Source organism: Sphingobium quisquiliarum P25 (assembly GCF_000445065.1).
GTDB lineage: Bacteria > Pseudomonadota > Alphaproteobacteria > Sphingomonadales > Sphingomonadaceae > Sphingobium > Sphingobium quisquiliarum.
Map to the genome: position 1 here is coordinate 1 of NZ_ATHO01000032.1, position 51,746 is coordinate 51,746.

At 64.3% G+C, this 51,746-nt stretch carries 50 protein-coding genes and 2 pseudogenes; 29 read left to right on the forward strand and 23 right to left on the reverse strand.

The features are described 5' to 3' along the window. Nucleotides 1-226: pseudogene (locus L288_RS26045) on the forward strand (hypothetical protein); the annotation flags it as partial. Between the two features lies 1 nt (nucleotide 227). Here L288_RS26045 and L288_RS26050 read toward each other — a convergent pair. After that, nucleotides 228-1,139, reverse strand: coding sequence for a LysR family transcriptional regulator (locus tag L288_RS26050; protein ID WP_021237079.1), 912 nt, complete (start codon nucleotides 1,137-1,139; stop codon nucleotides 228-230). Between the two features lie 101 nt (nucleotides 1,140-1,240). On the opposite strand from L288_RS26050, the gene L288_RS26055 reads away from it, so the two are divergent. Continuing rightward, nucleotides 1,241-3,358 (forward strand): malate synthase G, encoded by a 2,118-nt coding sequence (locus L288_RS26055; RefSeq protein WP_021237080.1) that lies wholly within the window; start codon nucleotides 1,241-1,243, stop codon nucleotides 3,356-3,358. Nucleotides 3,359-3,363: 5 nt separating this feature from the next. Here the strand turns inward: L288_RS26055 and L288_RS26060 are convergent, their stop codons facing one another. Then, nucleotides 3,364-3,825 (reverse strand): low molecular weight protein-tyrosine-phosphatase, encoded by a 462-nt coding sequence (locus tag L288_RS26060; protein ID WP_021237081.1) that lies wholly within the window; start codon nucleotides 3,823-3,825, stop codon nucleotides 3,364-3,366. Beyond that, nucleotides 3,822-5,279 (reverse strand): ATP-binding protein, encoded by a 1,458-nt coding sequence (locus tag L288_RS26065; RefSeq protein ID WP_031303925.1) that lies wholly within the window; start codon nucleotides 5,277-5,279, stop codon nucleotides 3,822-3,824. Before L288_RS26065 ends, L288_RS26060 begins: the two co-directional genes overlap by 4 nt. A gap of 94 nt (nucleotides 5,280-5,373) precedes the next feature. Between L288_RS26065 and ppc the strand changes: the two genes are divergently transcribed. From ppc to L288_RS26080, 3 genes are all read left to right on the forward strand, one after another. Continuing rightward, nucleotides 5,374-8,070, forward strand: coding sequence for a phosphoenolpyruvate carboxylase (gene ppc / locus L288_RS26070; RefSeq protein WP_021237083.1), 2,697 nt, complete (start codon nucleotides 5,374-5,376; stop codon nucleotides 8,068-8,070). 182 nt (nucleotides 8,071-8,252) lie between these two features. Further along, complete coding sequence (locus L288_RS26075; RefSeq protein ID WP_021237084.1) at nucleotides 8,253-8,795, forward strand: hypothetical protein; 543 nt, start codon at nucleotides 8,253-8,255, stop codon at nucleotides 8,793-8,795. Further along, on the forward strand, nucleotides 8,795-9,457 hold the full coding sequence (locus L288_RS26080; RefSeq protein ID WP_021237085.1) for a hypothetical protein: 663 nt from the start codon (nucleotides 8,795-8,797) through the stop codon (nucleotides 9,455-9,457). Before L288_RS26075 ends, L288_RS26080 begins: the two co-directional genes overlap by 1 nt. Nucleotides 9,458-9,600: 143 nt before the next feature. Here the strand turns inward: L288_RS26080 and L288_RS26085 are convergent, their stop codons facing one another. Continuing rightward, the gene (locus tag L288_RS26085; RefSeq protein ID WP_021237086.1) at nucleotides 9,601-10,053 is read right to left on the reverse strand and encodes a peptidylprolyl isomerase; all 453 of its coding nucleotides are present in this window, start codon (nucleotides 10,051-10,053) and stop codon (nucleotides 9,601-9,603) included. Nucleotides 10,054-10,206: 153 nt separating this feature from the next. Here L288_RS26085 and mgtE point away from each other — a divergent pair, with 153 nt between their 5' ends. Both mgtE and L288_RS26095 read left to right on the forward strand, forming a co-directional pair. Beyond that, complete coding sequence (gene mgtE / locus L288_RS26090) at nucleotides 10,207-11,637, forward strand: magnesium transporter (RefSeq protein ID WP_021237087.1); 1,431 nt, start codon at nucleotides 10,207-10,209, stop codon at nucleotides 11,635-11,637. 41 nt (nucleotides 11,638-11,678) lie between these two features. After that, entirely contained in the window at nucleotides 11,679-12,077 is a 399-nt protein-coding gene (locus L288_RS26095) for a DUF1489 family protein (protein WP_021237088.1), read from the forward strand. Between the two features lie 120 nt (nucleotides 12,078-12,197). Here the strand turns inward: L288_RS26095 and rpoN are convergent, their stop codons facing one another. From rpoN to L288_RS26110, 3 genes are all read right to left on the reverse strand, one after another. After that, a complete protein-coding gene (gene rpoN, locus L288_RS26100; protein ID WP_021237089.1) occupies nucleotides 12,198-13,706 on the reverse strand; it encodes an RNA polymerase factor sigma-54 in 1,509 nt (502 codons plus the stop codon). Between the two features lie 48 nt (nucleotides 13,707-13,754). Continuing rightward, on the reverse strand, nucleotides 13,755-14,540 hold the full coding sequence (lptB, locus tag L288_RS26105) for an LPS export ABC transporter ATP-binding protein (RefSeq protein WP_021237090.1): 786 nt from the start codon (nucleotides 14,538-14,540) through the stop codon (nucleotides 13,755-13,757). Between the two features lie 300 nt (nucleotides 14,541-14,840). Continuing rightward, nucleotides 14,841-15,131, reverse strand: coding sequence for a hypothetical protein (locus tag L288_RS26110; RefSeq protein WP_021237091.1), 291 nt, complete (start codon nucleotides 15,129-15,131; stop codon nucleotides 14,841-14,843). 217 nt (nucleotides 15,132-15,348) lie between these two features. Here L288_RS26110 and L288_RS44235 point away from each other — a divergent pair, with 217 nt between their 5' ends. The 5 genes from L288_RS44235 to treY are packed head-to-tail and all read left to right on the forward strand — an operon-like array spanning nucleotide 15,349 to nucleotide 23,834. Further along, nucleotides 15,349-15,591: a DUF2934 domain-containing protein gene (locus tag L288_RS44235; protein WP_084465625.1), complete on the forward strand. Its 243-nt coding sequence runs from the start codon at nucleotides 15,349-15,351 to the stop codon at nucleotides 15,589-15,591. 41 nt (nucleotides 15,592-15,632) lie between these two features. Next, entirely contained in the window at nucleotides 15,633-17,735 is a 2,103-nt protein-coding gene (gene glgX / locus L288_RS26115) for a glycogen debranching protein GlgX (protein WP_021237092.1), read from the forward strand. Beyond that, nucleotides 17,732-19,450, forward strand: a complete 1,719-nt coding sequence (gene treZ / locus L288_RS26120; protein WP_021237093.1) for a malto-oligosyltrehalose trehalohydrolase — start codon at nucleotides 17,732-17,734, stop codon at nucleotides 19,448-19,450. Before glgX ends, treZ begins: the two co-directional genes overlap by 4 nt. Beyond that, nucleotides 19,447-21,384 (forward strand): 4-alpha-glucanotransferase, encoded by a 1,938-nt coding sequence (gene malQ, locus L288_RS26125; protein ID WP_152522038.1) that lies wholly within the window; start codon nucleotides 19,447-19,449, stop codon nucleotides 21,382-21,384. The genes treZ and malQ overlap by 4 nt, the downstream gene beginning before the upstream one ends. Further along, entirely contained in the window at nucleotides 21,381-23,834 is a 2,454-nt protein-coding gene (treY, locus tag L288_RS26130; protein WP_021237095.1) for a malto-oligosyltrehalose synthase, read from the forward strand. Before malQ ends, treY begins: the two co-directional genes overlap by 4 nt. Here treY and L288_RS43420 read toward each other — a convergent pair. Beyond that, a complete protein-coding gene (locus L288_RS43420) occupies nucleotides 23,813-23,983 on the reverse strand; it encodes a hypothetical protein (protein ID WP_161625644.1) in 171 nt (56 codons plus the stop codon). The two genes, treY and L288_RS43420, sit on opposite strands and share 22 nt — an antisense overlap. A 130-nt stretch (nucleotides 23,984-24,113) precedes the next feature. Here L288_RS43420 and L288_RS26140 point away from each other — a divergent pair, with 130 nt between their 5' ends. After that, nucleotides 24,114-24,524 (forward strand): low affinity iron permease family protein, encoded by a 411-nt coding sequence (locus L288_RS26140; RefSeq protein ID WP_037471578.1) that lies wholly within the window; start codon nucleotides 24,114-24,116, stop codon nucleotides 24,522-24,524. Between the two features lie 53 nt (nucleotides 24,525-24,577). Here L288_RS26140 and L288_RS26145 read toward each other — a convergent pair whose 3' ends face one another. From L288_RS26145 to L288_RS26170, 6 genes are all read right to left on the reverse strand, one after another. Then, entirely contained in the window at nucleotides 24,578-25,504 is a 927-nt protein-coding gene (locus tag L288_RS26145; RefSeq protein WP_021237098.1) for a DUF3618 domain-containing protein, read from the reverse strand. Next, nucleotides 25,501-25,962, reverse strand: a complete 462-nt coding sequence (locus L288_RS26150) for a phage holin family protein (protein WP_021237099.1) — start codon at nucleotides 25,960-25,962, stop codon at nucleotides 25,501-25,503. The genes L288_RS26145 and L288_RS26150 overlap by 4 nt, the downstream gene beginning before the upstream one ends. After that, on the reverse strand, nucleotides 25,959-26,441 hold the full coding sequence (locus tag L288_RS26155) for a hypothetical protein (protein ID WP_021237100.1): 483 nt from the start codon (nucleotides 26,439-26,441) through the stop codon (nucleotides 25,959-25,961). The genes L288_RS26150 and L288_RS26155 overlap by 4 nt, the downstream gene beginning before the upstream one ends. 187 nt (nucleotides 26,442-26,628) lie before the next feature. After that, nucleotides 26,629-27,711, reverse strand: coding sequence for a cellulase family glycosylhydrolase (locus L288_RS26160; protein WP_223308028.1), 1,083 nt, complete (start codon nucleotides 27,709-27,711; stop codon nucleotides 26,629-26,631). 156 nt (nucleotides 27,712-27,867) lie between these two features. Further along, a complete protein-coding gene (locus L288_RS26165; RefSeq protein WP_021237102.1) occupies nucleotides 27,868-29,181 on the reverse strand; it encodes a family 1 glycosylhydrolase in 1,314 nt (437 codons plus the stop codon). An 89-nt stretch (nucleotides 29,182-29,270) separates the two neighbouring features. Next, a complete protein-coding gene (locus tag L288_RS26170; RefSeq protein WP_021237103.1) occupies nucleotides 29,271-31,460 on the reverse strand; it encodes a sugar nucleotide-binding protein in 2,190 nt (729 codons plus the stop codon). Between the two features lie 302 nt (nucleotides 31,461-31,762). On the opposite strand from L288_RS26170, the gene glf reads away from it, so the two are divergent. After that, nucleotides 31,763-34,009, forward strand: coding sequence for a UDP-galactopyranose mutase (glf, locus tag L288_RS26175; RefSeq protein WP_031303929.1), 2,247 nt, complete (start codon nucleotides 31,763-31,765; stop codon nucleotides 34,007-34,009). Nucleotides 34,010-34,027: 18 nt separating this feature from the next. Beyond that, a complete protein-coding gene (locus L288_RS26180; protein WP_021237105.1) occupies nucleotides 34,028-34,636 on the forward strand; it encodes a cysteine hydrolase family protein in 609 nt (202 codons plus the stop codon). Between the two features lie 5 nt (nucleotides 34,637-34,641). Here L288_RS26180 and L288_RS26185 read toward each other — a convergent pair whose 3' ends face one another. Together L288_RS26185 and L288_RS42970 are read right to left on the reverse strand one after the other, a co-directional pair. Beyond that, nucleotides 34,642-35,196, reverse strand: a complete 555-nt coding sequence (locus L288_RS26185) for a PRC-barrel domain-containing protein (RefSeq protein ID WP_021237106.1) — start codon at nucleotides 35,194-35,196, stop codon at nucleotides 34,642-34,644. A gap of 96 nt (nucleotides 35,197-35,292) precedes the next feature. Further along, on the reverse strand, nucleotides 35,293-35,751 hold the full coding sequence (locus tag L288_RS42970; RefSeq protein WP_152522039.1) for a hypothetical protein: 459 nt from the start codon (nucleotides 35,749-35,751) through the stop codon (nucleotides 35,293-35,295). Between the two features lie 175 nt (nucleotides 35,752-35,926). On the opposite strand from L288_RS42970, the gene L288_RS26190 reads away from it, so the two are divergent. The 5 genes from L288_RS26190 to L288_RS26210 all read left to right on the forward strand — a co-directional run bounded on the left by L288_RS26190 (nucleotide 35,927) and on the right by L288_RS26210 (nucleotide 40,041). Continuing rightward, nucleotides 35,927-37,999, forward strand: a complete 2,073-nt coding sequence (locus L288_RS26190) for an NAD(+) synthase (RefSeq protein ID WP_021237109.1) — start codon at nucleotides 35,927-35,929, stop codon at nucleotides 37,997-37,999. A gap of 131 nt (nucleotides 38,000-38,130) precedes the next feature. Next, complete coding sequence (locus tag L288_RS26195; protein WP_021237110.1) at nucleotides 38,131-38,634, forward strand: hypothetical protein; 504 nt, start codon at nucleotides 38,131-38,133, stop codon at nucleotides 38,632-38,634. 27 nt (nucleotides 38,635-38,661) lie between these two features. Next, nucleotides 38,662-38,916, forward strand: a complete 255-nt coding sequence (locus L288_RS26200; protein WP_021237111.1) for a hypothetical protein — start codon at nucleotides 38,662-38,664, stop codon at nucleotides 38,914-38,916. A gap of 25 nt (nucleotides 38,917-38,941) precedes the next feature. After that, on the forward strand, nucleotides 38,942-39,313 hold the full coding sequence (locus L288_RS26205; protein ID WP_021237112.1) for a hypothetical protein: 372 nt from the start codon (nucleotides 38,942-38,944) through the stop codon (nucleotides 39,311-39,313). 59 nt (nucleotides 39,314-39,372) lie between these two features. Continuing rightward, the gene (locus tag L288_RS26210; RefSeq protein WP_021237113.1) at nucleotides 39,373-40,041 is read left to right on the forward strand and encodes a protein-L-isoaspartate(D-aspartate) O-methyltransferase; all 669 of its coding nucleotides are present in this window, start codon (nucleotides 39,373-39,375) and stop codon (nucleotides 40,039-40,041) included. A 65-nt stretch (nucleotides 40,042-40,106) separates the two neighbouring features. Here the strand turns inward: L288_RS26210 and L288_RS26215 are convergent, their stop codons facing one another. From L288_RS26215 to L288_RS26225, 3 genes are read right to left on the reverse strand one after another with little or no spacing between them, the layout of a single operon-like run. Beyond that, a complete protein-coding gene (locus L288_RS26215) occupies nucleotides 40,107-40,295 on the reverse strand; it encodes a hypothetical protein (RefSeq protein ID WP_021237114.1) in 189 nt (62 codons plus the stop codon). Nucleotides 40,296-40,303: 8 nt separating this feature from the next. Next, nucleotides 40,304-40,510 carry a DUF3606 domain-containing protein gene (locus L288_RS26220; RefSeq protein WP_021237115.1) on the reverse strand — a complete coding sequence of 69 codons (207 nt, stop codon included), beginning with the start codon at nucleotides 40,508-40,510 and terminating at the stop codon, nucleotides 40,304-40,306. A gap of 24 nt (nucleotides 40,511-40,534) precedes the next feature. After that, nucleotides 40,535-41,047, reverse strand: a complete 513-nt coding sequence (locus L288_RS26225; RefSeq protein ID WP_021237116.1) for a DUF4142 domain-containing protein — start codon at nucleotides 41,045-41,047, stop codon at nucleotides 40,535-40,537. Nucleotides 41,048-41,291: 244 nt separating this feature from the next. On the opposite strand from L288_RS26225, the gene L288_RS26230 reads away from it, so the two are divergent. Next, on the forward strand, nucleotides 41,292-41,930 hold the full coding sequence (locus L288_RS26230; RefSeq protein ID WP_030541123.1) for a Crp/Fnr family transcriptional regulator: 639 nt from the start codon (nucleotides 41,292-41,294) through the stop codon (nucleotides 41,928-41,930). Between the two features lie 7 nt (nucleotides 41,931-41,937). Here the strand turns inward: L288_RS26230 and L288_RS26235 are convergent, their stop codons facing one another. The 4 genes from L288_RS26235 to L288_RS26250 are packed head-to-tail and all read right to left on the reverse strand — an operon-like array spanning nucleotide 41,938 to nucleotide 43,272. Continuing rightward, nucleotides 41,938-42,189, reverse strand: a complete 252-nt coding sequence (locus L288_RS26235) for a hypothetical protein (RefSeq protein WP_152522040.1) — start codon at nucleotides 42,187-42,189, stop codon at nucleotides 41,938-41,940. Continuing rightward, nucleotides 42,164-42,433, reverse strand: coding sequence for a hypothetical protein (locus L288_RS26240; RefSeq protein ID WP_021237119.1), 270 nt, complete (start codon nucleotides 42,431-42,433; stop codon nucleotides 42,164-42,166). Before L288_RS26240 ends, L288_RS26235 begins: the two co-directional genes overlap by 26 nt. After that, the gene (locus tag L288_RS26245) at nucleotides 42,426-42,686 is read right to left on the reverse strand and encodes a hypothetical protein (protein WP_021237120.1); all 261 of its coding nucleotides are present in this window, start codon (nucleotides 42,684-42,686) and stop codon (nucleotides 42,426-42,428) included. Before L288_RS26245 ends, L288_RS26240 begins: the two co-directional genes overlap by 8 nt. A gap of 10 nt (nucleotides 42,687-42,696) precedes the next feature. After that, nucleotides 42,697-43,272, reverse strand: a complete 576-nt coding sequence (locus L288_RS26250; protein WP_021237121.1) for a hemerythrin domain-containing protein — start codon at nucleotides 43,270-43,272, stop codon at nucleotides 42,697-42,699. Between the two features lie 203 nt (nucleotides 43,273-43,475). Here L288_RS26250 and L288_RS26255 point away from each other — a divergent pair, with 203 nt between their 5' ends. The 8 genes and pseudogenes from L288_RS26255 to L288_RS41905 form a co-directional block, all read left to right on the forward strand. Beyond that, a complete protein-coding gene (locus L288_RS26255) occupies nucleotides 43,476-44,069 on the forward strand; it encodes an SRPBCC family protein (protein WP_031303932.1) in 594 nt (197 codons plus the stop codon). After that, the gene (locus tag L288_RS26260) at nucleotides 44,069-45,262 is read left to right on the forward strand and encodes a zinc-dependent alcohol dehydrogenase (RefSeq protein WP_021237123.1); all 1,194 of its coding nucleotides are present in this window, start codon (nucleotides 44,069-44,071) and stop codon (nucleotides 45,260-45,262) included. Before L288_RS26255 ends, L288_RS26260 begins: the two co-directional genes overlap by 1 nt. Nucleotides 45,263-45,276: 14 nt before the next feature. Then, entirely contained in the window at nucleotides 45,277-46,062 is a 786-nt protein-coding gene (locus L288_RS26265; RefSeq protein WP_021237124.1) for an SDR family NAD(P)-dependent oxidoreductase, read from the forward strand. Nucleotides 46,063-46,124: 62 nt separating this feature from the next. Further along, nucleotides 46,125-46,898: a nucleotidyltransferase family protein gene (locus tag L288_RS26270; protein ID WP_021237125.1), complete on the forward strand. Its 774-nt coding sequence runs from the start codon at nucleotides 46,125-46,127 to the stop codon at nucleotides 46,896-46,898. Beyond that, nucleotides 46,882-47,625 carry a metallophosphoesterase family protein gene (locus L288_RS26275; RefSeq protein WP_021237126.1) on the forward strand — a complete coding sequence of 248 codons (744 nt, stop codon included), beginning with the start codon at nucleotides 46,882-46,884 and terminating at the stop codon, nucleotides 47,623-47,625. Before L288_RS26270 ends, L288_RS26275 begins: the two co-directional genes overlap by 17 nt. Nucleotides 47,626-47,783: 158 nt before the next feature. Further along, nucleotides 47,784-49,466, forward strand: coding sequence for a ShlB/FhaC/HecB family hemolysin secretion/activation protein (locus L288_RS26280; RefSeq protein ID WP_031303935.1), 1,683 nt, complete (start codon nucleotides 47,784-47,786; stop codon nucleotides 49,464-49,466). A gap of 107 nt (nucleotides 49,467-49,573) precedes the next feature. Next, nucleotides 49,574-50,134, forward strand: a complete 561-nt coding sequence (locus tag L288_RS26285) for a 2OG-Fe(II) oxygenase (protein WP_021237128.1) — start codon at nucleotides 49,574-49,576, stop codon at nucleotides 50,132-50,134. A 755-nt stretch (nucleotides 50,135-50,889) separates the two neighbouring features. Further along, nucleotides 50,890-51,746, forward strand: a pseudogene (locus tag L288_RS41905) (hypothetical protein); the annotation flags it as partial.

Here is a 51,746-nt window from a genome sequence, read left to right on the forward strand (position 1 = left end):
CGACACGGCGGAGGCGGAGCGCCGGGTGGAGGAAGAGGTGCAATCCCGCATCCTGCGTTCCGGCCGTACGAACATCAGCCGCGCGGTTTCCGATCTGGTACGTGCGGGATTGCTGCGGCGGCATTATCGGGGCTACCGGGTGGATCATCCCAATCGCGGCGCGCAGCGGGAGGCGGTTTACACGATCACGCCGGAGGCCCGGCTCGCGCTCGCCCGAAGCTGTTGAGCTAAGGCCGTTCCCGCGATCCGGCGGCATTCCAGGGCGCGCTTTCGAAGCGGTCACGCAAGAAACCGACGAACGCATCGACGACGGGCGGGCGAAAGGCAGCGCGTGGATAGACGGCGTGAACGCCAAGGTCGCCCGGCCCCTCCCAGCCATGCAGCAGCCGCACAAGCTGCCCTTCCGCCAGTTGCGGCCCGATGTCCCACAAGGAACGCAGGGCGATCCCGACGCCGGAGAGCGCCAGTTCGCGCACGATCTCGCTGCTGTTGGTGCGGACATGGCTTCGCCCGTCGACCAGCTTGCGCCCCCGCCCATTGACCAGCCGCCAGGGCAATTGCCCGTCCGCGGCGAGCAGGCGGTGACGGGCCAGATCCTCGATCCGGTCCGGCGCGCCATGCTCCGCCACATAGGCAGGACTGGCGCATAATATCCGCCGGTTGGCCGCGAGCAGTTGCGCGTCCAAGCTGGCGGGAATGTCGCTGGTGATGCGGATCGCAACGTCGATCTGCTCCGCCAGCAGGTCCACATAAGCGTCGGTGAGGTTAAGCTCCAGCTCGATGGCGGGATAAGCCGCCAGAAAGTCGCCGACATGCGGCGCGACATGCAGGCGGCCGAAGGATGTCGGGGCGGACACGCGCAGCGGCCCGATTGCGGAGCGCAGGCGGTTGGTCACCCGATCCTCGGCCTGCGCTATGGCGTCCAGGATCGCCACGATGTCGCGGTGCAGGATCGCGCCTTCCTCCGTCAGCGCAAGCCTGCGGGTGGTGCGGTGGACCAGCCGGACGCCCAGCCGTGCCTCCAGCCGCGCGATCCGCTTCGACATCATGGCGGGGGAGATCATCAGCATCCGCCCTGCCGCCGAAAGGCTTCCCGCCTCCACCGCTCTGGCGAACAGTTCATAGTCCGGGTCCATCATCCATCTTTTCCTTACAGGAAAATATCTCTCTCACTTTTGTCCTCTAGTGCGATGATTGCGGCGGGTCTATAGCGTGGCGCAGCGTGACGATGGAGAATGGAATGCACGAGCGGATCGAAAAGGCTGGCTTGCACGTCGCGCCGGAGCTGGCGCGCTTCATCGATGAGCAGGCGCTGCCCGGAACGGGGCTGGAGAGCGGCTGCTTCTGGACCGGCGTCGCGGAGATTTTCGCCCGCTTCGCGCCACGCAACGCGGAATTGCTAAGGAAGCGCGACGATATTCAGGCGCGGATCGACGGCTGGCATCGCGAACGCGCCGGTCAACCGATGAACGCGGACGGCTATCGCGCTTTCCTGACCGAAGTCGGCTATCTGGTGCCGGAGCCCGCGCCCTTCACCATCGGTTCGACAAAGGTCGATGATGAACTGGCGCGGCTGGCCGGGCCACAACTGGTCGTTCCCATCCTCAACGCCCGCTTCCTGCTGAACGCCGCCAATGCGCGCTGGGGCAGCCTGTATGACGCGCTCTACGGCACGGATGTGATTGCGGGCGCGGCGGCGGGCAAGGGATATGATCCGGCGCGGGGCGCGCAGGTCATTTCCTGGGCAAAGGCGTTTCTGGACAACGCCGTTCCCCTTTCGAGCGGCAGCTGGACTCAATGGACCGGCGGCGTTCCCGCCCTGCGCGATCCCGCGCAGCTTGCGGGCTGGTCAGGCGGCAATATCCTGCTGCGCCACAACGGCCTGCATATCGAACTGGTGATCGACCCCGATCATCCCGTGGGACGCGACGATCCGGCGCATCTGGCCGATGTCATTCTGGAATCTGCTCTGTCCACCATCTGCGATCTGGAGGATTCCGTCGCGGCGGTTGACGCCGCTGACAAGGTTGCGGCCTATGCCAACTGGCTGGGGCTGATGAAGGGCGATCTGGAGGACAGTTTCGAAAAGAATGGCGAGATGATGACCCGCCGCCTGAATAGCGATCGCAGCTATGTCGCGCCCGATGGCGGCAGCTTCACCCTGCCGGGCCGGTCGCTGCTGTTCGTGCGCAATGTCGGCCATTTGATGACGACCCCCGCCATCCTTTTGCCAAGCGGCGGGCAAGCGCCCGAAGGCATATTGGACGGCATCGTCACCAGCCTGATCGGGCTGCACGACCTCAAGCGCAACGGCCGTTTCATCAACAGCCGCGCGGGCAGCATCTATATCGTCAAGCCGAAGATGCACGGGCCGGAAGAGGCGGCGTTCACCAATGATCTGTTCGACGCGGTTGAGGACCTGCTGGGGCTGGAGCGCCATGTGCTGAAGGTCGGGGTGATGGACGAGGAACGGCGGACATCCGCCAATCTTGCCGCCTGCATCCATGCGGTGCGGGACCGGATCGTCTTCATCAACACCGGCTTCCTCGATCGCACGGGCGATGAAATCCACACGTCGATGCAGGCCGGGCCGATGATCCGCAAGGGCGACATGAAGGCCGCAGCCTGGATCAAGGCCTATGAGGACCGCAACGTCCAGATCGGCCTTGCCTGCGGCCTGTCCGGCCGGGCGCAGATCGGCAAGGGCATGTGGGCCGCGCCCGATCGCATGGCCGACATGATGGAACAGAAGATCGGCCATCCCCTGACCGGCGCGAACACCGCCTGGGTGCCGTCGCCGACCGCCGCCACGCTGCACGCGACCCATTATCACAAGGTTGATGTCTTCGCCCGGCAGCAGGAGCGCCGGTCCGAACCTGTCGCCAGCCTGGACGCGCTGCTCACCGTGCCGCTGGCGGACGGGCGCAACTGGTCCGCTGACGAAATCCGCGAGGAACTGGACAATAATGCGCAAGGCATATTGGGCTATGTCGTGCGCTGGATCGATCAGGGCGTGGGCTGTTCCAAGGTGCCCGACATTCACGACATCGGATTGATGGAGGACCGGGCGACGCTGCGCATCTCATCGCAGCATATCGCCAACTGGCTGTTGCACGGTGTCTGTTCGCCGGAGGAGGTCGATGCGGCCCTGCGGCGTATGGCGGCGAAGGTGGATGCGCAAAATGCCGCCGATCCGCTCTATCAGCCGATGAGCGGGAATGAGGACAGGAGCCTGGCCTTCCAGGCGGCGCGGGCATTGATCTTCGAAGGGGTGGCGCAGCCCAACGGCTATACCGAGCCGCTGCTGCACCGCTTCCGCGCGCAGGCAAAGCGGGCGGGATCGGTGTTCGCTCCCTGACGGGTTCAGGCCGTCAGCCGCTGGACGATCGCTCTCGCTGCCCGCGTCACATCGTCCCAGGTGACGTCGAACCCGGCCGCGTCGCCGAGATAGGGATCGGTGACATCGGTCCCTTCGCGGCCGGGGACGAGGTCCATCAGAAGGCGCAGCTCGGCTTTGCCCGCGGCCGGTTGCAACCGCCGCAGGTTGGCGAGGTTTTCGCTGTCCAGCGCAAAGATGAAGTCGAAGCGGTGGAAATCCTGCACGGTGACCTGCCTGCCGCTATAGCCGGACATGTCGAAGCCGTTGCGCAGCGCCACGGCCTGCGCGCGCGGATCGGGCGGGCGGCCGACATGCCAGTCGCCCGTGCCCGCCGAATCCACTTCGATGCTGATCCGGGCGCGCTCCGCTTCTGCGCGCAGGGCGGCTTCGGCCATGGGCGACCGGCAGATATTGCCCAGGCACACGAACAGGACCGACGCGCTCATCCTTCGGCCGCCGCCGTGCTGAGGCCAAGCTGGGGAACGCCGATGGAGCGCCGGCCGCCGAAATCCGTTCGCGCCACGATCACGCCAAGTTTCTCCATATAATCGATCAGCCGCCGCACCCGGCCGGGGGAACTGGTGCCATAGGCCCGCGCCAGCGACGCATCGCCGGGGCAGGGCAGGCCCTCCATCGCCGCACGGGCAATCAGCAGGAAGGGGGCGAGCATGTCTTCGGGCAGCGGTTCCGCCGCGCGCATCGCGTCCTCCCAGCGGCGGTCTGCGGCATCGAACATGCCTGCCTGCGCCATGGCGAAGCGCTTGCGGAAGGCGGGCAGGTCGAGCGGCGGGGTCCGCAGGCCCTTCATGCGGCAGCGGACGCCGAAATCCTGGAACAGGGTGGACAGGCTCGGCTGCGCTTCCCCCAGATCGGCGACGATCTCCTCCAGCACGGCGATGACGACCGGCTCATTCTGCCCGAAGTCCAGTTCGGGCGCGGCTGGCTTGGCCGATGGAGCAGCGGCCAGCGCGCGCATCAATTCCTCGGCGGGCAGCGGCGGCGGTTCCGCGCGGGGCGGAGCGGGGGGCGCAAGCGCCTCTTCCTCGCCCGCCGCGGCGAACAGCAGTTCCTGCAAGTCCTCCGTCGCCGCGACGGGTGGCGGCATCAGCTTGTGGGTTCCCCCGCGCGTGCTGGTCTTCACCGCGCCGATCTTCACCGCGACCGGACGGCGGCAGATGGCGGGGCCCAGCGCTAGGAACCGGCCGCGCTCCAGATCGCGAATCTGCTCCGCCTGCCGCCGCTCCATCCCCAGCAGGTCCGCCGCGCGCGCCATGTCGATGTCCAGGAAGGTGCGCCCCATCAGGAAGTTGGAAGCCTCCGCCGCGACATTCTTGGCCAGCTTCGCCAGCCGCTGCGTCGCGATCACGCCCGCAAGGCCGCGCTTGCGCCCCCGGCACATAAGGTTGGTCATCGCCGCCAGGCTCAGCCGCCGCGCTTCGTCCGACACGTCGCCCGCAGCGACCGGCGCGAACATCTGCGCTTCGTCGACCACGACCAGCGCGGGATACCAATGATCGCGCGGCGCGTCGAACAGGGTCGAAAGGAAGGTGGCGGCGCATTTCATCTGCGCCTCCAGCTCCAGCGACTCCAGGCTGAGCACGACTGATGCGCGATGTTCGCGGATGCGCATCGCCATCTTGACGATCTCCCGCTCGTTATAGTCGCCCGCATCGATCACCACATGGCCATATTCGTCCGCCAGCGTGACGAAATCGCCTTCCGGGTCGATCACCACCTGCTGGACCAGCGCGGCGCTCTCCTCCAGCAGGCGGCGCAGAAGGTGGGATTTGCCCGACCCCGAATTGCCCTGGACGAGCAGACGGGTGGCGAGCAATTCCTCGACATCGACCAGAACGGCGTTGCCGCTTCCGTCGGTCCCTATGCTGATGCTGGCGGTCACGCCGTTCCTTTGGCCCAGCCGGTGGGATTCGCGCAAGGGCGCTGTCCATTTGAAGACGCTTGACCCCGGCTTTGTTGCAGAGCAGCATCGCCCCATGGCCACTGCTTCCAACGGCGCGCCCGCGATCGCGCAGAACCCGGATATCCGCTATCTTGCCCGGCTGCTGGGCGATGTCATCCGTGCCTATGGCGGGGAAAGCCTTTATCGCCAGACCGAATATATCCGCTCCGCCTCCGTCGATCGCGCGCGCGGGCTGCATGGCGCTGACGTGGTGGACACGGGGCTGGAAGCGCTCAGCCTGGACGACACGCTATCCTTCGTGCGCGGCTTCATGCTGTTTTCGATGCTCGCCAATCTGGCGGAGGACCGTCAAGGCGTGGCCGCCGAGCCGGGCGCCGACGTCGCCTCCGCGCTGGAGCAGTTGCAATCGCACGGCATAGGCCGCGAAGCCGTGGCCGACCTGCTCTCCCACGCCCTGATCGTCCCGGTGCTCACCGCCCACCCGACCGAGGTGCGGCGCAAGAGCATGATCGATCACCGCAACCGCATCGCAGAACTGATGCTGCTCAAGGATGCGGGGAAGACCGAAACGCCCGATGGCGAAAATCTGGACGAGGCGATCTTCCGCCAGATCGCCCTGCTGTGGCAGACGCGGCCTCTGCGCCGCGAAAAGCTGTTCGTTCAGGATGAGATCGACAATGTCCTGACCTATTTCCGCGACGTGTTCCTGCCGGTCCTGCCCGCGCTCTACGCGCGATGGGAACGGGTGCTGGGCACGCGCCCGCCCAGCTTCCTGCGCGTGGGCAACTGGATCGGCGGCGACCGCGACGGCAATCCCTTCGTCCAGGCGCCGCAGCTGCGATCGGCGCTGGCGCGCGGATGCGAGGCGGCGCTGGCCCATTATATGGACGACCTGCATGCGCTGGGGGCGGAACTGTCGCTGTCCACCGAGCTTGCCCATGTGCCGCAAAGCGTGATGGACCTTGCCGACCGGAGCGGGGACCTTTCCGCCAGCCGCAGGGACGAGCCCTATCGCCGCGCGATTTCCGGCATCTACGCCCGGCTTGCCGCCACCTACCGCGCCCTGACCGGCAAGGAGCCGCCCCGTCCTTCGTCACTGAGGGGGGAGGCCTATTCAAGCCCCGCCGACCTGCGGCGCGATCTGGTCACCGTCGCGCAGGGGCTGGCGAGCGAGGGCAATGGCGCGCTGGCGAGCGGCGGCGCGCTCGGGCGGCTGATCCGCGCCGTCGAAACCTTCGGCTTTCATCTCGCCACGCTCGACATGCGGCAGAATAGCGACGTGCATCAGCGCGTCGTTGCCGAACTGTTGAAGGTTGCGGGGGTGGAGGCAGACTATGCCGCGCTGGACGAACCTGCCCGCATCGCCCTGCTGCGCCGGGAACTGGCGAGCAACCGCCCCCTGGGTTCCCGTTTCGAGGAATATTCGGAAGAAACCGCGTCCGAACTCGCGATCGTCCAGGCAGCGGCGGAATCGCACCGCATCTACGGCCCGCAATGTATCACCCACTATATCATCTCCAAGGCGGAAAGCGTGTCCGACCTGCTGGAGGTGAACATTCTGCTCAAGGAAGCCGGTCTGTGGCGCGCGGCTCGCGACGGCGGCCCTCCGCGCGCCGCGATCATGGCCGTGCCGCTGTTCGAAACGATCGCCGACCTTGAAGCCGCGCCCGCGATCATGTCCGCCTATTTCGCGCTGCCGGAAATTGCGGGCGTGGTGAAGCAGCGCGGCCATCAGGAAGTGATGATCGGCTATTCCGACAGCAACAAGGACGGCGGCTACATCACTTCGACCTGGGGCCTGTATCAGGCGAGCAAGGCGCTCGCCCCCGTATTCGCGAAGACGGGAGCGGCGATGCAGCTGTTCCACGGGCGCGGCGGAGCGGTGGGGCGCGGCGGCGGCTCCTCCTTCGCGGCGATCCAGGCGCAGCCCAAGGGCACGGTGCAGGGGCGCATCCGCATCACCGAACAGGGGGAAGTGATCGCCGCCAAGTTCGGCACGCGGGATGTCGCCATGACCAACCTGGAGGCGATGACCAGCGCCACCCTGCTCGCCACTCTGGAGCCAGAAGGCATTTCCGACCTGGATGCCGCGCGCTTTGCGGAGGGCATGGACAAATTGTCGCAGACCGCTTTCGCCGCCTATCGCGACCTGGTTTACGGGACTGAGGGCTTCCGCGAATTTTTTCGCGAACTGACGCCGATTCAGGAAATATCAGGCCTCAAGATCGGATCGCGCCCGGCCAGCCGGACCAAGAGCACGCGGATCGAGGATCTGCGCGCCATCCCCTGGGTGTTCAGCTGGTCGCAGGCGCGGGTGATGCTGCCCGGCTGGTATGGCGTGGGCCATGCGCTGGCGGCGTTCGAGGACAAGGCGCTGCTGGCCGACATGGCGCAAAGCTGGTCCTTCCTGCGGTCGGCGCTCGCCAATCTGGAGATGGTGCTGGCGAAATCGGACCTTGGCATCGCGGCCCATTACCTGCCGCTGGTCAAGGATCAGGAGAGGGGGCGGGCGATCTTCGACCGCATTCGCGAGGGATGGAGCCTAACCCATGACGGCCTGCTGGCGGCGACCGGCCAGTCGCGCCTGCTGGACAAGAGCCCGAAGCTGGACGCCTCCATCCGCCTGCGCCTGCCCTATATCGAGCCGCTGAACCTGCTCCAGATCGAATTGCTCAAGCGCCACCGGAGCGGGGAGCAGGATGCCCGCATCAAGGAAGGGATAGAATTGTCCATCAACGCCATCGCCACCGCGCTGCGCAACAGCGGCTAGGACAGGCACGGCAGGCGGGAAGCCCGGAGCGGCGCAGTCCTGATGCCGCCCCGAACCCGCGCCCTTCATGGCCGGGCGCGGGAGCCGGGACAAGCCCCATCTGCTCGCCCCGCCATTCATTCACAACCAATTCAACCGGCCTGCGTTATCGTGCAAGGAAGATGGAGATAAGGAGAAAGGCGATGACGTGGACCGGACACAGGTTTCTGGCTGCGATAGGCCTTGCCGGCGCGCTCGCCTTGGGCGGTTGCGCCTATGATGATGGCTATTATGGCGGTGTGAGCGTCGGCAGCGGCTATTATGGCGGCGGCTATTATGACGATTATTGGGGTCCGGGCTATTATTCGCCGGGCTCCTATGGCGGCTGGTACAACGGCTATTATTATCCGGGTTCAGGCTATTATGTCTATGACCGGGGCGGCCGCCGCCACCGCTGGAATGATGGTCAGCGGCGCTATTGGGAAAATTACCGGCAGGCCCGCCGCGAAGATGGCGGCCGGCGCTGGCGTGATGGCCAGCAACGTCAATGGCAGGGCGATCGCGACGCCAGTCGCCAAGGCTGGCGCGGACGGCGGGAAGGCAATGCCACCGCGACGCCGCCCAGCAGGCCTCCGGTGGTGCGCAACGAATCCCGATCGGATCGCAGCGTGCGCGACTGGTGGCCGGGGGCACAGCGCAGCGGAGAGCGCACCAGCCGCGATGGCCAGCGGGGCTGGCGTAACTGATGCGGGCACGGACCAGCGCCGCCGCCATTATCGCTTGCCTCTCGCTCGCCGCTTGTGACGGGCGGGAGGAAAGCGCCATCGACAACCTCGCCAATGGCGCGAACGCCGCGCAGGTGGAAAATGCCTTCCGCGCGGAGGCGCGATCGGTGATGGAGCCGCTCGCGCCGCCTGCTCCCGGCACGCCCGGCGGACTTCCCGCCGACAGCAAGCCCGTTGAGGAGGAAGAGACGGTCGATCCCAAGGGACCTCAGGGCGCGGCGCAGGTCGTGCAGGGCTATTACGGCCTGCTGGAGGAACGCCGCTTCGATGATGCGCAGGACCTTTGGAACGATGAAAGCGCAATCGGAGCGGAGGATGATGAACGGTTCGCCCGGCGCTTCCGCGGGTTCAGCGAAATCCACGCCAATGTCGGCGCGCCGGGGGCAGTGGAAGGCGCGGCGGGATCGCTCTATGTCGTGGTGCCGGTGCAGGTCTATGGCCGCATCGCCGCCAATGGAAAGCCCTGGTATGCGCTGCGTCAGGTGACGCTGCGCCGCGCCAATGACGTGCCCGGTTCAAGCGAGGCGGATCGCCGCTGGCACATCGAATCGATCGGCCCCTATGTCGCGCCTGAAGAGGGCGAGGCTGATAATGCTGCCGGGAATGTTTCGGAAAAGCCGTAATCAATCTTGGTCATGCTGAACTCGTTTCAGCATCCATCGTGCCATTAAGCTCGGATCATGCCGAAGGCGGATGAATGCTGAAAAAGTTCAGCATGACGAATGAAGAAGCGGGGGCCGACCCTTGGAGTCAGACCCCGGCCCCATCAGGAAACTGTCGCTTTCACGATCTTGCCCGGCGTGCGCGGCGGCTCGCCCTTGGGCAGGGCGTCGACGTGCTCCATGCCGGACGTCACTTCGCCCCAGACGGTATATTGGCCGTCAAGGAAGGTCGCATCGTCGAAGCAGATGAAGAACTGGCTGTTCGCGCTGTTCGGGTTGGACGCGCGCGCCATCGAGCAGACGCCGCGCACATGCGGTTCGCGGCTGAATTCGGCCTTCAGGTCGGGCAGCTGCGATCCGCCCATGCCGGTGCCGGTCGGGTCGCCGCCCTGCGCCATGAAGCCGGGGATGACGCGGTGGAAGACCACGCCGTCGTAAAAGCCTTCCTTGGCGAGCTGGGCGATGCGTTCGACATGGCCGGGGGCCAGATCGGGGCGCAGCTTGATCACGACGTCGCCGCCGCTGTCGAGGGTGAGGGTAAGCGTTTCGTCGGCCATGGAAGTCCTCTCTTGCCGGGCGTGGAGATGTTCGTCCCTATAAAGCGTTAGGTCAGGGATGGAAGCGCCTCATCAACCCTTGAGGCATTGCATTTATCCCGTTCATCGGCAAAAGCAGCGAAATGTTGCAGGAACCGGACAGTAGGGGACGCGATGAGCGAGCGAGCCGATACGGCCGAACCCCGGCCGGACGAAGAATTTGACGGCAATTCCGTCGATCAGGCCGAATCCCGCCATGATGAGGATGACCGGCTGAAGCCCGATTTCGTCTCCGCCGTGCTGGACGCGGTGGAGGATGGCGACCGGGAACGCGCGCGGGACCTCGTGTCGCCGCTGCACCCGGCCGACATAGCCGACCTTCTGGAATTGACCCCCTCCGACCGACGCGGCGAAGTGGCGGCGGCGCTGGGCGATCTGGTCGGGGCAGAGGTTCTTTCCGAACTCAACGACTATGTCCGCGACGACCTGCTCGACTCGCTCGCGCCCGAACAGGTGGCCGAATTCGCCGCTGAACTCGATACCGACGACGCTGTCGCCATCATCGAGGATATGGAGGAGGCCGACCAGCAGGCCGTCCTTGAGGCGCTGGACCCCGAAGACCGCGCCGCGATCGAAAGCGCGCTCGCTTATCCCGAGGAATCCGCCGGGCGCCTGATGCAGCGCGATCTGGTCGCGGTGCCCGAACATATGACCGTGGGGCAGGTCATCGACTATCTGCGCGACAATCAGGACCTGACCAAGGATTTCTGGGAAATCTTCGTCGTCGATGAAGCGCACAAGCCGATCGGAACGTGCCAGTTGAGCTGGCTGCTGACCTGCCCGCGCCCCATCGCCATGGCCGACCTCATGAAGCGGGAACAGACGCTGATCCCGGTCGACATGGACCAGGAGGAAGTGGCGTTGCGCTTCCAGAAATATGCGCTGATCTCCGCCGCCGTGGTGGACGGCAACGGGCGGCTGGTCGGCATGATCACGGTCGACGACATCGTCCACATTATTTCCGAGGAAGCGGGCGAGGATATCCTGCGCCTGTCGGGTGCGGGCGAGGGCGACATCAACCAGCCGATCCTGATGACGGTGCGCACGCGCCTCGTCTGGCTGATCGTCAATCTGGGCACTGCGATGATCGCCGCGTCGGTCGTCGGCCTGTTCGAAAGCACGATCGAGCGTCTGGCGCTGCTGGCGGCGCTGATGGGCATTGTGTCCGGCATGGGCGGCAATGCGGGCACGCAGACGCTGGCGGTGATGGTTCGCGCCATCGCCACCAATCAGGTGACGAGTTCGAACACGCTGCGCATGATCGCTCGTGAATTCCGCATCGCCGCCACCAACGGCACGGTGCTGGGAACGTTGATCGGCATCGGTTCCTACCTGATCTACGGCCAGTTGGGACTGTCCCTCGTCTTCGCCGCGGCGATCCTCATCAACAATATGGTCGCAGGGCTGGCGGGCGTGCTGATCCCGATCACGCTGGACCGCAACAATATCGATCCGGCTGTCTCATCGGCCGTGTTCGTCACGATGATGACCGATTCCCTGGGCTTCCTCACCTTCCTTGGGCTGGCGACCATCTTCCTGACGTGACGCATTGATCCGGCCGCCATCGCCGCCCATCTATCCCGCCGATGCCATTGCACCTCACCAAGATCGCCTTCCAGAGCGAAAGCCCTGCGTCGCTGCGCGCATGGCTGGAAAGTCATGAAACCGAAGCGCGCCTGACCACCCGCTATCTGCCCAAGCGAGTGAGCGAGATGGAGGGCGGCTCGCTGTTCTGGATTCACGGCCACCGGCTGGTCGGCCGCAGCCCGCTGATCGGATTTCAGGAAACAGGGCAGGGCCGCTTCTGGATCAGGTTGCAACCCCGGCTGATCGCCGTGCGCGGCACGCCCAAGCGCGCGCATCAGGGCTGGCGCTATCTGGAAGAACAGGATGCGCCGCCTGACCTGGGCGAAGGGGAGGCGGACGACCTCGACGCCATGCCCCGCGCCATGCTGAGCGAACTGACGCGGCTGGGATTGGTTTGAGGAATATCCCGCCACCGCCGCCCCAGACTACCGTTCACCCTTAGCCTGCCGAAGGCGCCACCGAACGCGAGGTATCTCTGCGCCTGGCCCGGCCTGGACCGTGACAGTTCGGCAGAAATCCTAAGCCGCTTTCCCCCGCAGCGCCTTCTGCCGCCGCCTCTGGACGGATGAGCCTATCCCCAGTGACTCGCGATATTTGGCCACCGTGCGCCGCGCTATGTCCATGCCCTTGGCGCGCAGCATGTCGACCAGCGTATCGTCGGACAGGATCGCCTCGGGCGCTTCGGCCGCGATCAGCGCCTTGATGTGGCTCTTGACTGCCTCGGCCGACACAGCGCCTTCGCCGCCTGCCGCCGCGACGCCGCTGGTGAAGAAATATTTCAGTTCATAGACCCCGCGCGGGCAGGACAGATATTTGTTCGACGTCACGCGGCTGACCGTCGATTCATGCATGCCGATCGCATCCGCCACGGTCCTGAGCGTCAGGGGCTTGAGGTGCGCGACGCCCTTGTTGAAGAAATCCTCCTGACAGCGGACGATTTCGCTGGCGACCTTGATGATCGTCTTCTGCCTCTGGTCCAGCGCCTTGACCAGCCAGTTGGCGCTGGCGAGGCAATCGGCGAGCCAGGCCTTGGATGCGCGGTTCTGCGGACCGGACGCCAGTTCCACATAATAGCTGCGGTTGACCAGCAGGCGCGGCAGGGTGGCGCTGTTGATCTCGATCGACCAGCCGCCGCGCGCGGGATTGACGAACAGGTCGGGCGTGACCGGCGGCGCGCGATCGGCCGAATAGCGCAGGCCCGGCTTGGGATCATAGCCGCGCAATTCGCGGATCATGTCCGCCATATCTTCTTCATCCACGCCGCAGATCCTGCGCAACTGCGGCAGCGCGCCCTTCGCCAGCAGGTCCAGATTGTCGAGCAGCTTCGCCATGCACGGGTCGTAGCGATCCGCTTCCTTCGCCTGCAACGCCAGGCATTCGGCCAGCGACCGCGCGCCCACGCCCGAAGGATCAAAGCCGTGGATGACCGCAAGCACCGCCTCCGCCTGCGCGAGCGGCACGCCCAGCGCATGGGCGGTTTCCAGCAGGTTCGCCTCCAGATAACCGGCCTCGCTGATCTGGCCGATCAGCTGCGTGGCGATCAGCAGGTCCGTGCCTGACAGGGCGGCCCGCGCCTGATCCATCAGATGCTCCTGCAAGCCCTGTTCGGGGTTGGCGAAGCTGTCGAAGTCGATCGCTTCCCCGCCGCCGCCAGGCAGCGGGTCCATGCCGCCCGATCCGATGGCCGCCATCCGGTCCGCCGGGCCATCGTCGATGAAGATGTCCGCGCCATGATCGACATCCAGCGGCGCGTCCGCTTCGCCCCGGCCTTGCCCGATCAGCTGATCTACCCCGCCGGTTTCGGCCGGAAGCACGGGCTGCTCCGCCTGCGCATCGATCCCGCTGGCGTCAGGCGCGGGATCGACCGGCGCGCCCGTTTCCAGCAACGGATTCTTCTCAAGCTCCCCCGCCACAAAGGCGTCCAGTTCCAGATTGCTGAGCGCCAGCAGCTTGATCGCCTGCTGAAGCTGCGGCGTCATCACCAGCGACTGGCTCTGCCGTATGTCGAGGCGCGGCCCAAGCGCCATCAGCCTCTCCCCTCACCACCGGCAGGAAGGAAGGACCGGCCCGTCATGTCAGAGCGAGAAATTCTCGCCCAGATAGAGCCTGCGGACGTCGGGGTCGGCGACCAGTTCGGTCGGACTGCCCGCAAACAGCACCTGGCCGCCATAGATGATGCAGGCGCGGTCCACGATGTCCAGCGTCTCGCGCACATTATGGTCGGTGATCAGCACGCCGATCCCGCGTGTCTTGAGCTGCTTCACAAGGTCGCGAATGTCGGCGATGGACAGCGGATCGATGCCCGCGAAAGGCTCGTCCAGCAGCACGATGGACGGGTCCGCCGCCAGCGCCCGCGCGATTTCGCACCGCCGCCGCTCGCCGCCCGACAACGCCATGGCCGACGAGTCGCGCAGCTTCGTCAGGCCGAATTCGTCCAGCAGTTGCGCCAGCCGCGCCTCGCGCGCCGCCTTGTCCGGCTCCGCCAGTTCCAGCACCGCGCTGATATTCTGGGCCACCGTAAGGCCGCGGAAGATGGAGGTTTCCTGCGGCAGATAGCCCAGACCCAATATCGCGCGGCGATACATGGGCAGGCCGGTGACATCCTGCCCATCCAGGATGATGCGGCCATGGTCGGGGCGCACCAGCCCCATCACCGAATAGAAGCATGTCGTCTTGCCCGCGCCATTGGGTCCCAGCAGGCCGACCACCTCGCCCTTGCCCACCGTCAGCGACACATCGGCCAGCACGACGCGCTTGTCATAGCTTTTCGCGATCGAGATCACGGACAGCCCTTCGCCCACCTCCTTGGGAGAAAGGCGCGATGCCGGGGCTGTTCTGTCCTGGATCGTCACATTGTCCATCGCTCATCCTTGCCGCCACATGGCTCAGCGCGATAAAATAGGAACGCCGCCATGCAATTGGCAAGCTTTGTGCATGGGATCGCCGCCGGGGCAAGGGGGAAAATGCGCTGTGTCCCACTTCCGGCGCGTAACGCCGCGCCGGCGTGCGCGGGCATCAGATCGGCATCGCAGTCTTGTATTCGGGTATCGACAGGGTGAAATGAGGCGCTCGTGACGGAAAGCAGGCATGAAAAAAGTGGACCTCCTGGGCGGAGATCCACTTTCATTTGCCTGTTCCAGCGGAACTAAGCCAGACCGGGCTTACTCCTCGCCATTATCCTTGACGCCCACGGTGGGAACCTCGACGGTTTCCTGCTTGGTGCCGACGACGACCTCCTTGGAATCGACATCCACCTTGGGCAGGGCGCCGCCATCGACACTGACCTCCGGCATGTCGCCGCCCTTGACATCGGCCTTCCAGAAGCCGGTAGCGAACAGGATGCCGACAATTGCCAGAATGACGACCAGGACGATCGCAAGAGTGCGGCCCGTCCGGTTCTTGTGAACGACCACGCGGTCGCCAGTATAAGGGTCTCGATGCACTTCAGCCATCACAATCCTCCTCCAGAGATGGTGCAAACGGATGTATGGAAGCTGTGGTTCCCGGAAGATTGTTACGGAAGGCAAAAGGAAAGGACAGTAACCGGCCCTATAGCGTTGTTCTCGACTGAAAATCCGCCATCATTTTTCATGCCGGAGACGCGCATCCAATTGCGGCTTCGCGCATTTCTTCATGCGGCCTCCCAACCGGCCGCCAGGAGGAACGCTCATGGGCCAGGAAAAAGACGACCGGCACGAAGCTGTAAAGGCACGCGCCTATAGAATTTGGGAGGAGGAGGGATGCCCGCCGGGCCGGGACGAAGACCATTGGTTGCGCGCGGAACAGGCGATAGCGGCGGAAGAAGCCGCTCCCGCTGATTCAAGCGCGGCCGGAGCGGTGCCGGAGGGAGGAAGTGCAGCTTCCCCCCAGAAGGCGGCGTCCCGGCGCAAGGCAGGACCTGCCAGCCAATAGCCTTTTCCTGACGATGCCAAGCTGAACGAAAAGGGCTGCGCTTGAACCGGCTTCCTGACCGCCTGGACGGCGGATCTTCCTATCCCCTGGGCGCGACCTTTGACGGCCTGGGGGTAAATTTCGCCATCTTTTCGGCGCATGCGGAAAAGATCGAACTTTGCCTGTTCGACCCCGGCGGACGGCGGGAAATCGCGCGTTTCGTGCTGCCGGAATGCACGGACGAGGTGTGGCACGGCTATCTGCCCGATGCGTGGCCGGGGCTGCTCTACGGCTATCGCGCCTATGGCCCCTATGAGCCGGAACGCGGGCACCGTTTCAATCCCAACAAGCTGCTGCTGGACCCCTATGCGCGCAAATTGGCGGGCACGCTGAAATGGACCGACGCGCTGCACGGCTATCCTGTGCGCGGAAGGCGGGCCGACCTTGGCTTCGACAAGCGGGACAGCGCACCCGCCATGCCCAAGGCGGTTGTCACCCATGATATATTCGACTGGTCGCGCGATGTGCGCCCCAACACGCCCTGGTCGGAAACGGTCATCTACGAAGCCCATGCGAAGGGGCTGACGAAGCTGATGGAGCATGTTCCGCCGGAAGAACGCGGTACATTCGCCGGGCTTGCCCACCCCAGGGTCATCGATCATCTGAAGCGGCTGGGCGTCACCGCGCTGGAACTCATGCCGATCCATGCTTTCGTGCAGGACCGCTTCTTGCAGGAAAAGGGGCTGCGCAACTATTGGGGCTATAACAGCCTGAACTTCTTCACGCCCGAACCCGGCTATTTTGCGTCCGACATGCAGGATGAACTGCGCGTCGCGGTCCGCCGCCTGCATGCGGCGGGGATCGAAGTCATATTGGACGTGGTCTATAATCATAGCTGCGAAGGAAGCGAGCTTGGCCCGACGCTTTGCTGGCGCGGGCTGGACAATGCCACCTATTACCGGCTGCTACCTGACAATCCACGCCACTGCCTGAACGACACTGGCACGGGGAACAGCTTCAACCTGGGCCATGCGCGGGTGATCCAGATGGTGGCGGACTCGCTGCGTTACTGGACGACATCCTTCGGCATAGACGGTTTCCGTTTCGACTTGGGGCTGACGCTGGGGCGGACCGATCATGGCTTCGATCCGGGCGCGGGCTTTTTCGACGTGCTGCGGCAGGACCCTGTGCTGGGCCGCGTCAAGCTGATCGCGGAGCCATGGGACGTGGGCATGGGCGGCTATCAGCTTGGCAACTTCCCGCCGGGCTTTGCCGAATGGAACGACCGCTATCGCGATACGGTGCGCAGATATTGGCGCGGCGATCCGGGGCAGCGGCCCGACCTTGCCGCGCGCCTTTCCGGGTCCGGCGACCTGTTCGACCGGCGGGCGCGCCGCCCCTGGGCCAGCGTCAATTTCCTCACCAGCCATGACGGCTATACGCTGGCCGATCTTGTGTCCTACGAACAGAGGCATAATGATGCCAATGGCGAAGACAATCGCGACGGCCATGACAATAATCTGTCGCGGAACTGGGGCGTGGAAGGACCAACGGATGACGAAGGCGTCAACCAGCTACGCGCGAATGTGCAAAGGGCGATGCTGCTGACGCTGTTCGCCTCACTTGGCACGCCGATGCTGGTGGCTGGCGACGAATTCGGGCGCACGCAGGGCGGCAACAACAATGCCTATTGCCAGGATAATGAAATCAGCTGGATCGACTGGTCGCTGCTGGACACCGCCGAAGGCAGCGCGCTCATGGACTTCGTGTCGCGCCTGATCGCCCTGCGCAAGGATCACGCGGTGCTGCGCGCGCCTGCGTTCCTCTATGGGCAGGATTCTCCGGGCGCGGGGATCAACGATATCGAATGGTGGGATGAACGGCGCGGGCCATTATCGCCTGACGACTGGCAGAATCCCGAAGGGCGGGCGCTGGCCATGCGCCGCGCCATCCGCCGTGAAGACGGCGCGGTGGAAGCGATCGACCTGCTGCTGAATGCGGGCGATGCGCCTGTCGATTTCGAATTGCCGGAGCAATTTGTCGAACGGTCGCTGTTGATCGACAGCGCCCGGCCCGATGCCGGAGACGAGCCGGTCGAAGGGCATTATCAGCTCGCGGCGCACAGCGCTGCCCTGATCCTGACGGTGGCGGAGTTTCCGCAATGACCGGCCGCCTGTGGGGGCCGCAGCCCCTGCCGTCGGGGGAAACGCTGTTCCGGCTATGGGCGCCCGCCCGGTCGGCCGTCGATCTTGAACTGGCGGACAAGACCCTGCCGATGGAGCGCGGCGATGCAGGCTGGTTCCAGGTGAATGCGCCTGCGCCGCCCGGATCGCTCTACCGCTTCCGGCTGGATGACGGACTTGCGGTGCCTGATCCCGCATCCCGCCAGCAGCAGGGCGGCGTCCATGGCTGGAGCATCGTGCCGCCCGCCGATTATCCCTGGCAAGCCGGTGATTGGCGGGGCCTTCCCTGGACCAGCGCCGTCATCCAGGAAGTGCATGTGGGGCTCGCCGGAGGTTTTCGCGCGCTGGCGGACGATCTGCCCCGCCTTGCGGAGCTGGGCATCACCGCGATCGAACTGATGCCTGTCGGCGCCTTCAGCGGTGATCGCAACTGGGGCTATGACGGGGTGCTGCCCTTCGCCCCGGCCGAAAGCTACGGATCGCCGGAAGATTTGAAGGCGCTGGTGGATGCGGCGCACGGGCTGGGCATGATGGTGTTGCTGGACGTGGTCTATAATCATTTCGGCCCCGACGGCAATTATATCGCCGCCTATGCGCCGGGCTTCTTCCACGCGGACGCGCAGACCCCCTGGGGCGGAGCCGTGGCCGTCGACCGGCCCGAAGTCGCCGCCTATTTCCTGGAAAACGCGCTGATGTGGCTCAACGACTACCGCCTGGACGGGCTGCGGTTCGATGCCGTCCATGCGATCGGCAATGCCGGTTTCCTCGACTGGCTGGCGCGGTCGATCCGGGCAGGCGTGCACGGTGATCGCAAAATTCACCTGATCCTGGAAAATGAAGAAAATGATGCGGCGCGGCTAGGCCCCACCCTGTATAATGCGCAGTGGAATGACGATTTCCACAATGTCGTCCATGTGCTGCTGACCGGCGAAACCAGCGCCTACTATGCCGATTTCGCCGACGATCCGACGCAGCGCCTTGCCCGATGCCTGGAGCAGGGCTTCATCTATCAGGGCGAGCCGTCCGCCAACCATAATGGCAAGCCGCGCGGCAGCCGCAGCGGTCATCTTCCCCCATGGCGCTTCGTGTCCTTCCTGCAAAATCACGACCAGATCGGCAATCGCGCGTTGGGCGAGCGGCTGACCTTGCTCACCGATCACGCATGGCTGCGGTCAGCCACCGCGCTGTTGCTGCTCTGTCCGCAAACGCCACTGCTGTTCATGGGTGACGAATATGGCGCGCGCACGCCTTTCCTCTTCTTCACCGATTTTCACGATGCGCTTGCCGACGCGGTACGGGAAGGGCGGCGGCGGGAGTTCGCGAAGTTCGCCGCGTTCAGCGACGCGCAAGCCCGCGAACGCATTCCCGATCCAAACGCGCAGGCGACCCTCGCCGCCTCCCGCCCGCAACCGCCGGAGGATGCTGCGGAGTGGGAAGCGCTCTATCGCCATCTGCTCCAGTTGCGCGCCCGGCTGCTCGCGCCGCGTCTGTCGTCGGCCTACTCGCTGGGCGCGGACGTGCTGGGGGAGGGGGCGGTGCGCGCCCGCTGGTGCCTCTCGGACAAGGCGATGCTGACGCTGGCCATTAACCTAGGAAAGCAGGCCGTCACCGTACCGCCCGGACAGGGAAGGTTGATCCATCTGGAAGGCGTGACCGGCGAGCCGGGCAGCTTCGCCGCATGGTGCCTGGAGCCGTGAGAGCGCTGCACCAGCTGGCGGAGGCCGCAGGCGTGGCGCGCTGCTGGCAGGATGCGGAAGGACGCGCGCAGACGGTCGCGGACGACGCCCTGCAAGCGATATTGGAGGCGCTGGGCCACCGGACGGACCCGGAGCGCGCCATCGCCGAAAGCCTCGCCCTGATACAGGCGGAGGCGCTGGAGGTTCCCGCCTTCCTGTCGGCAGAGGCAGGCGCAGCGATCGCCCTGCCGCCGCCCCTTGCCGCAGCCGTGCGGGCGGAGGCGGTGGGAGAGGATGGCGCGGCCATCCCCCTGACGGTGGACAACGGTGCGCTGTCGCCCATGCGGCAGGCTGGCTATTACCGGCTGAACATAGAAGGGGAACGACTCACCCTGGCGGTCGCGCCGCCGAGATGCGTTACCCTGACGGCGCACAGGCGGCTATGGGGCGCGGCGGTGCAAATTCCCGCGCTGCGTGGCGAAACACCCACATCTTACGGCGATTTCGGCGATGTCGCGCAGGCGGCACGCGCCTTGGCAGGCGCCGGAGCGGACGCGCTGGCGATCAGCCCGGTCCATGCGCTCTATCCCGGCGACGGATCGCGCTTCAGCCCCTATTCGCCCTCCAGCCGCCGCTTCCTGAACGGCGCGCTGGCCAGTCCCGTATTGCTGGGCCTGCCCGGTCCTCCCTTCGGCGAGGACGGACCGCTGATCGATTGGGAACGCGCGATCCCGGAGCGGCTGGCCTATCTTCGGACCTTGTTCGACGGCCTGACGCCGGAACTCCGCGCGCGCGTCCGCCACTGGGCGGATGAGCAAGGGACGGCTCTCACCACCCATGCCTTGTTCGACAGCCTGTACCTGCATTTCGGCCGCGCATGGCCCACTGTCTATGACCATCCAGACAGTGACGCCACCCGCGCCTTTGCCCGGACATATGCGAAGGAGTTGGATTTCCACATCTTCGTTCAATGGCTGGCTGACCAAAGCCTGGACGCAGCGCAGCGCGAAGCGAAGGCGGCGGGCATGGCTGTCGGGCTGATCGCCGACCTTGCCGTGGGCGTCGATCCGGCCGGGAGCGACGCATGGGCCATGCCCGGCCTGATGCTATCCGGCCTGTCGATCGGCGCGCCGCCCGATCCGCTGGGGCCGGACGGCCAGAATTGGGGCCTGACCAGCTTTTCGCCCGCAGGCCTGAAGCGCAGCGCCTTCCAGCCCTTCATCGAAACCCTGCGCACCGCCCTGCGCCATGCCGGAGCGTTGCGCATCGATCATGGCTTCGGGCTAAAGCGCCTGTGGGTCGTGCCGCAGGGCGGTAGCGCGGCGGACGGAGCTTATGTTTCTTTCCCCTTCGACGATCTGCTGCGCGTGATCGCAATAGAATCCCACCGCGCGAGCGCGGCCATCATTGCGGAGGATTTGGGCACCATGCCGCCGGGCTTCCGCGACGCCATGTCCGCGCGCGGCATCTATGGCATGCGCGTGCTGTGGTTCGAGCGGGACGAGGCGGGCGCTTTCCGCTCCGCCGCGCAGGTGCCGGAAGACAGCGTTGCGATGACCGGCACGCACGACACGCCCACCGTGGCGGGCTGGTGGACTGGCCGTGACATCGAATGGAACCGGGCGCTGGGGCGAAGCGGCGCGGATGAGGCGCGTCGCGACGAAGAACGGGAAGCGCTGTGGAGAGCCGTAGGGGATGGCAATTCGCCGCCTGCTCCAAACGATCCCGCCCCTGTTGTGGACGCCGCGCTGGCGCATGTCGCATCCTCGCCCGCATCGCTGGCGATCGTTCCGCTGGAAGACCTCGCCGCGCTGGAGGAGCAGCCGAACCTGCCGGGCACGGTGGACGAGCATCCCAACTGGCGGCGGCGGATGCCCGCTCCGGTGGACCAGATGTTGGACGACCCAGCGATCACGCATCGCGCGGCGCTGATCGACAGGAAGCGTAGCCAATGATCCCCCGCGCGACATACCGGCTGCAATTCCACGCCGGTTTCACCTTCGCCGATGCGCGCGCGAACATTCCCTATCTGGCGGCGCTCGGCGTCAGCCATATCTATGCGTCGCCCATCACACGGGCCCGCACGGGGTCTACCCACGGCTATGATGTCGTCGATCCCGCGATGATCAACCCTGAGTTCGGCGGCGATCAGGGGTTTCGCGATCTGGTCGACGCCCTGCGCCGTCATAAGATGGGCATCATCATCGACATCGTGCCCAACCATATAGGGGTGGCGGGCGGTGAAAACGCATATTGGAACGACGTGCTGCGGCTGGGCCAGGACAGCCGCTATGCGCCCTTCTTCGACATCGACTGGCCGGGGCCATTGATCCTGCCCATCCTGGGCGCGACACTGGGGGAGGTTATCGCGGCGGGCGATCTGCGCCTGATCAGCGAAGGCGGCGAACTGTTCCTGCAACTTTACGGGGAACAGCGCCTTCCCGTGCGGCCGGGATCGGGCGAGCCGTTCGGCTGGACGGCCGCTTCCTTCCCTGCCGATCCCGATGCAGCCAGCCTGCGCGCCTTCGCCGATGCGCAGCATTACCGGCTGGTGCACTGGCGGACGGCCAATGACAGTTTGAACTGGCGGCGCTTCTTTTCGATCAACGATCTTGCCGCCGTCAGGGTGGAGGACCCTCAGGTCTTCGCCGCGACCCACAGTCTTTATTTCGACCTGTTCGGGCAGGGATTGATCGATGGCGTCCGGGTCGACCATGTCGACGGCCTCGCTGATCCCGCAAGCTATTGCCGCGCCTTGCGCTCCGGGCTGGACGCTGCGGGCGGCGGACGCAGGCCCTATGTCGTCGTGGAAAAGATCCTTGGCGCTCACGAGCATCTGGCCAGCGATTGGAACGTGGACGGCACCAGCGGCTATGACGCGATGCGCGATCTCACCGGCCTGCTCCACAGCGCCACGGGAATGGACACGCTGGAATCCTTGTGGCGGGAGGTGGAGCCGCAGGCGCTCTCCTTCGATGAAGAGGTTTTGCGATCACGCCAGCAGATGCTTGCATGGCAGTTCGACGGGCAACTTTCCGCCTGCGTGGGTGCGGGCATGAAGGCCTTGGCGCCGGCCGTGGCGGAAGACCCGCCGCTGGAAGCGATCACCCCCGCCATGCTGCGGCGCGCGATGGAGCGGCTGCTATGGGTATTCCCGGTTTACCGGACCTACGCAGCGGCCGGTGGCGGCGCTGCGACGGATAGGCCGGTGCTGGAACAGGTCTGGCGCGATGTTCGGCCCCATTTGCCTCCGGGTGAGGCATGGGTGGCGCGGCTCGTACTTGATTGGCTCGCCGGGAAAGGAGCGGGCGATCCTCGCCTTGCTGCGGATGTCGCGCGCCGCTTCCAGCAATTGAGCGCTCCCGTCGCGGCCAAGGGGGTGGAGGACACCGCCTTCTATCGCCACGGCGTGTTGCTGTCGGCCAATGATGTGGGCTTCGCGCCTGATCAGCCCGCGATCGACCCCGCCACCTTCCATCAGCGGGTTCTCGACCGCGACGCGGCATTTCCCCACGCCATGTTGGCCAGCGCCACCCATGACCATAAGCGCGGTGAAGATGCCCGCGCGCGGCTGGCGGTGCTGAGCGAAATTCCCCATCTGTGGGCGGAGCGCTGGCGCGAATGGGATCGGCTGGCGCAGGCGCGGGATGCGGGTGTCCGGGCGGCGGACCGCTATCAGATCATGCAGGGCCTGATCGGCGCATGGCCCGATGCGGGCATGCCGGCGGACCTTGAGGATCTGGCGGGACGGATGGAACAGTGGATCGTCAAGATGCTCCGCGAAGCCAAGCTGCGGTCATCCTGGGAAGAACCTGACCTCGCCTATGAACAAAGCTGCGTGTCGCTGCTGCGGGGCCTGCTGTTCGATGGCCGGGCGTTCCGGGACGCTGTGAGCGGCTTCGTGCGACTGATCGATCCGGCAGCCCAGGCCAATATGCTGGTTCAGACCTGCCTCAAGCTGACCATTCCGGGCGTCCCTGACATCTATCAGGGCACGGAATTGCCGGATTTCAGCCTTGTCGATCCCGATAACCGGCGGCCGGTGGACTATCAGGCGCGGCAGGATCTATTGGCGGGCGGCGGCGCGCACGATGCCAAGCTGCGCCTGATCGCCCGGCTGCTCGGTCTGCGCCGGGACAGGCCGGAATTGTTCGCAGATGGCGATTATGTTCCCGTGGACGTGAAAGGTGATCGCGCGGACCATGTGCTCGCCTTCACCCGGTGTCATGAGGGAAGGCGCTTGCTCTGCGTCGTGCAACTGCGCGCCGCCCCGGCGCTGCTTGGCGAGCAATCGCTTACCCCGCCGCGTGACTGGTGGGGCGACAGTGCGTTGGCCATGCCGTCGCCCATGCTGGTTGCCGATATGCTGGACGGCAATCCTTTTTACGTCGACTTGGAAGGCTGACGGGAAGGCCGGTCGGCATGGTCCTCCTTGCGGATATAGGACAGCCACCGCAGGAACATGCCCGCGATCGACGTCGCCATGCCCATGATCAGGCATAGCGCCAGCAGGGGATCGGTTTCCGCGGTTTTCAGCGACACAAAGCCCAGCAATATGACGCTGCATGTCGAAATTGCGTATCCGGCGGTCTTTATCGAGGCGTTGCTGATCATTTCGCCTTGTAAAATGTTTCCGAATGTTGCCGGTTCCGTTTCGCAAGCAGATATAAGGACAACGCCTATGATGGATCGCATTTTCACGCTTATCGCGACGCGGATCGCTTCCGCGGCGGGACAACCGCTGACCTTTGCGCTGGCGCTTGGCACGATCATCGTCTGGGGCGTCACGGGGCCGCTGTTCGCCTATTCGGACACATGGCAGCTCATCATAAACACTGGCACGACCATCGTCACTTTCCTGATGGTGTTCCTGATCCAAAACAGCCAGAATCGCGACGCCGCCGCCATGCAGGCGAAGCTGGACGAGATCATCCGCGCGCTCGATACCGCTCGCGAGCAGTTCATCGGCATAGAACATCGGTCCGTAGCCGAAGTGGAAGCGATCCGCGCCGCCATAGAAAAGGAAGTGGAAGGGCATCAGGGAAAGGCCGCCACCGCCGACGACAGCGTGGAACATATCCTGCGCCGCTTTTGAATCGTACAGGACTGGACTGGGCTCCCGCCTCCGCAGGAGCCGCAGCACCTTGTTCAGCCCATGCGCGGAGTCGTTCCCTCAGGCGGCGGGAAAAGCTGACCCTCCGCCACATTCGATCCCGTCACCTGAGGCTGCGCCCCGGAACCTGCCGGTGCGCTGCCTTGCGACTGCCCGCCTTGTTGCAGACGATCATCCGCCTTGTTGACAAGCTCGTCCTTCTTTTCCCGCAGCGTGCCGGTCAGATTATCCTTCTGCTCATTTGCCATCGCGCGGGCCTTCTCGCCCAGTTGCCCCAGCTTTTCCTGCTCGGTCCGGCTGAGCGGCAGGGCCGACCCCACAGCCGCGCCGATCGCCGCCGCGATCAGCCCGCCGACCAGAGGATTGCTGTCATACAGGTCCTGCGCCCGCGAATAGGTCTGCGCAGCCTTTTGCGAAGTAGCGTGCATCGCATCGCCCGACCGCTCCGACAAGGCATGCCGCTTTTCCCGGAACTTGTCGGTCAGATCGTCAAGCCGCTGGCGGAAGCTGCCTTCATCCTCGTCATGGCGGCGCTCCACCATCAGATAGTTGGCGCGCGCGGCGTCGCGGCGCCGCTGATAGGTGAGCACATCCTCGCCATCGCGCATCTCGACCGAGGACATATAGTCCACATAATCGCGATGATGCGGGTCGTCATGGCCGTTCGCCTGTCCCTTGCCTGACCGGAAGGACGGCATGGACGGGATTCTGGAATCCTTGTCGCTGATCAGCCAGAGCGTGCCCGCCGCGATCAGCCCCAGAGCGACCGGATTGCGCCGCGCTCCGTCCAGCAGCATGCGCGCATCGACATTGCTCTCGTCCGCCTTGTCGAGCAGCGCGTTGAACAGGTTGCGGGGAGTCAGCTGATCCCCGATCCTGTCGATCGTGCGGCTCATATCCTCCTGCGTGCGGCGGATGTCCCGCTCGATGGCGTCGGGGTCCCGTTCGACTGTGCCGGTCATAGTTTATGCTCCGATGTGAGATCCCCGCGCAGCGCGGCGGGCGTGCGTTCAAGGCTGTGCTGGCTCCGTTCGGGCGCAAGTTCGCTCGCCCGCAATTTGGCCGCCGCGCCCTTGTAGAGGATGTAGGCGGCCACCAGCGTCACAAGGCCGACGATCAGCGTCGCAAGCCCCAGATGATCGATCACGTCCGCGAGCAGATAGGCAAGGCCCATGAGCAGCACGCCCAGGCCCGCTATGCCGACCACCGCAGCGCCCGCCATGGCGCCCACGGCTGCCTTCACGCTGGTGGCGGACTCCCGCACTTCCGCCTTGAACAGCGCCAGTTGCTGCTCGGCCAGGTGCGATCCCTGATTGGCGAGGTCGCGCATCAGGGAAACGATATTATCGTCCCTGCCGTTGCCGGTTCCTCCCGGCGAACCAATGGGCGGGGAGGAAGGGCGCATGTCCTGCTCGTTCATGGCGCGCCCCCGATGCCCGCCGTCTGGGGGTCGCCATAGGCGGGGGCCGGGGGCGATCCGCCCGGCTGCGCACCCGGTTGCACGCTCCCGCTGCCCGTCTCAGGCCCGGCCCGCAGCACCCGGCTGGCGGCGAAGCCCGCTGCGGCGCAGGCGGCCAGGAAAGTGCCCGGATTGTTGCGCGCGATGCTGCGGACATCGTCCATCAACTGGCGCGAATCCTTCTGCTCCAGCGTATCGGCCAGTTGCCGGATCTGCTGCGCGCCCTGTTCGAACAGGGAATTGAGCCAGCCGGGCGTCTGACCGCCCGACAATTCCCGTGCGGCACTGTCAAGCGCCGATGAAACCGATCGCGCCTGCTCCACGACAGGGCTCTTGCGCGCATCCACTTCGCTATGGACGCGCTCGGCCGCCGTGGTTGAAAGTTTCTGGGCGTCGTCGCGCAATTCCTCGCGCAAATCACCCGATGTTTCCGGCTGCATAAGCTGTCCTCCCTGTGTCAACGGTTATCGCTGAACAGCAGGGAGGACGCAGGGTTCCGGCCAATCAGCCGTTATTCGGCGAGCCGTCTAACATAGATGCGCGAATGGAGTCTCTGCGCGCACACTCGAATATTGGGCGCAGGAAAGATGACGCCGCGGCTGGCCAGCACGCAGCGTCCCTTTCTTCTCAGGCCGCGATCCTGTCGAGCTGGCTGATCAGCCGCAGGAATTCGACCTCATCCTCATCATGCGGCGTGCCGTCTTCATGGAAGATGTCGTGGAACCAGCGTTCCCTCAGCCCTTCCAGATTGGGGTTCTCCCACTTGTCCCATGGCAGGTGCGTCTGCGTCTTGCCCTTGACCAGTCCCCAACAGAAGGTGCCGACATCATGCTCCTTCGCCACCGGCAGGATCGACTGGAAGGTGCTGCCCGCCGGGCGCGCCATATATTCGGTGCACAGCAAAGGCCGCCCCATGGCTTTCAGCCATTTGACGCGCTGGGCGAAATCTTCGGCAATGCCATAATTGTGGAAGGAAATGATGTCCGAATTGCCCGTCTGCGCCCGCTGGATGGGGCTTAGCAGGTCGGGGGCCGACCAGTCGCCAAGCCAGATGCCGCTGGTCAGCGGCTGCACCGGGTTCATCTCCCGCGCCCATCCGAACGCGGCAACCAGCAATGGCACCACCAGATCGGCCTTCGCCTTGAGCGCGACGGGATCGCACAGCGCGACCTCCGGGCCATTGTCCGGCTCGTTCCAGATGTCCCACGCAATCACGCGCGGGTCCTGTCCAAAGCGGCTGACGACGCCGCGGACATATTCCTCCAGTCGGCCATGCTCGCCGATATTCTCAAGCGCGCGAATGCCGGGAGACTGCACCCAGCCGCTATTGTGGACGCCTTCGCGCGGCTGCGGCTGCGGCCCAAGCGAAGGTTCGGGATGCCAGCAGGAATCGAACAGCACCAGCATGGTGCGAATGCCATGACCATCCGCGACGGACAGGAAGGCATCGACCCGGCTGAGGAAATCCTCGCTCCCCTCAAGCCACAGAAGATCGTGGAGATAGACGCGCACGGAGTTCATTCCGACCGACGCCGCCAGCGCCAGTTCCCGGTCTATCGTGGCAAGGTCGAATGTGCTGCCCTGCCACATTTCCAACTGATTGATTGCATTTGACGGGGTGAAATTGCACCCCACCAGCCAAGGCTGCGCCTTGAACCAAGCATGCGCCGCTTCCGGCGTCCAACGTTCGCCCATAACTATCCCGCTCACGACCCCATTCCCCTTTGTCCCACCCCCGTGGCGGGCCATTAGGGATCAGGAAATTATAGGGCAAGATACTTAACTGGATCTGAGTAATCAGATTTCTTCATCAATTGGCGGCTTGTTTTAAATCGTTACGTCAACGGTTTTATTGCGCCTCTTCTATTACCGGCCTACGCTCTCGCTCGACTGCGCTTGCGAAGGGGTACGCCCCAGCATTTCCCCCGCGCTTTGTTCCTGTTCGCGCGCGTCGATCCGCCCGCTGTGGGACGGCGGCACGACCGGCACGACCAGGCAGACGCTCTGCGCGGGCAGCACGTCGCGCCAGTCCGCGATCAATTGCTTATAGGCCTTGCCCACCGGCCTGATCTTGCGGTCCAGATCGTAAAGGCCGACAGGGCTGACACGGCCATTCTGTTCGCGCAGCGCCGTGTCCCAATCCATCTGGTCGGTCAGCGAATACCAGGTGAAGCCGACCGTCGGAATGCCGACATTGCGTAGACGCAAAACATTGGCCCATTCCTTCCACAGCCAGTTCACCGCCTCGTCGCCGCGCGGCCCTTCCGACAGGTTGGTTTCCGTATGCATGACCGGCAGGCCGTAGCGGCCATAATATTGGCGCGTAATCTCGCTATAGCCGAAGACTTCCCCGGCGGCCCATGTGCGGCCGTCCTGATGCACGCGATGTTCGTTGGTGCAATAATAGTCATTGCCCAATATGCAATGCTGCTTCAGCCGGTTGCCCAGGAAGAAATGATATTCCTCCCGCGTCATGCCGTTATCCATCAGATATTCGTACATCTCGCTGTCGACCCGGCGGCCATAATTGAGGTCGAGGCTCAGGAACCGGCGCGAATTCATGATTTCGGCAGGGCCGATGGCGGCGGGACTGTCGGCGTGGAAATATTCCGAAGATTCGCTCTGGATGAAAATCGCGTCCGGTCTGCGCTCCAGCACCGCGCGCATCGCCAGCACATTGGCCTTGACGATATGCTTGAGCGCGGTGACGAAAGCCCGGTCGCTGGTCATCTGCTCGTTCCACCAGCCGTAAAGGGCGGAAAAAACCGCGCAGATGAACATCTCGTTGATCGGCGTATATAGCTGAACCCAATGATAGCGTTCGGCAAAGGCGGCCGCATAGCCAGCGAAATGTTCAGGGAAGTCGGGGTTCTGGAAATTGCCGATCCAGTCGGGAACGCCGAAGTGGCAAAGGTCGACGATCGGCGTGATGTCGCGGCGGCGCAGATCGTTCAACGTCAGGTCGGAAAATTCCCAGTCATATTTTCCGGGGCCCAGCAAGGTCCGGTGCAATGGCGGGCCGAAACGCAGATAGCGGATGCCCAGATCTTCGACCAGATCGAAATCTTCGCGCCATCTTTCATAATGACCGCACGCCTCCATCTGGTCGACACGAGTCCGCCCGCCGTTGATGGTGGGGATGCTGTTTTCGATCCCCGTGCAGAACATGAAATTGGCCATAGCGATGCTTCACCCGCAAGCGTGCTGCCCCGGCGGCAACGACTTGTAAGCCAACGCGCCGCTTTCCCGCTGGTTGCCCCGTGATGCGATCAGGCGGCCTGCAAGGCGATCTGCGGCGCAAGATGATCGGCGAAATGATCGATGGCGCAGGACAGGGGCGGAAGGTGCGCGCCTCTGTCGCTGGCCAGCGCGGCATTGGCTGGCCGCGCCGCCTTCCAGCCAAAGCCCGCATGCGGAACGCCCTGGATCAGCGCGGGATCATGGCCGCACCGCTGCGCCACGCGCCGGGCGAACTCCGCCCAGGACAGCGCTTCGCCGTTGCTCAGGTGCCAGATGCCGGTTTCGCGGTCGATCAACAGGTCCAGCGCGGTCGATGTCAGGTGCGGGACATAGGTGGGCGTGATCACCAGATCGTCGGCGGCGGCAAAGGGCCTGCCGCTGCGCAGCGTCTGGATCACCGCATGGGCGAAGTTGAACTGGTCGTGCGGCGAGAAGAAGGCGGCGGTGCGGATGATCAGGTGCGCCCCGTCCAGCGCGGCGATGCCTTCCTCCATCCGCGCCTTGCTGATCCCGTAATTGTTGCACGGGCGGATGGCGTCGCCTTCGACATAGGGCGCGCCCTTGTCCCCGCCGAACACCAGGTCGCTGGAGAAGGACAGGGTGGGGATGCGCCGTTCGCCACAGGCCCTAGCGAGCGCGATCGCTCCGGCCGCGTTGGCGGTCAGGCAGGGGCCTTCCTCATCCTCCGCATCATCGACGCGCACCCATCCGGCCGCGTTCGCGACGGCCCAGGGCTGAATGCGGTCCAGCGCCGCCTCTATGCTGCGGCCGTCGGACAGGTCCAGGTCCGCCCGGCGCGTCAGCACATAGGGGATGTTCCGCAGGCGGCAGGCGCCGGCGATCGCCTGACCCAGCGTGCCGGTCGCGCCGCAGATCAGCAGGGGCTTGATGGCGCGAACCTCACGGCCCAGCCCAATATGCTGCACCATCGGCGCTGGCCGCGCGACGGGCGGATGCACCATGCGTTCGGGCCGCTGCCACCATCCCGTGCCGGTCGCCGCCAGCGGCCGCTCCGCCTTGCCGCGCAGGGACCGGAGCAGGGGGATCATGGCCGTTGGCCGGGGCCGCCCGCTGCTGACGTCCCAGACGCCCGGTTCATAATGGCCGGGCCGGGTGAGCAGCGTGTTCCATCCCACGCTCCCCAGCAGCGACCAGATCGTCACCGCCTCCACGGACATGCCTTCGCCGTTCAGCCGCGTGGCGATGTCCCAGGCCTGAGCGACCCAGCGCAACTGTTCCTCGCGGGTGCAGCCATTATGCACTTCCGTCACGGCGACGGGCAGGCGATAGCGTTCCCACGCCTCCCGCACCGCGCCCTCCAGCCCCTGCGGCGGCGGCTCCAGCACCCGCACCGCCTCGACATCGGCGTACAACTGCACCTCGCTGCCGCCATGCACGTGATGCGGGTATCGCTGCAAGCGATGGTCGAGGAACCGGTCGCTGGTCAGATAATGATTGATGCCGATTACGTCTGGCGGGCAGGGGTCGTCCGCTATGGCGCTCAGCCTGTCTTCCAGCCCGCAAGCGGCCATGCGATCCCACAGGGGATGATCGCGCGTCACCATGCCGCAAAGCAGGTCCCAGCCCGCCCAGCGCCGTATATTGTCGAACCGCGCCTGCTCGCGCAGCGACGCGGTGGCGTAGGTGCGGCCAAGGTCGTCGGTCTGGATCAGCCGGGCCGCCGGATTGACGCGCCTGATCTCCCGCATCGCCAGCCGCGTCCCGTCGATCTGGTTGAGCAGCGCCAGCCAGAACAGCCTTTCCGACCGCGCATGCGGATACCAATGGGCATAGAGCGCCGAAAAGCGCGCCGTGGTCAGCGGCTCGTTGACCGGCGTCCAGTCGCTGATCCAGGGATAGCGTTCGGCGGTGCGGCGCGCATGCTCCGCCAGCCCGGAAGCAAAATCGTCATCGACCAGGCTGGTATAGCGCGGACCGCTGCCATGATGGACAAGCCCGGCGATCACGCGCAGGTCCAGTTGCCTCAGCCGGGCGAGCCGTTCGTCGGTCCAGCTCCAGTCGCACCGGTCTGGGCTGTCCGGGCTGATCCGCTCCCATAGCAGTGGATAGCGGATCGCCTGAAGCCCGATCGCGGCGAAATGGCCGATATCCTCCACCCGGTGCTGGTGTCCGGTCGCATGGATCTGATCGCCAAAGCGTTCGCCCACCCGGTTGACCGTGCATTCCAGCCCGCCCCAAAGCTCCGGCTGCTTCGACATAGGGTCCTCCGCGTCTGCTGATGCCGCCTGCGGCAGCGCAGCGGACAATTATTTCGCATCCGAACGGATATTCAACCCAGGTCGTTCCCATTTCCAGCAACGAAGCAATCTAGATCAGCCGCTATTTCAGGAACGTTATACCCCCGCGCCGGGTTTAGACGCCGTTCACACAGCAGAAAGGTTTGCTCATGGTCCGGCCCCATTCAACGTCATGGCATGGAACTGGACAAGGTTCGACGCACACCCTGATCTGCTTTAGCCATCTTCGCTGGAATTTCGTTTTCCAGCGCCCCCAGCATCTGATGAGCCGCTTCGCCGCGCAGGGCCGTGTCCTGTTCTGGGAAGAACCGATCCATGTTGAGGGATTGGAAGCCCCCGGCCTGCATGTCGAAAATTGCGCGCAGAGCGGCGTGACGGTGATCACGCCCCGCATCCCCGCCGATGCTCCGCGCGAACAGGAAGGCGAGACACTCAAGCAGCTGCTCGACCTGTATCTCGCCGGGGAAACGGGGCCAGTCGTCCGCTGGTATTATACCCCGATGATGCTGCCCTTTTCCGAGCATGTCATGGCCGACTGCATCGTCTATGACTGCATGGACGAACTTGCCAATTTCAAGGGCGCGCCGCCCGAACTGCTGCCGCTGGAGCAACGGCTGCTGTCGCAGGCGGACCTCGTCTTCACCGGCGGATACAGTCTGTACGAGGCGAAGAAGGGGAAGCATGCCAATGTCTACCCTTTCCCCTCCAGCGTCGATGCCGCGCATTTCGCCACCGCCCGGTCGGTGAGGCCGCGGCATGAGGACGGCCTGCCGCGCCTGGGCTTTTATGGCGTGGTGGACGAACGGATGGATGTGGAACTGCTCGCCATTCTGGCCGATGCCCGGCCGGACTGGCAGGTGGAAATCATTGGCCCCGTGGTGAAGATCAGCCCGGATGACCTGCCGCAGCGGCCCAATCTGCACTTTCTGGGCGGCAGGGCCTATGAGGAGCTTCCCGCCTGCATCGCTGGATGGGACGTGGCGCTGATGCCCTTCGCCATCAATGACGCGACCCGCTTCATCAGCCCTACCAAGACGCCGGAATATCTGGCTGCGGGCAAGCCGGTCGTCTCGACGCCGATCACTGATGTGGTGCGCCATTATGGCGAGATCGAAGCGGTTCGCATCGCCGAGCGCGGGGACGCGTTCATCGCCGCTTGCGATAAGGCGCTTGCCCTTGCGCGGTCCGGCGGCGGCCATTGGCTGCAACAGGCGGACAAGGTGCTGGCGGGCATGTCATGGGACAAGAGCTTCCAGCAGATGTCCACGCTGATCAAGGAAGCCATTTCCAAGGGGATGCACGCACATCCCATTGTGTCGCCGACCGGCTGGAAAAGCAGCCAGCCGGATCATTATGATGTAATGGTCGTGGGCGCGGGCTTTGCAGGCGCAGTCATGGCGGAACGGCTGGCGGCGGATGGCGGCAAGCGAGTGCTGGTGGTCGATCGCCGTCCACACGTCGCCGGCAATGCCTTCGACGAATATGACGAAGAGGGCGTGCTGATCCACCGCTACGGGCCGCATATCTTCCACACCAATTCCGAAGAGATATTCGATTATCTGTCTCGCTTCACCAAATGGCGGCCCTATGAGCATCGGGTTCTGGCGTCGGTGGATGGCATGCTGGTGCCGATGCCGATCAACCGCACCACGCTGAACCTTCTCTACGGCCTGGACATGAAGACGGAGGAAGAGGTTGCCGCCTTCCTGGCGGCGAAGGCGGAGCCGGTTTCGGTGGTGCGCACATCGGAGGATGTAGTCATCTCCGCCATCGGGCGTGAGCTATATGAGAAGTTCTTCCAGGGTTATACCCGCAAACAATGGGGTCTCGACCCTTCGGAGTTGGACAAGGCGGTCACTTCCCGCGTGCCTACCCGAACCAATGTGGACGATCGCTATTTCACCGACACGTTCCAGGCGATGCCACTGGAAGGCTATACCCGCATGTTCGAGCGCATGCTGGACCATCCCAATATCGATGTCCTGCTGGGCGTCGATTATTGCAAGGTGCGGGACGCCTATCCGCATGATCATCTGGTGTTCACCGGACCGATCGACGAATATTTCGGCTTCCGCTTCGGCAAGCTGCCCTACCGCTCACTGCATTTCCAGCATGAGCGGCTGGATATGGAGCGGTTTCAGGATGTCGCGGTGGTGAACTATCCATCGCCCGATGTCCCATATACGCGGATTACTGAATATAAGCATCTGACTGGCCAGCAAGCGCCGAAAACCAGCATCACCTATGAATATCCCGCGGCTGAGGGCGACCCCTATTATCCCATCCCTCGGGCTGAAAATCAGGCGCTGTTCAAACGCTATGAAGCGCTGGCGATGGTGCAGGCGGACGTGACATTCGTGGGTCGGCTGGCCACATACCGCTATTACAATATGGACCAGGTCGTAGGACAAGCGCTCGCCACCTACCGGCGCATGTCGAAGCGCCGCATGGTGCAGCAGACGCTTGCGGAGAAGACCAGCATAGCGCGCCCATCGACCAGCGCGCCCTGACACAGGCACGAGGATGGAGTGAACGAAAGGACGCCGACCGCGCCGGACCGGGATCAGGAGGGGGATCGTGCCGCCCTCCTGATCATCGACATGGTGAACTGCTTTGATTTCGCCGGGGCCGAGGCCGTTCGGCCGCGCGCTTTGGAGGCGGCGAAGGCGATCGCCCGCTTTCGGAAGCAGATGGAGCAGCGTGGCTGGCCTGTCATCTATGTCAACGACAATTTCGGCGAGTGGCATTCGGAACGGTCGAAGCTGGTCGAACGGGCGCTGGAACATGACAATCCGGTCACCGCCTTTCTGAGGCCGGACGATGACGACTTTTTCATCATCAAGCCGCAATTTTCAGGTTTCTATTCCACTAACCTCCCTGTTTTGCTGCCCAAGCTGGGCGTCACCAAGCTGGTCCTGACCGGGATCGCCACCGATATCTGCGTGCTGTTCACGGCGGCGGACGCGCATATGCGGGATTACAAGCTATGGGTGCCCGCGAATGCGGTCGCGGCAGAGACGGACGAGCGGGGGCGCTGGGCGCTGGAGATCATGGCCAATAGCATGGGCGCTGAAACGGCGAAGACGGATGACCTGTCTCTGGACGACTGGATCGCGCATATAGATCGCGATCGCTAAGATCGTCAGCAGGCTTCGGCGAGCGCGACTGGAGCCTTGGCAGGCCAAGCGTCATCCTCCAGCACTGGCAGGCGTTGGAAGGTGTCGTCATCAATCCGCAGGGTCAGCTTGTCGCATTCAAAGCCAATGTCGTTGCGGGCTACGGCGCGCAACGTTTCCTGTATGCCGCCAATGCCGCCTGAGGCCACGACCACATAGCTGACATTGCCGCTCTCACATTCGACCAGTGCCTCGACCGCCTTGCCCACGGCTTCGCCTGATTGGCCATGTACCGGCATGCCAGCGACGCCGGTGGCGGTGAAGAGGGTGGATGCGGATGAGCGGCGGCTTGCTTCCTGCGCGGCTTTTCCACCATCCTCATAAGCGCGTTGCCGCCCCAGCCAGCGCCAGATGCCGACGGCGTTCACCAGCGTGAGGAACAGGTTGGTCGCGAGCAGATTGGTCTGTCCGGTCGAAAAGCCCACGGTGGACCACGCGATCGAGCCCACCGTGAAGACCACGAACCCCCAGCCAGTGATGCGAGCGCCCAGATTGGCGGCGGTCATCATCGCGGCGATCATTGTCGCAACCGGCGCGACCCACCCTGCTATATCTTCCATCCTGCGCACAACTCATGAGGCTGGCGAAGGCTGCATAAGCAAGGTAGGCGGAGGAGGCTAGCCGAACTGTTTTATGACCGAGGCGGTGGAGCTTTCCGTACCTGCTTCGGCGACCAGCGCATAGGCGGCACGGGCTATTACCTCCGACTGGCTGAGTGCGGCGGGAAGCACGCTGCCCGCCGCCTGGCTGGCGGGTCCCGCATCCATTGTCTGCACAGCGGCGCTACGCGTGAAGAATCCCGCATTGGTGAGCAGGCCGTCCAGCGATTGACTAGCCTTGACGGCTTGCCCGATTTCAGTCGGGACGTGCGGAGTATAGACTAAAGCTGGCTGCGGCGTTGCCGTTATCACAGGTGACGCGTCGCTAGCGGCCAGTTCAGGCGATGGCGCAAGAGATGTGGTTTCCGGCGGTGTCGTAGCCGTACTGCCGCTGGTACTGGTGGAGTCCACTGGCGGCGTGGGATTGCGACTGTTCCAGTTAGCCCAGGCATTGCTGCTGGAATTGATGCTGACCAAGAAAACCTCCATTTCCCCGAGGGATGCTCTACCTCGCCATCCTTTTCCAATCGTGCAACAACGTCGGTAGCGCGCCGTTAAGCACGACTTTCACGGACATCTTCAATGCGCCTTTCCTCGCGGAACGCGACATGCGAGCATTTCGTTGGGAAGACGTTGGATGGGAGAATGACGGATGACGGCGGCGGAGCGCTTCATGGCGATCGAAAATCAGGGATTGGTGCGGCTGGCCTGCGCCACTCCACTCGCAAGCGTCGCCGATGTACCCGCCAACGCCCAGGCGATATTGGAGCAAGCGCGTGCAGCGGCTGCGGCAGGCGCTGACATCATCCTTTTTCCTGAACTGTGCCTCTCATCCTATGCGATCGATGACCTCCACTTGCAGGATGCGCTGCTGGAACGGGTCGAGGCGGAGGCCGGCCGCCTGATTGAGGCGAGCAAGGGCCTGCCCATCATGCTGGTGGGCGCGCCTGTCCGCAGGGCGGGGCGGCTCTATAATGCCGCTCTCGTGATCGCGGATGGCAGGCTGCTGGGCGTCGTACCAAAAAGCTATCTTCCCAATTATCGCGAATATTATGAAAAGCGCTGGTTCGCGCCGGGCGCCGGATTGACGGGACTGGACATCAGCCTGGCCGGGCATCGGGCGCCTTTTGGCGCCGACCTGATCTTTGCCGCAGACAATCGCGCCGACTTCATATTTCATGTCGAGATTTGCGAGGATTATTGGGGACCCGTGCCGCCCTCCACCCTGGGCGCGCTCGCCGGAGCGCTGATCCTGTGCAATCTTTCGGCATCGAACATCACCGTGGGCAAGGCGCGCGACCGTGATCTGCTGTCGGCGGCGCAGTCCGTCCGCTGCGCGGCCGCCTACGCTTATTCGTCGGCGGGACCAGGCGAAAGCACGACTGACATGGCCTGGGACGGGCAGGCCATGGTGCATGAAATGGGCGTGGTGCTGGCGCAGTCGACCCGTTTCGGCGACGACCCTGAACTGACCTATGCCGACATAGATGTGCAAAGGCTCCGGCTGGAGCGGATGCGTAATGGCACCTTCAACGATACGGCAGCGGCGATGGGGCATCCCGAACAGCGGTTCCGCCGCATCGGCTTTCCCTACATGCCGCAGGGCGATCGCGATAAGCTTTACCGGCCCGTCAGGCGATTTCCCTTCGTTCCGGCCGACCCGCTGCTGCTGGACGCCGACTGTTATGAGGCTTTCAATATCCAGGTCGAGGGACTGGTCACCCGTTTCCGCGCAACGGCAGGCGAGCATTTCGTCATCGGCGTTTCGGGCGGCCTTGATTCCACCCATGCCCTGATCGTAGCGGCGAAAGCATGCGATCGGCTGGGACTGCCACGATCGGCGATTCTTGGCTATACCATGCCGGGCTTTGCGACGGGCGAGCATACCAAGTCCAATGCATGGGCGCTGATGAATGCGTTGGGCGTCAAGGGCGAGGAGATAGACATCCGCCCCGCCGCGCGGCAGATGCTGGCCGACATGGATCATCCCTATGCGCGGGGCGAGCCGGTCTATGACGTGACGTTTGAAAATGTTCAGGCCGGGCTGCGCACCGATTATCTGTTCCGCCTCGCCAACCGGCATGGCGGCTTCGTGGTAGGAACCGGCGATCTTTCCGAACTGGCGCTCGGCTGGTGCACCTACGGCGTGGGCGACCAGATGAGCCACTATGCCGTGAACAGCGGCGTCCCCAAGACGCTGATCCAATATCTGATCCGCTGGTGCATCGCGACGGATCAGTTCGATCCCCAGACCGACGCCATATTGCAGGCGATATTGGATACGGAAATCTCGCCCGAACTCGTGCCTGCCGATGCGTCGGGTGCGATGCAGAGCACGGAAAGCCGCGTCGGCCCCTATGCGCTCAATGATTTTTTTCTTCACCATATCACCCGCGCGGGACTGCCGCCGTCGAAGGTCGCCTTTCTGGCATGGCATGCGTGGCGCGACCCGGATGCAGGCGCATGGCCGCCCGGCTATCCTGACAGCGCGAAGGTAGGATATGACCTGCCGACAATCCGGCGTTGGCTGGATAATTTCCTCTACCGCTTCTTCACGATCAGCCAGTTCAAGCGATCGGCGCTTCCCAACGGCCCCAAGGTATCGTCCGGCGGAGCCCTGTCGCCACGCGGCGACTGGCGCGCGCCATCCGACAGCAAGGCGACGGTCTGGCTGGATGAGCTGGACGAAGCGCTGGGAGACATTGGCAGGAGAGCGGAAGGCTAACCGGCCTGATGAGGCAGTTCTGCGTTGCGGCCGGACGCGCTTTCCCGTCATTTTGCCGTTGACGGCCGGGGAGCGGGAACGGGCGGCTGACGCGACCGTTGGACTGAAAAGACGCAGCACAGGAGGCTCTTATGGACCCCAGGCGCATCAGCCTTGGCCTTGGCGTTTTTTCGATCGCGCTGGGCATTGCGGAGATTGCGGCAACACGCCGCATCGCTCGTGCCCTTGGCAATGATCATCGGACTGGACGCGCCACTTTGCGCGCATTCGGCGCGCGTGAGATGTTGGCTGGAGCAGGGCTGGTGGCAGCGCCTGCGCACTCGACGCTGATGTGGGGCCGGGTTGCGGGCGATGCGCTGGATCTTGCGGCGCTTGGACTGGCTGCGGGCCGTGCGCCACGACGGGGCGCGGTGTGGGGTGCGATCGCATTCGTCACGGGCGTGGCGGTGATCGATGCTCTGGTTGCGCGCTCGCTCGATCGTCAGACCGGCCGAGCCTATCCATGGCGCGGCGACGGCGCATCCTCTGCCAATGGCCATATGGCGCAGCAGCACCCGTCATCCATTGGCCATGCCACGACCATCGAGCCGGACGACATGCCCTTTGTCCGCGCGCCGGAAGTGACCCATCATTGACGGCACCAGCCGGAGGAGAAATATATTATGATTCGCAAACTCGTCCTGCTCGCCGGCGCCGGTTTCCTTGCCAAAAAGCTGTTCGACAGATCGCGCGAAGATAAGGCCGCCTCATCTCCGGGCCACCGGCCGACCGATCTTTCGGGCGATCGCCACCCGGACGGCTCAAGCCGAGCGGACGAGCATTTCCGGCCTGACCCGACTGCTACGGTCAGTGCGTCCGACCGTGAGAGCCTGCGGCCCGTCACTATGCCCGCGCCGCATGACCCGCCGGGAGTGTAGCGAGACAACGCTCAAGGAAGAGGATATGCCGGTCACGGGTTGGAAACTGGACGCGGAGGAGCGCAAGGTGCTGCTGGAGCGTTTTCCACCCCTGTGGCCCCACATCATCGCCGACCATGTGACGCTGGACGCGAAGGCGAGCGAGCAGGACCCGCTGCCCGATGAAAGCAGCGCCCACATTGTCGGCAGCATCAGTGACGGAGCCGGGCTTCAGGCGCTGATCGTGGCCATCGGCGGCACCACCGGCCGTCCCGATGGCAGCACCTATCACATCACTTGGTCGCTGGACCGCAGCCGGGGCCGCGCGGCCGTGGAAAGCAATGACGTGATCGCCGATCGCGGCTGGAATGCGCTCGACGATCCAGTGCCGATCCGCCTCATACCCGCACGGTTCTAACGCTATGCGGCCGTTTCTCGACTGCGGCGGCCCGGTCCCTGTGGAAGGGAAGGGAGAGGATGATGGGCGACTATGAAAAGCGCCGCCGCCAGATGGTCGATGTCCAGATAGCCGGGCGCGGCATTCGCGACCCGCGCGTGCTGAAAGCGATGCGCGCAGTGCCAAGAGAGCGATTCGTCGGCGAAGGCATGGAAGAGTTCGCCTATGAGGATGCGGCCCTTCCCATCGAGGAACAGCAGACCATTTCCCAACCCTATATCGTCGCCGCCATGATCGAGGCGGCGGAGATTGTGGCGGACGACCGTGTGTTGGAGGTCGGCGCGGGGTCGGGCTATGCCGCCGCCGTGCTGGGGCAGATCGCCGCCGAGGTGTTCGCGATCGAGCGTCATGAGCCGCTCGCCAGAATCGCGCGCAAACGGATGGCCATGCTGGGCTATGACAATGTCCACATCAGGGTTGGCGACGGCACGCTAGGCTTACCGGAAGAAGCGCCCTTCGATGCGATATTGGTGGCCGCGGGCGGACCGGTGGTTCCCGTTTCGCTCAAGGAGCAGCTGGCGATTGGCGGACATCTGCTCATGCCGGTCGGCGATCCGGGCAATCAGCAGCTGCGCAAGATCACGCGGGTGGGCCAGGACGGCTATGAAGGGCAGTCGCTGGGCGCGGTCATGTTCGTGCCACTGATCGGCGAGCAAGGCTGGCGCGAGGATGGGCGACAAACCCGGTGACGCCGCTTGGTCCTGAAGACGATCGCGGCGTGGCGGGAGCTTATCCCTTCCGGGAATGCCTGTCATTAATATTGGGGCTGGCCTTGATAGCTGTCCGCGACATTGTTGCCGGTGGTCTGGTTTTCCTGCAATTCCTCTCCATGCCAGACATTACGGGCGATGAAGATGACGAAGATGATCGCGGCAAGGATGGCGATGATGATCGCCGCTGCCTTGCCGCGTTTGCGCGGGGTTGGTGGATCGGCACGGTTCATTCTGCCGGTCAGCGGTTGCGATCGAGATAATCGGTCACGGCGCTGACGCTATGGCCCACCATTTCGACGGCTTCCTCAAGCTGGCTGCGAGACGCTTGCAGGCGCTGCGACCAATATTGGACCTCCAGATCCGTCTTCAGCCCCACATGCTTCAGGTCGCGCGGAACGGGTGGTTCCCCGCTATTCGCGGCAGGATGAACGTCCATGCTCATCATGGCCTTCGGCTCCTTTGCTAATGATCAATGGCCTTGATGGCGCATCGCGCCCTCACCGCCGCCGTTCAGCATGTCGATGTGATGCTGGACCACGGGCACGATCTTCGCGGCCGCGGATTTCAGCGGTTCGGAGGATCCCGACGCTGCATAACCCTGATGCAGGGCCAGCGCCTGAGCGTGCGCGGCTTTCTGCTGATCCCAATAAAGCTTGTCGCGCGCCTCGCCGCTGGCCTTTGTAAGCGCGGCGATCTTGCTGCGCTGGTCGGGCGTCATCTGCGGCGGCGGAGCCTTGATTTGCGCCTTCGCGGCGGCGGCCTTCACCATCGCGGTGCTCTTGCTATGGTCCTGCACCATCATCGTGGCGAAGGAACGCACCTTGGCGTCCTTAGTGGATCGCAGCACGAGCTGGCTGGACGTCTTTTCGAACAGGTCGCTCGCGCCCGCACTGGCCACATAGGTGCTGGGGGTCTGAGCGGCAGCAGCGGCGGGAAGTGCGGCAAGCACCGAGACGGCAATGAAGCATGTTCTAACAGTCATGGAATTCTCCTCTCCCCCGTTTAGCGCTCACCATCAGCCCAGGTTCCGGCCAAGGCGAGGGAACAGCATAACATGCATCAGCGGACATACCGGCGCGGCTGGACCGATGATGAACAGCAGTGCACGTTCACCGCTTCTAAAAGCCATTTCGTCGCGCACAGGGCGAAATGGCAACATAGGTAAAAGAGGACTCACACAGATTTGGGTGAGAAGGATGAGCCGGGGGCTGAACAGGGAAGTGTCCATGTTGAGCCAAGTCGCATCCAGCGAATTACATGCCCATTTCCGTCCGCATCAATTTCTGGCGCGGGAGGATGAGAAACCTGTCGCGATCTTTCGCATCGATGAAGGCTGGGCTTGCCGTTATCGCCTGTTGCCCGATGGACGGCGCCAGATCACAGCGCTCTATCTGCCGGGCGATTATTGCGACCCGCATTGGGCGTTGGGCGGAAAGCCGTCTCAGCCTATCGTTGCCTTGACCAATGTAAGGGCGACTCGCTTGCCCTGCGTTCCGCCGTCTGCGACATCCGGCGAAGGTCAGCAGGCATTCTGGCGGAGCCTGAGCGACATGATAGAGCGGCAGACCAACTGGCTGGTCACGCTGGGCCGCAAGACCGCGCTGGAAAAGGTCGCGCATCTGCTGCTGGAACTGTTCGAACGGCTGCGCATGTCCGGCCTGACCTATGGCCAGCAATGCGCGATGCCGCTCACGCAGATGGAGATTGCCGATCTGACCGGGCTAACCCCTGTTCATGTCAACCGGACGCTCCAGGTGATGCGGACTCGCGGCTTGGTCGAGCTTCAGGCGAAGTGGCTGCGCATACCGGACCTGCGCGCCTTGCGGCAGGCGGCAGCCCTGCGCACGCAGGGAATGGCCGCCTGACCGGCGGTCACAACTTGCTGTCGCCCAGGCCTTGCGCGCCTTCATGACCTGACCGGGTGCCGGTGTCCGGCTGCGGCTTGTCCTGCTTGGTGGGGCGCGTGGGTTCGGGATCGCCGCCACGCGCGGACTTTTCCTCGTCCCGCGACCCGATGTCGCGTGCGGTGTTGCCGCCGCCCGCCCCTGACTGGCCGCCGATGGACGGTTCGTCATGAAGGTCGCTGTCGTCTCTGCCTTCACTTCGGTTTTGCTGGTTCATCATCCTTGTCCTGTTGCTGTTGAGCCGGTCCCCCTGCTACCGGATCGCTGTCAAAGTCTTCCGGGTTGCCGCCGCCACCCGCTCCCGCGCCGCTGCCTTCGACCACGCCAGATCCGCCACGGGCGCGGTGGCCGCGATTATCGTCGCGTCCAGTGGAAAGGGGCAGCGGCTTGGCTTTGGCGATATTGGTGTCCTCATCGCCCTGGTAGATCGGTGCGGACAGGTCATCCGAGCGCTTGTCAGTCATCGGACCCGCGCCCTCTTTCGCCAGCGCCCTCCTGTCCGGCGCGGCTGTCGTCTTCCTCTCCGCGCCGGGTCATGGTCTGCGGATTATAGTTGGACTCAATCGCGCCGCCACTCAGCGGATCGCGATCAGGCTCGCGGTCGAGCGTATCGCTCGGCCGCCGGGCGGAACCCTCCGGCTGATTTTCCGTCGAGATGTTGGGGTTGCGGGTCTGCTGCGTCGGCAGCGTCCTTTCGCTGCGATCAGAATCAGTCATTTTCCTCTCCTCAGGCCAGTTTCAGCCCTTCCTGGTTCATCCGGCGCGTCAGGGTGCCGTTAGCCGCGCGGTCCAGCCCTTCCTTGAGCCGCGGGAAGAGTTCATCCTCCTCGCCGCGCATATGCGCTTCGATATCCGCGCGGAAGCTGGCGAGCTTGGCCTGGAAGGCAGCATGGTCCTTCAACAGGTCGCCCAGTTCATAGAGATACTGCTTTACATAGCCATGCTCGCCGGTGAGCGTGTCGGCCTCTTCCTTCATGCCTGCCAGGCGCATTGCGGCATAGATGGCATTCTCCTCCTCCATCGCGTGCTTGCCCAGCGCATGTTTGAGTTGGGTCAGCAGCGTGGCGCGGCGGCCATTGGCTTCGGGGCCGGTCTGTTGCAGCTTGTCGAACAGGGCCAGCGCCATCTTATGTTCAAGGGCCAGCGCCTTGTCCCAATCGCCTGCAAGAGCGGTCGGAGCCTGAACGGCGAACTTGCGGCCAACAGCCCCGATCAGGGCAAGGCCAGCGCCAATGCCCGCGCCGATCAGCGCGTCACGGCTGCCGCTGTGCGTAATACGGCGGAACGTCGCCTGTGCGCCCATAATGTCATCCTCCAATGCAGATATTGCCTTGAAAAACGAGCGCCAGCAGGTGCTGTTCCCCCTCGCGGCCAAAGGCGGGGAAGAGAGTTACCCATGTTAGCAAGCTGCGTTTTTGCGATGGTTTCGCGACAAAGTTCGGAACGGCCCGCGCGGCTGCTGGTTGGCCACACGTCAACACAAGCCTGACAATGAAGGAGGTCAGCATGGCCGATCATCTCGCGCCAGGGGAGCATGACGACGCGCCCCTCGCAACGGCGAAGCAAGCGGACAGGAGAGAGCAGGCCGCGAACGGCCTGGACGAGGCCAAAGGCGATGCCGTGTCCGGCAAGACGGTCACGATCAACCGGCCGCGGCAGGAAATATACGACTTCTGGCGTGACGTGACCAACCTGCCCAAGGTGATGGAAAATCTGGTGTCGGTCGACGCCGTGGACGGTCAGCGTTCGCGATGGGTGGTGAAGGCACCGGGCGGCGGCACGGTCGAATGGATATCGGTGATCACAGAGGACAGACCCGGCGAACTGATCGCCTGGGCCTCCGAAGAGGGCGCGGAGGTGCCGAACAGCGGCAGGATAGAGTTTCGCGACGCTCCCGGCGGGCGCGGCACATGGGTCAGCGCGACCATCCTCTACGATCCGCCCGCCGGTTTCATCGGCAAGGTGATCGCCAAGATGTTCCAGCGCGAACCGGCGATCCAGGCGCGGCGCGACCTGCGCCGCCTGAAGCAGTTTCTGGAGACCGGGGAAATCGCGACGGCGGCCCGCAACCGGCGGCAATATGAAGAGGAGCAGAACTGATGCGCGCGCTCACCTGGCACGGCAAGCATGACGTCCGCGTCGAAACGGTCGATGATCCTGAGATCGTCAACCCCCGCGATGCCATCATCAAGATCACGTCGACCGCCATCTGCGGGTCCGACCTTCACCTGTATGACGCCTATATCCCGACATTGCAGAAGGGCGACATATTGGGCCACGAATTCATGGGTGAAGTAGTCGATATCGGGCCCGGTTCGACATTGAAGAAAGGGCAGCGCGTCGTGGTGCCCTTCACCATTTCGTGCGGCAGTTGTTTTCATTGCAGCAAGCATCAATATTCCGCCTGCGACAATGGGCTGCCCGCCGACAATCAGGACATCGCCCAGCCGATCTACGGCCAGCCCATGGCGGGCCTGTTCGGGTACAGCCATATGACCGGCGGCTATGCGGGCGGTCAGGCGGAATATGTGCGCGTACCCTTTTCCGACGTGGGACCGATCGTGATCCCCGATGGAGTGGATGACGACAAGGTGCTGTTCCTGTCCGACATTCTGCCCACCGGCTGGATGGCGGCGGAAAATGCGGAGATCGAGCCGGGCGATACGGTCGCGGTGTGGGGATGCGGGCCGGTGGGCCTGTTCGCGGTCCAGTCCGCCTTCCTGATGGGGGCGGAGCGGGTGATCGCGATCGACCATTTCCCGCGCAGGCTGGAACTGGCGAAACGTTTCGGTGCTGAAACAATTAACTATGAGGAAAGCCGCACCTATGAGGCGCTGATGGAGATGACGGGCGGCATCGGCCCGGACGCCTGCATCGACGCTGTCGGGCTGGAGGCGCATGGTTTCTTCGCCGACAATGTGTGGGACCAGATCAAGGTGTCGACCTTCATGGGCACTGACCGCGCCCATTCCATCCGTCAGGCGATCATCGCCTGCCGCAAGGGCGGCCGCGTGTCCATGCCCGCCGTCTATGGCGGCTTCGTGGACAAGTTCCCGCTGGGCGCCTTCATGGAAAAGGGGCTGACGCTGAAAACCGGCCAGACCCATGTGCAGCATTATATGCCGGGCCTTCTGAACGCGATCATGGAGGACAAGGTGGATACCACCTTCCTGATCAGTCACCGCATGCCTCTGGAGCAGGCGGCCGAAGGATATAAGATGTTCCACGACCAGCAGAATGAAGTGACCAAGATCGTGCTGAAACCCGGCATGGATCAGGCCCCGGCGGCTTGAAAGGAAAGAGGATCATGACTTCAGGAAAACTGGCGATCGTTACCGGCGCGTCGACCGGGATTGGTTTTGAACTGGCCCATGTCGCGGCGAAGGATGGATATGACCTGATGGTCGTCGCGGATGAACCGCTGATCGAGGCCGCCGCCAAGGATTTCAGGCAGCATGGAACGCAGGTGGAGGCGGTGGAGGCCGACCTGTCCACGCTGGAAGGCGTCGACCGGCTGCTGAACGCGGCGGGCGGGCGGCAGATCGACCTGCTGTGCGCCAATGCAGGGCGCGGGGTCGGCCATGCCTTTCTGGAACAGGATGTGGCGGATTGGCGCAAGGTGATCGATACGAATATCACCGGCACGCTCTATCTGTTGCAGAAGGTGCTGCGGCCGATGGTGGCGCGGAACGATGGCAAGGTGCTGATCACCGGATCGATCGCTGGCTTCATCCCCGGCGCGTTCCACGCCGTCTATAATGGCAGCAAGGCCTTCATCGACAGCTTTGCCGACGCCATCCGCAACGAGATAAAGGACAGCGAAGGCGTGACCGTCACCACATTGATGCCCGGCGCGACGGACACGGAATTTTTCGAACGCGCCGACATGCTGGACACCAAGGTCGGGCAGCAGGAAAAGGACGATCCGGCCAAGGTTGCCCAAGACGGCTGGGACGCGCTGATGGCTGGCAAGGCGCACATCATTTCAGGATGGAAGAACAAGGTGCAGGCCGCCGCCGCCCATGTCGCGCCAGCATCCATGCTGGCCGAACAGCACCGGCATATGGCTGAACCGGGATCGGACAAGGAGTAAGCCGGACGGAGCGCGGGTGAGGGGGGGGGAACAGTCCCGTCACTCACCCGTTCCATCAGTTCATGATAAGCGATCCCGCCATTTTCGACCCGCCGCCGGATTCGGTCGCATTCTATACGGAAAGCCTCCAGCATCTGGTCGATTCCGGTATCCCCTTCATGCTTTCGGGCACTTATGCGCTGGGGTGCCATACCGGCATCGTGCGGCCGACCAAGGATCTGGATGTCTTCTGCAAGGCGGGCGACGCGCCGCGCATCCTGGCCTATTTCAAGCATCTGGGGCATGAGGTCGAGTTCGAGGATGAACGCTGGATCGGAAAGGTGTGGCGCGACAAGAACTTCTTCGACGTCATCTACAATATATCCTCGGCCAGCCTGCCGGTCACGGAAGAATGGTTTCGCGATGTCGCCTATGCCAAAGTCTATGGAGTGGATGTTCGGATCACCCCGCCGACAGAGTTCATCCTGTCGAAGATCTTCATACAGGATCGCTACCGCTATGATGGGGCCGATGTCGTCCATGTCATCCTGAAACAGCATGACCGGATCGACTGGCAAAGATTGCTGGATGCGGTGGAACTGCATTGGGAATTGCTGCTGATCCATCTTCTGAACTTCCGCTTCATCTATCCGACGGAGCGGCATTGCGTTCCCCTGTGGCTGTTCGAGGAACTGCTGGGACGGTTGCAGACGCGATCGGAACTGCCGGTGCCCAACATCCGCGTATGCCGGGGAAGATTGCTGAGCCCGCGCGATTATCTGGTGGACATCACCGAATGGGGCTTTGCCGACGTGGTTGGAAAAGGGCTTGAGGAGAGCCATGACCGGAACAAATGACGCGCCGCGCCACAGCGGCCTGACGCTGGCGGCGATCGGCGACCTGCATGTGACCGACACATCCGAGCATCGCTACCGCGCAATGTTCGAGGAGATTTCGCAACAGGCCGACATATTGGCGCTGTGCGGCGATCTCACCAATTTCGGCAAAACGCGCGAGGCGGAGATATTGGCGGAGGACCTGCACGCATGCAGCATCCCCACGGTCGCCGTGCTGGGCAATCACGATTATGAATGCGGCCAGCCCGAAGAGGTCGCGCGCATCCTGCATGGCGCTGGCGTCACCGTGCTGGACGATCAGGCGGTGGAGATAAAGGGCATCGGCTTTGCGGGCGTGAAGGGTTTTGTCGGCGGCTTTGGCCGGGGCGAACTGGGCGCGTTTGGTGAAAAGGCCATCAAGGGATTTGTCGAAGAGTCGATCAATGAGGCGCGCAAGCTGGAAAATGCGCTGCGGTCGCTGCGTACCGACAAATGCGTGGCTGTGCTGCATTATTCGCCCGTGCCCGACACCGTTCAGGGGGAGCCGCCCGAAATCTTTCCTTTTCTGGGATCTTCGCGTCTGGCCGAAGCGATCGACCGTTTCGACAATGTGCGCTTCGCCGTGCATGGCCATGCGCACAGGGGCGCTTTCGAAGGAAAAACGCCGCGCGGCATTCCCGTTTACAATTGCGCGCAATTCGTCGTTTCGGAGCGTTTTGAGCGGCCCTATGCCCTGATCGCGCTCTGACGCGCCCCACTCTCTCCATTTCGGTGGAGATTGACCCCTGTCGCGATGCTTTCCGCCATAAACCTCACCGTTGCGGTTACAGTTCGGGATGAATCGCAAGGGGATTGGCCTACGCCTGCTGCTTCAGGGACGTGATATGCAGGGGGCAGGGTCAAGGCATGCGATGGGGGCGAATGTGGGACTGGCTGAGCATGGCGGCGGCGGCTTGCCTGCTGTCCGCTGCTCCGGCCGCCGGGGCGCAGATCGCCAATCCGGGAACCGGCGCTGCGAGCGCGCCAGCGATTGACCGGGAGCGGGCCGATCGCGTCGAGCCCGGCATTCCGTCAGCGCCGCCCGCCACGCCGCGCCCGCCCGCGCCGTCCGTCAACCTTTCACCCGGTGCGGAGCCCGCAGCCAGCGTCCGTCTGGCGCGCGTCATATATATGGGCGCGTCGCTGCCCGCTGCGGGACTGGACAAGGCGGTCGCGCCCTTCACGGGGCGGCCGTTGACGCGGGAGACGTTGCAGGAGGTGGCAGGCGCGGTCAGCGCGGCCTATGCGCGCAGCGACATCGCCTTTTATGCCGTGTCTATCCCCGCGCAAATTCCCGCCGCTGGCCAGTTGATCGTGCGGGTGGTGGAAGGACGGGTGACGGACTATCGCCTCGCGGGCCTGTCGCCCAGCATGCCGGTCAGGCTGATCGACGCGCATATGAAGCGGGTGATGGCGGGCGCGCCGCTGCGCAAGTCGGTGCTGGAGCGCGCGTTGTCGCTGATGCGCGATATTCCGGGGCAGACGGTCGACGCGCGCGTGCGGCAGGGGGTGAAGGCTGGCGACCTGATCATCGACCTGATCGTCAAGCGCAAGCAGTTGCAGATCGGCGTGATGATCGACAATAGCGGCGTCAGCAATGTGGTGGACGGCGTGCAGGCGCAGCTTTCCGTGACCGCCAATGGCGTGCTGCGCGAAGGGGACAGCACGCGCGTCGCGGGATATCTGCCCTTCTATCCTGAACGCTATCAGCTTTATTCGTTGAGCCACAGCACGCCCATCGGCACCAACGGAATGACCCTGTCGGCCAATGCGGCGCATGTGAAATCGCGCCAGCGCGACGGCATGATAGAGGGGGAAGCGACGCTGGCGGGGATCGCGATCAGCCACCCGCTCATCCGGTCGAACAAGAGCAACCTGACGGTCAATGCTTCCATCGATGGCGTTGACAGCAGCAACTATTATCTGGACGTGCGCTTTGGCGATTATAAGTCGCGCGCGGTGAGGCTGGGCGCGTCCTGGTCCAATGCCGATGGGACCAGCGGAGAGGCCGCTTCCGCCGTGGTCAGCCAAGGCGTGGGGATTTTGGGCGCGAAGGCGTTTGCGGGATTTTCCGAGGTCGGCTTTACAAAGGCGAACATGCAGGCGGTTGCCGTGCGCAGCCTGTCGAAGCGGCTGTCCGTCAAGATTTCGGTGAAGGGCCAATATAGCCGCGACAGGCTGCCCGTGACGGAGCGTTTCGCTCTGGGCGGCAGGGGCGCGGGCATGGCGTTCCGCCTTGGCGTGCGCACGGCTGAGCAAGCCGCTGCCGCATCGGCGGAGGTGAGCTGGACATTGCCGCCCAAGACCGTGCCTTTCAAGGAGGCTGCCTTGTTCGCCTATGCCGATGGCGCGGTCGCTCATGCCGTCGCGCGGCCCTTCTACCGCCTTGCCGCGGAGGATTATTCGCTGGCGTCGGCCGGTGGCGGGGTGCGGGTGGCGCTGGGCGGCAAATGGCGGGCGAGCGCCGAAGTGGCGGTGCCGGTGAAGCGTCCCGATCGCGCCCATAGCGGCCGGGCGCAATTCTTCTTTGGATTGGGGCGCGCCTTCTGACGAGCGCGATCTTGCGTGTGCGCAAATGGATTCCCGCTGCGCCGCCGATGGACGGCGCTGCGCGTGCTTGAGCGGGAAGTCCGTTCGGAGGTTGAGAGGAGACAGCCATGAACAATGTGTGGGAGGTCTGGCCGTCCGCGCTGACCCCGGCCGAATGCGACGCCATCATCAAGCGCGCGTCGGCTTACACGGATCAGGCGGCGACCGTCGGTTTCGATCAAAGCAGCCGCAGCGATGCGCACTATCGTTCGTCGCTCATCCGCTGGCTGGACCCGCATCGCGAGAAGGATATCGTCCAGAGGCTGATGCAATTTGTCGACGCATCCAACCGGACGAATTTCGGCATCGACATCGTTGCGCCCTATGAGGTGCAGTTCACCGAATATCATGGCGACCAGCATGGCAAATATGATTGGCACCATGATGTCTGGCTGGAATCCTCGCGGCCGTTCGACCGGAAGCTGTCGGTGGTGGTGCAGCTTTCCGAACCGGGCGATTATGAGGGCGGCGCGTTCGAATTTTATCAGGTGCAGCAGCCCGGCATGACCTTCGCGCCGCGCGGGAGCCTGCTGATCTTCCCCTCCTTCCTCCAGCATCGAGTGCTGCCTGTTACGAGCGGGGTGCGGCGGAGCCTGGTGACATGGGTCGAAGGTCCCCGCTGGCGATAGAGATATAACCGTTATGGAGCAAAGCCTGATCTGGGCGATTTCGCTCCGGTTGCGTATGAAGCGCCCGGATCGGTCGGGGTTCCCACGATATATGCCTGTGACTGCGGGTCTGCCGAGGCCGTTATGGAGCTTTGCGTGTTCTGACGCGGGCGTTGCGCAGGGCGTTTCCGCTGCCGCGCACGGTCCTGAACGGATGTAACCAGATCGGCCTTTTATGAACGAGCGGGAAGGGATTGCCGTGCTTAGCCTGTGCGCATTGCGAGACGTTCGCGATGCAACAGGGAGATTATTCCATGTCCTTTGTGGGGCCGATTCACTCCGTCCGGCGCACCCTTTTATGCGCCACGGCGATACCTCTTTTCCTCCTGAGCGCCTGCGCTGACGGTGTCGGGTTCGACATCGGCGCGGGCGGCGGGAAAAATCCGTCTGGTCCGTCCGGTCCTTCCGGCCCGACAAGTCCCGGAGGACCCACTGGTCCCACCGGCCCGGCTGGTCCAAACGGTCCCGATGGTCCGGGCGGTCCCACTGGCCCTGGCGGACCCGCTGGTCCTGGCGGCCCGTCCGGCCCGGATGGCCCGAGCGGACCGAGTGGCCCTGCTGGACCCGGAGGCCCTGCCGGGCCCGGTGGTCCGACCGGCCCCACCGGTCCCACGGGCCCCGGCGGTCCTACTGGTCCGGGTGGTCCTACCGGGCCGGGTGGGCCGACTGGTCCCGGCGGGCCGGGGAATCCCGCTGGTCCAACCCTCAATGGTCCATTGATCGGAGCGAATCTGGGCAATCAGGTCATTTCGGGACCGAGCGGGACGGATACGGTGATCGGCGTCAATATCCTGCCGGGCCAGACGCCAGCGGCCGGGACGGTCGCCACCGTCGATCTGCTGACGGGCGACGGCACTGTGGTGCAGGTCGCGCTGCCCACGACGCCCGGCGCGGTTCAGCAGGGGCTGGCGCCCGTCGGCACGCTCACCGGAGCGCTGCTGGGAAGCGAGGTTGGCGGAGCCGTGACGCAGATCACGAACGGCGTTTCGCCGGTCGTGGCGGCCGTTACCTCGACCGCCGACCAGGTGACGGGGCCGCTGCTGGAAGCCGTAAACGGCGCCTTGTCCCCAGTCCTGTCCCCGCTGGTGGGAGAGAATGGCGCGCTGGCGCCTGTCACCGGCCTTGTCGAGGGCGTCGTGGGCGGCCTCACCGGATCGCTCCAGGGGGGAGGAGCGGCCGGATCGGCGCTGACGGGCCCGTTGGTCGCCACCAATATCGGCGGCAATGTGCTGAGCGGCGGATCGTCCACTGACAGCGTGGTCGGCGTCAACCTGCTGCCGTCCGCAGCGCAGCCGGTGCAAGGCCAACTGCTGACCGCCGATGTGCTGACGTCCAGCGCCATCGTCGATGTCACCGTGCCGACGACTGCGGCGGGGGTGGAAGCGGGCCTTGCGCCCGTGGGCAACCTGGCCGGAGCGCTTCTGGGACCGCAAGCCGGGAGCGCGGTCGATCAGGTGTCGGCGGCCGTCGCGCCAGTCGTCGCCACGGCCACGGCGGTGGTGGACAGCGTGGTTTCGCCCGTGCTGGACGCGGTCAATGGCCTGGCCCCGGCGCTGCCCGGAGGAGCGAGCGG

Coding starts and splice junctions, on each gene's coding strand:
- L288_RS26215 (WP_021237114.1), bottom strand. CDS start 40,295: ATGAACCGTGCCGATCCACCAACCCCGCGCAAACGCGGCAAGGCAGCG.
- treY (WP_021237095.1), top strand. CDS start 21,381: ATGATCCCCCGCGCGACATACCGGCTGCAATTCCACGCCGGTTTCACC.
- L288_RS26170 (WP_021237103.1), bottom strand. CDS start 31,460: ATGTCGAAGCAGCCGGAGCTTTGGGGCGGGCTGGAATGCACGGTCAAC.
- L288_RS26275 (WP_021237126.1), top strand. CDS start 46,882: ATGACCGGAACAAATGACGCGCCGCGCCACAGCGGCCTGACGCTGGCG.
- L288_RS26265 (WP_021237124.1), top strand. CDS start 45,277: ATGACTTCAGGAAAACTGGCGATCGTTACCGGCGCGTCGACCGGGATT.
- L288_RS26195 (WP_021237110.1), top strand. CDS start 38,131: ATGGACCCCAGGCGCATCAGCCTTGGCCTTGGCGTTTTTTCGATCGCG.
- treZ (WP_021237093.1), top strand. CDS start 17,732: ATGACCGGCCGCCTGTGGGGGCCGCAGCCCCTGCCGTCGGGGGAAACG.
- L288_RS26075 (WP_021237084.1), top strand. CDS start 8,253: ATGACGTGGACCGGACACAGGTTTCTGGCTGCGATAGGCCTTGCCGGC.
- L288_RS26110 (WP_021237091.1), bottom strand. CDS start 15,131: ATGGCTGAAGTGCATCGAGACCCTTATACTGGCGACCGCGTGGTCGTT.
- L288_RS44235 (WP_084465625.1), top strand. CDS start 15,349: ATGGGCCAGGAAAAAGACGACCGGCACGAAGCTGTAAAGGCACGCGCC.
- L288_RS26155 (WP_021237100.1), bottom strand. CDS start 26,441: ATGCAGCCGGAAACATCGGGTGATTTGCGCGAGGAATTGCGCGACGAC.
- L288_RS26185 (WP_021237106.1), bottom strand. CDS start 35,196: ATGATCGCCGCGATGATGACCGCCGCCAATCTGGGCGCTCGCATCACT.
- L288_RS26205 (WP_021237112.1), top strand. CDS start 38,942: ATGCCGGTCACGGGTTGGAAACTGGACGCGGAGGAGCGCAAGGTGCTG.
- glf (WP_031303929.1), top strand. CDS start 31,763: ATGAGCCGCTTCGCCGCGCAGGGCCGTGTCCTGTTCTGGGAAGAACCG.
- L288_RS26190 (WP_021237109.1), top strand. CDS start 35,927: ATGACGGCGGCGGAGCGCTTCATGGCGATCGAAAATCAGGGATTGGTG.
- L288_RS26080 (WP_021237085.1), top strand. CDS start 8,795: ATGCGGGCACGGACCAGCGCCGCCGCCATTATCGCTTGCCTCTCGCTC.
- L288_RS26145 (WP_021237098.1), bottom strand. CDS start 25,504: ATGACCGGCACAGTCGAACGGGACCCCGACGCCATCGAGCGGGACATC.
- L288_RS26150 (WP_021237099.1), bottom strand. CDS start 25,962: ATGAACGAGCAGGACATGCGCCCTTCCTCCCCGCCCATTGGTTCGCCG.
- L288_RS26255 (WP_031303932.1), top strand. CDS start 43,476: ATGGCCGATCATCTCGCGCCAGGGGAGCATGACGACGCGCCCCTCGCA.
- L288_RS26200 (WP_021237111.1), top strand. CDS start 38,662: ATGATTCGCAAACTCGTCCTGCTCGCCGGCGCCGGTTTCCTTGCCAAA.
- L288_RS26210 (WP_021237113.1), top strand. CDS start 39,373: ATGATGGGCGACTATGAAAAGCGCCGCCGCCAGATGGTCGATGTCCAG.
- L288_RS26060 (WP_021237081.1), bottom strand. CDS start 3,825: ATGAGCGCGTCGGTCCTGTTCGTGTGCCTGGGCAATATCTGCCGGTCG.
- L288_RS26230 (WP_030541123.1), top strand. CDS start 41,292: ATGTTGAGCCAAGTCGCATCCAGCGAATTACATGCCCATTTCCGTCCG.
- L288_RS26250 (WP_021237121.1), bottom strand. CDS start 43,272: ATGGGCGCACAGGCGACGTTCCGCCGTATTACGCACAGCGGCAGCCGT.
- L288_RS26140 (WP_037471578.1), top strand. CDS start 24,114: ATGGATCGCATTTTCACGCTTATCGCGACGCGGATCGCTTCCGCGGCG.
- L288_RS26085 (WP_021237086.1), bottom strand. CDS start 10,053: ATGGCCGACGAAACGCTTACCCTCACCCTCGACAGCGGCGGCGACGTC.
- L288_RS26285 (WP_021237128.1), top strand. CDS start 49,574: ATGAACAATGTGTGGGAGGTCTGGCCGTCCGCGCTGACCCCGGCCGAA.
- L288_RS26225 (WP_021237116.1), bottom strand. CDS start 41,047: ATGACTGTTAGAACATGCTTCATTGCCGTCTCGGTGCTTGCCGCACTT.
- rpoN (WP_021237089.1), bottom strand. CDS start 13,706: ATGGCGCTTGGGCCGCGCCTCGACATACGGCAGAGCCAGTCGCTGGTG.
- L288_RS26245 (WP_021237120.1), bottom strand. CDS start 42,686: ATGACTGATTCTGATCGCAGCGAAAGGACGCTGCCGACGCAGCAGACC.
- L288_RS26270 (WP_021237125.1), top strand. CDS start 46,125: ATGATAAGCGATCCCGCCATTTTCGACCCGCCGCCGGATTCGGTCGCA.
- L288_RS26280 (WP_031303935.1), top strand. CDS start 47,784: ATGCGATGGGGGCGAATGTGGGACTGGCTGAGCATGGCGGCGGCGGCT.
- L288_RS26095 (WP_021237088.1), top strand. CDS start 11,679: ATGCCATTGCACCTCACCAAGATCGCCTTCCAGAGCGAAAGCCCTGCG.
- L288_RS26055 (WP_021237080.1), top strand. CDS start 1,241: ATGCACGAGCGGATCGAAAAGGCTGGCTTGCACGTCGCGCCGGAGCTG.
- L288_RS26050 (WP_021237079.1), bottom strand. CDS start 1,139: ATGATGGACCCGGACTATGAACTGTTCGCCAGAGCGGTGGAGGCGGGA.
- L288_RS26260 (WP_021237123.1), top strand. CDS start 44,069: ATGCGCGCGCTCACCTGGCACGGCAAGCATGACGTCCGCGTCGAAACG.
- lptB (WP_021237090.1), bottom strand. CDS start 14,540: ATGGACAATGTGACGATCCAGGACAGAACAGCCCCGGCATCGCGCCTT.
- L288_RS26235 (WP_152522040.1), bottom strand. CDS start 42,189: ATGATGAACCAGCAAAACCGAAGTGAAGGCAGAGACGACAGCGACCTT.
- L288_RS26165 (WP_021237102.1), bottom strand. CDS start 29,181: ATGGCCAATTTCATGTTCTGCACGGGGATCGAAAACAGCATCCCCACC.
- L288_RS26220 (WP_021237115.1), bottom strand. CDS start 40,510: ATGATGAGCATGGACGTTCATCCTGCCGCGAATAGCGGGGAACCACCC.
- ppc (WP_021237083.1), top strand. CDS start 5,374: ATGGCCACTGCTTCCAACGGCGCGCCCGCGATCGCGCAGAACCCGGAT.
- mgtE (WP_021237087.1), top strand. CDS start 10,207: ATGAGCGAGCGAGCCGATACGGCCGAACCCCGGCCGGACGAAGAATTT.
- L288_RS26240 (WP_021237119.1), bottom strand. CDS start 42,433: ATGACTGACAAGCGCTCGGATGACCTGTCCGCACCGATCTACCAGGGC.